53 protein-coding genes and 2 pseudogenes (2 of these 55 cut by a window edge) are annotated in these 57,125 nt (G+C 69.0%); 32 read left to right on the forward strand and 23 right to left on the reverse strand.

The features are described 5' to 3' along the window. A protein-coding gene (locus FCG67_RS20370; protein WP_136911484.1) for an iron-siderophore ABC transporter substrate-binding protein crosses the window boundary here: on the forward strand, positions 1 to 351 show its 3' end. 654 nt of this gene lie to the left of the window's left edge; only the last 351 of its 1,005 coding nucleotides appear in the window; its start codon lies beyond the left edge, outside the window; it ends in the stop codon at positions 349 to 351. An 11-nt stretch (positions 352 to 362) separates the two neighbouring features. Here FCG67_RS20370 and FCG67_RS20375 read toward each other — a convergent pair whose 3' ends face one another. Further along, positions 363 to 1,298 (reverse strand): aldo/keto reductase, encoded by a 936-nt coding sequence (locus tag FCG67_RS20375; protein WP_136911485.1) that lies wholly within the window; start codon positions 1,296 to 1,298, stop codon positions 363 to 365. 77 nt (positions 1,299 to 1,375) lie between these two features. Between FCG67_RS20375 and FCG67_RS20380 the strand changes: the two genes are divergently transcribed. The 4 genes and pseudogenes from FCG67_RS20380 (at position 1,376) to FCG67_RS20395 (ending at position 4,986) form a co-directional block, all read left to right on the forward strand. Next, positions 1,376 to 1,975, forward strand: coding sequence for a TetR family transcriptional regulator (locus FCG67_RS20380; RefSeq protein ID WP_246045192.1), 600 nt, complete (start codon positions 1,376 to 1,378; stop codon positions 1,973 to 1,975). Between the two features lie 97 nt (positions 1,976 to 2,072). Beyond that, positions 2,073 to 2,348: pseudogene (locus FCG67_RS25595) on the forward strand (hypothetical protein); the annotation flags it as partial. A gap of 47 nt (positions 2,349 to 2,395) precedes the next feature. Next, positions 2,396 to 3,421 (forward strand): HNH endonuclease signature motif containing protein, encoded by a 1,026-nt coding sequence (locus FCG67_RS25600; protein ID WP_281282352.1) that lies wholly within the window; start codon positions 2,396 to 2,398, stop codon positions 3,419 to 3,421. 119 nt (positions 3,422 to 3,540) lie between these two features. Continuing rightward, positions 3,541 to 4,986 (forward strand): sugar porter family MFS transporter, encoded by a 1,446-nt coding sequence (locus tag FCG67_RS20395; protein WP_136911489.1) that lies wholly within the window; start codon positions 3,541 to 3,543, stop codon positions 4,984 to 4,986. A gap of 16 nt (positions 4,987 to 5,002) precedes the next feature. Here FCG67_RS20395 and FCG67_RS20400 read toward each other — a convergent pair whose 3' ends face one another. Next, positions 5,003 to 6,577: an amidase gene (locus FCG67_RS20400; RefSeq protein WP_169310576.1), complete on the reverse strand. Its 1,575-nt coding sequence runs from the start codon at positions 6,575 to 6,577 to the stop codon at positions 5,003 to 5,005. Positions 6,578 to 6,663: 86 nt separating this feature from the next. Continuing rightward, a complete protein-coding gene (dxs, locus tag FCG67_RS20405) occupies positions 6,664 to 8,595 on the reverse strand; it encodes a 1-deoxy-D-xylulose-5-phosphate synthase (protein ID WP_136911491.1) in 1,932 nt (643 codons plus the stop codon). Between the two features lie 197 nt (positions 8,596 to 8,792). On the opposite strand from dxs, the gene glsA reads away from it, so the two are divergent. From glsA to FCG67_RS20430, 5 genes are all read left to right on the forward strand, one after another. Further along, positions 8,793 to 10,616 (forward strand): glutaminase A, encoded by a 1,824-nt coding sequence (gene glsA, locus FCG67_RS20410; RefSeq protein ID WP_136911492.1) that lies wholly within the window; start codon positions 8,793 to 8,795, stop codon positions 10,614 to 10,616. 100 nt (positions 10,617 to 10,716) lie between these two features. Beyond that, positions 10,717 to 11,706, forward strand: coding sequence for an ATP-binding cassette domain-containing protein (locus FCG67_RS20415; RefSeq protein ID WP_136911493.1), 990 nt, complete (start codon positions 10,717 to 10,719; stop codon positions 11,704 to 11,706). After that, positions 11,703 to 12,542: an ABC transporter permease gene (locus FCG67_RS20420; protein ID WP_136911494.1), complete on the forward strand. Its 840-nt coding sequence runs from the start codon at positions 11,703 to 11,705 to the stop codon at positions 12,540 to 12,542. Before FCG67_RS20415 ends, FCG67_RS20420 begins: the two co-directional genes overlap by 4 nt. Beyond that, complete coding sequence (locus tag FCG67_RS20425; RefSeq protein ID WP_246045193.1) at positions 12,539 to 13,177, forward strand: SIMPL domain-containing protein; 639 nt, start codon at positions 12,539 to 12,541, stop codon at positions 13,175 to 13,177. Before FCG67_RS20420 ends, FCG67_RS20425 begins: the two co-directional genes overlap by 4 nt. A gap of 94 nt (positions 13,178 to 13,271) precedes the next feature. Continuing rightward, positions 13,272 to 13,487: a hypothetical protein gene (locus tag FCG67_RS20430; protein WP_136911495.1), complete on the forward strand. Its 216-nt coding sequence runs from the start codon at positions 13,272 to 13,274 to the stop codon at positions 13,485 to 13,487. A gap of 102 nt (positions 13,488 to 13,589) precedes the next feature. Here FCG67_RS20430 and FCG67_RS20435 read toward each other — a convergent pair whose 3' ends face one another. The 4 genes from FCG67_RS20435 to FCG67_RS20450 form a co-directional block, all read right to left on the reverse strand. Further along, positions 13,590 to 15,179, reverse strand: coding sequence for an MDR family MFS transporter (locus FCG67_RS20435; protein WP_136911496.1), 1,590 nt, complete (start codon positions 15,177 to 15,179; stop codon positions 13,590 to 13,592). Beyond that, positions 15,176 to 15,667 carry a MarR family winged helix-turn-helix transcriptional regulator gene (locus FCG67_RS20440; protein ID WP_136911497.1) on the reverse strand — a complete coding sequence of 164 codons (492 nt, stop codon included), beginning with the start codon at positions 15,665 to 15,667 and terminating at the stop codon, positions 15,176 to 15,178. The genes FCG67_RS20435 and FCG67_RS20440 overlap by 4 nt, the downstream gene beginning before the upstream one ends. A 296-nt stretch (positions 15,668 to 15,963) precedes the next feature. Next, complete coding sequence (locus tag FCG67_RS20445) at positions 15,964 to 17,232, reverse strand: class I SAM-dependent RNA methyltransferase (protein WP_136911498.1); 1,269 nt, start codon at positions 17,230 to 17,232, stop codon at positions 15,964 to 15,966. Then, a complete protein-coding gene (locus tag FCG67_RS20450) occupies positions 17,229 to 19,232 on the reverse strand; it encodes an APC family permease (RefSeq protein ID WP_136911499.1) in 2,004 nt (667 codons plus the stop codon). Before FCG67_RS20450 ends, FCG67_RS20445 begins: the two co-directional genes overlap by 4 nt. Positions 19,233 to 19,402: 170 nt before the next feature. On the opposite strand from FCG67_RS20450, the gene FCG67_RS20455 reads away from it, so the two are divergent. Next, positions 19,403 to 20,068: a potassium channel family protein gene (locus FCG67_RS20455; protein WP_097211347.1), complete on the forward strand. Its 666-nt coding sequence runs from the start codon at positions 19,403 to 19,405 to the stop codon at positions 20,066 to 20,068. A gap of 70 nt (positions 20,069 to 20,138) precedes the next feature. Then, positions 20,139 to 20,801 carry a potassium channel family protein gene (locus tag FCG67_RS20460; RefSeq protein ID WP_097211346.1) on the forward strand — a complete coding sequence of 221 codons (663 nt, stop codon included), beginning with the start codon at positions 20,139 to 20,141 and terminating at the stop codon, positions 20,799 to 20,801. Positions 20,802 to 20,987: 186 nt separating this feature from the next. On the opposite strand, the gene FCG67_RS20465 is transcribed toward FCG67_RS20460, so the two are convergent. Both FCG67_RS20465 and FCG67_RS20470 read right to left on the reverse strand, forming a co-directional pair. After that, positions 20,988 to 21,692 carry a DUF3159 domain-containing protein gene (locus FCG67_RS20465; protein ID WP_211243282.1) on the reverse strand — a complete coding sequence of 235 codons (705 nt, stop codon included), beginning with the start codon at positions 21,690 to 21,692 and terminating at the stop codon, positions 20,988 to 20,990. 31 nt (positions 21,693 to 21,723) lie between these two features. Continuing rightward, entirely contained in the window at positions 21,724 to 22,101 is a 378-nt protein-coding gene (locus tag FCG67_RS20470; protein WP_077041421.1) for an OB-fold nucleic acid binding domain-containing protein, read from the reverse strand. A 194-nt stretch (positions 22,102 to 22,295) separates the two neighbouring features. On the opposite strand from FCG67_RS20470, the gene FCG67_RS20475 reads away from it, so the two are divergent. Then, positions 22,296 to 22,997 (forward strand): alpha/beta hydrolase, encoded by a 702-nt coding sequence (locus FCG67_RS20475; protein ID WP_136911501.1) that lies wholly within the window; start codon positions 22,296 to 22,298, stop codon positions 22,995 to 22,997. Positions 22,998 to 23,013: 16 nt separating this feature from the next. Here FCG67_RS20475 and FCG67_RS20480 read toward each other — a convergent pair whose 3' ends face one another. Both FCG67_RS20480 and dut read right to left on the reverse strand, forming a co-directional pair. After that, positions 23,014 to 23,871 carry a DUF3710 domain-containing protein gene (locus tag FCG67_RS20480; protein WP_136911585.1) on the reverse strand — a complete coding sequence of 286 codons (858 nt, stop codon included), beginning with the start codon at positions 23,869 to 23,871 and terminating at the stop codon, positions 23,014 to 23,016. Then, positions 23,871 to 24,362, reverse strand: coding sequence for a dUTP diphosphatase (gene dut / locus FCG67_RS20485; protein ID WP_097211344.1), 492 nt, complete (start codon positions 24,360 to 24,362; stop codon positions 23,871 to 23,873). Before dut ends, FCG67_RS20480 begins: the two co-directional genes overlap by 1 nt. A gap of 90 nt (positions 24,363 to 24,452) precedes the next feature. On the opposite strand from dut, the gene FCG67_RS20490 reads away from it, so the two are divergent. Continuing rightward, positions 24,453 to 24,896 (forward strand): DUF3093 domain-containing protein, encoded by a 444-nt coding sequence (locus tag FCG67_RS20490; RefSeq protein ID WP_136911586.1) that lies wholly within the window; start codon positions 24,453 to 24,455, stop codon positions 24,894 to 24,896. A gap of 118 nt (positions 24,897 to 25,014) precedes the next feature. Here the strand turns inward: FCG67_RS20490 and FCG67_RS20495 are convergent, their stop codons facing one another. Continuing rightward, a complete protein-coding gene (locus FCG67_RS20495; protein WP_027499550.1) occupies positions 25,015 to 25,317 on the reverse strand; it encodes a DUF4193 domain-containing protein in 303 nt (100 codons plus the stop codon). Between the two features lie 420 nt (positions 25,318 to 25,737). Here FCG67_RS20495 and cei point away from each other — a divergent pair, with 420 nt between their 5' ends. Beyond that, positions 25,738 to 26,430, forward strand: coding sequence for an envelope integrity protein Cei (gene cei / locus FCG67_RS20500; RefSeq protein ID WP_136911502.1), 693 nt, complete (start codon positions 25,738 to 25,740; stop codon positions 26,428 to 26,430). 4 nt (positions 26,431 to 26,434) lie between these two features. Here the strand turns inward: cei and FCG67_RS20505 are convergent, their stop codons facing one another. After that, the gene (locus FCG67_RS20505; protein ID WP_136911587.1) at positions 26,435 to 27,271 is read right to left on the reverse strand and encodes an inositol monophosphatase family protein; all 837 of its coding nucleotides are present in this window, start codon (positions 27,269 to 27,271) and stop codon (positions 26,435 to 26,437) included. Positions 27,272 to 27,417: 146 nt separating this feature from the next. Between FCG67_RS20505 and ppgK the strand changes: the two genes are divergently transcribed. The 4 genes and pseudogenes from ppgK (at position 27,418) to FCG67_RS20525 (ending at position 32,205) form a co-directional block, all read left to right on the forward strand. After that, entirely contained in the window at positions 27,418 to 28,215 is a 798-nt protein-coding gene (gene ppgK / locus FCG67_RS20510) for a polyphosphate--glucose phosphotransferase (RefSeq protein WP_136911503.1), read from the forward strand. Positions 28,216 to 28,287: 72 nt separating this feature from the next. Next, a pseudogene (locus FCG67_RS20515) lies at positions 28,288 to 29,703 on the forward strand (RNA polymerase sigma factor); the annotation flags it as partial. A 144-nt stretch (positions 29,704 to 29,847) separates the two neighbouring features. Further along, on the forward strand, positions 29,848 to 31,851 hold the full coding sequence (locus tag FCG67_RS20520; protein WP_136911505.1) for an alkaline phosphatase D family protein: 2,004 nt from the start codon (positions 29,848 to 29,850) through the stop codon (positions 31,849 to 31,851). Positions 31,852 to 31,857: 6 nt separating this feature from the next. Further along, positions 31,858 to 32,205, forward strand: coding sequence for a hypothetical protein (locus FCG67_RS20525; protein WP_136911506.1), 348 nt, complete (start codon positions 31,858 to 31,860; stop codon positions 32,203 to 32,205). Between the two features lie 15 nt (positions 32,206 to 32,220). Here the strand turns inward: FCG67_RS20525 and FCG67_RS20530 are convergent, their stop codons facing one another. From FCG67_RS20530 to FCG67_RS20540, 3 genes are all read right to left on the reverse strand, one after another. Continuing rightward, on the reverse strand, positions 32,221 to 33,423 hold the full coding sequence (locus FCG67_RS20530) for a cation:proton antiporter (protein WP_136911507.1): 1,203 nt from the start codon (positions 33,421 to 33,423) through the stop codon (positions 32,221 to 32,223). A gap of 84 nt (positions 33,424 to 33,507) precedes the next feature. Next, positions 33,508 to 33,990 carry a cation:proton antiporter regulatory subunit gene (locus FCG67_RS20535; RefSeq protein WP_077041413.1) on the reverse strand — a complete coding sequence of 161 codons (483 nt, stop codon included), beginning with the start codon at positions 33,988 to 33,990 and terminating at the stop codon, positions 33,508 to 33,510. 59 nt (positions 33,991 to 34,049) lie between these two features. After that, complete coding sequence (locus FCG67_RS20540) at positions 34,050 to 34,748, reverse strand: GAP family protein (RefSeq protein WP_136911508.1); 699 nt, start codon at positions 34,746 to 34,748, stop codon at positions 34,050 to 34,052. Between the two features lie 109 nt (positions 34,749 to 34,857). Here FCG67_RS20540 and FCG67_RS20545 point away from each other — a divergent pair, with 109 nt between their 5' ends. Both FCG67_RS20545 and FCG67_RS20550 read left to right on the forward strand, forming a co-directional pair. Further along, on the forward strand, positions 34,858 to 36,045 hold the full coding sequence (locus tag FCG67_RS20545; RefSeq protein WP_211243285.1) for a sensor histidine kinase: 1,188 nt from the start codon (positions 34,858 to 34,860) through the stop codon (positions 36,043 to 36,045). After that, positions 36,042 to 36,683 (forward strand): response regulator, encoded by a 642-nt coding sequence (locus tag FCG67_RS20550; RefSeq protein WP_136911510.1) that lies wholly within the window; start codon positions 36,042 to 36,044, stop codon positions 36,681 to 36,683. The genes FCG67_RS20545 and FCG67_RS20550 overlap by 4 nt, the downstream gene beginning before the upstream one ends. Here FCG67_RS20550 and FCG67_RS20555 read toward each other — a convergent pair. Continuing rightward, positions 36,636 to 37,040 (reverse strand): DUF952 domain-containing protein, encoded by a 405-nt coding sequence (locus FCG67_RS20555; RefSeq protein WP_136911511.1) that lies wholly within the window; start codon positions 37,038 to 37,040, stop codon positions 36,636 to 36,638. The genes FCG67_RS20550 and FCG67_RS20555 overlap by 48 nt on opposite strands. 205 nt (positions 37,041 to 37,245) lie before the next feature. Here FCG67_RS20555 and FCG67_RS20560 point away from each other — a divergent pair, with 205 nt between their 5' ends. Further along, positions 37,246 to 37,449 (forward strand): DUF7455 domain-containing protein, encoded by a 204-nt coding sequence (locus tag FCG67_RS20560; RefSeq protein WP_097211258.1) that lies wholly within the window; start codon positions 37,246 to 37,248, stop codon positions 37,447 to 37,449. Positions 37,450 to 37,549: 100 nt separating this feature from the next. Here the strand turns inward: FCG67_RS20560 and FCG67_RS20565 are convergent, their stop codons facing one another. Beyond that, on the reverse strand, positions 37,550 to 39,277 hold the full coding sequence (locus FCG67_RS20565; RefSeq protein WP_136911512.1) for a DEAD/DEAH box helicase: 1,728 nt from the start codon (positions 39,275 to 39,277) through the stop codon (positions 37,550 to 37,552). Positions 39,278 to 39,501: 224 nt separating this feature from the next. Between FCG67_RS20565 and FCG67_RS20570 the strand changes: the two genes are divergently transcribed. Next, a complete protein-coding gene (locus tag FCG67_RS20570) occupies positions 39,502 to 40,683 on the forward strand; it encodes a YihY/virulence factor BrkB family protein (protein ID WP_136911513.1) in 1,182 nt (393 codons plus the stop codon). Here FCG67_RS20570 and FCG67_RS20575 read toward each other — a convergent pair. Continuing rightward, positions 40,656 to 40,892: a DUF3039 domain-containing protein gene (locus FCG67_RS20575; RefSeq protein ID WP_077041408.1), complete on the reverse strand. Its 237-nt coding sequence runs from the start codon at positions 40,890 to 40,892 to the stop codon at positions 40,656 to 40,658. The two genes, FCG67_RS20570 and FCG67_RS20575, sit on opposite strands and share 28 nt — an antisense overlap. Positions 40,893 to 40,972: 80 nt before the next feature. Between FCG67_RS20575 and FCG67_RS20580 the strand changes: the two genes are divergently transcribed. The 3 genes from FCG67_RS20580 (at position 40,973) to FCG67_RS20590 (ending at position 44,004) form a co-directional block, all read left to right on the forward strand. Then, complete coding sequence (locus FCG67_RS20580; protein ID WP_136911514.1) at positions 40,973 to 41,335, forward strand: DUF3099 domain-containing protein; 363 nt, start codon at positions 40,973 to 40,975, stop codon at positions 41,333 to 41,335. Between the two features lie 52 nt (positions 41,336 to 41,387). Beyond that, positions 41,388 to 42,875 (forward strand): DUF7782 domain-containing protein, encoded by a 1,488-nt coding sequence (locus FCG67_RS20585; RefSeq protein ID WP_136911515.1) that lies wholly within the window; start codon positions 41,388 to 41,390, stop codon positions 42,873 to 42,875. Between the two features lie 157 nt (positions 42,876 to 43,032). Beyond that, entirely contained in the window at positions 43,033 to 44,004 is a 972-nt protein-coding gene (locus FCG67_RS20590) for a sigma-70 family RNA polymerase sigma factor (protein WP_077041406.1), read from the forward strand. A 150-nt stretch (positions 44,005 to 44,154) separates the two neighbouring features. Here the strand turns inward: FCG67_RS20590 and FCG67_RS20595 are convergent, their stop codons facing one another. Together FCG67_RS20595 and FCG67_RS20600 are read right to left on the reverse strand one after the other, a co-directional pair. Continuing rightward, entirely contained in the window at positions 44,155 to 46,836 is a 2,682-nt protein-coding gene (locus FCG67_RS20595) for a bifunctional acetate--CoA ligase family protein/GNAT family N-acetyltransferase (RefSeq protein WP_136911516.1), read from the reverse strand. Beyond that, positions 46,829 to 48,115 carry an acetoin utilization protein AcuC gene (locus tag FCG67_RS20600; RefSeq protein ID WP_136911517.1) on the reverse strand — a complete coding sequence of 429 codons (1,287 nt, stop codon included), beginning with the start codon at positions 48,113 to 48,115 and terminating at the stop codon, positions 46,829 to 46,831. Before FCG67_RS20600 ends, FCG67_RS20595 begins: the two co-directional genes overlap by 8 nt. A gap of 125 nt (positions 48,116 to 48,240) precedes the next feature. Between FCG67_RS20600 and FCG67_RS20605 the strand changes: the two genes are divergently transcribed. The 3 genes from FCG67_RS20605 to FCG67_RS20615 all read left to right on the forward strand — a co-directional run bounded on the left by FCG67_RS20605 (position 48,241) and on the right by FCG67_RS20615 (position 51,009). Further along, complete coding sequence (locus FCG67_RS20605; RefSeq protein WP_136911518.1) at positions 48,241 to 48,927, forward strand: iron-dependent transcriptional repressor DtxR; 687 nt, start codon at positions 48,241 to 48,243, stop codon at positions 48,925 to 48,927. Between the two features lie 4 nt (positions 48,928 to 48,931). Further along, complete coding sequence (gene galE, locus FCG67_RS20610) at positions 48,932 to 49,927, forward strand: UDP-glucose 4-epimerase GalE (RefSeq protein ID WP_136911519.1); 996 nt, start codon at positions 48,932 to 48,934, stop codon at positions 49,925 to 49,927. 71 nt (positions 49,928 to 49,998) lie between these two features. Continuing rightward, positions 49,999 to 51,009 (forward strand): phosphatidylinositol-specific phospholipase C, encoded by a 1,011-nt coding sequence (locus tag FCG67_RS20615; protein WP_246045194.1) that lies wholly within the window; start codon positions 49,999 to 50,001, stop codon positions 51,007 to 51,009. A 13-nt stretch (positions 51,010 to 51,022) separates the two neighbouring features. On the opposite strand, the gene FCG67_RS20620 is transcribed toward FCG67_RS20615, so the two are convergent. After that, on the reverse strand, positions 51,023 to 52,060 hold the full coding sequence (locus FCG67_RS20620) for a DUF4192 domain-containing protein (RefSeq protein WP_136911520.1): 1,038 nt from the start codon (positions 52,058 to 52,060) through the stop codon (positions 51,023 to 51,025). Between the two features lie 100 nt (positions 52,061 to 52,160). Continuing rightward, positions 52,161 to 52,811, reverse strand: a complete 651-nt coding sequence (locus tag FCG67_RS20625; protein ID WP_136911589.1) for a DUF5642 family protein — start codon at positions 52,809 to 52,811, stop codon at positions 52,161 to 52,163. A 321-nt stretch (positions 52,812 to 53,132) separates the two neighbouring features. Between FCG67_RS20625 and FCG67_RS20630 the strand changes: the two genes are divergently transcribed. From FCG67_RS20630 to FCG67_RS20640, 3 genes are all read left to right on the forward strand, one after another. Next, on the forward strand, positions 53,133 to 54,083 hold the full coding sequence (locus FCG67_RS20630) for a proteasome assembly chaperone family protein (protein WP_136911521.1): 951 nt from the start codon (positions 53,133 to 53,135) through the stop codon (positions 54,081 to 54,083). A 99-nt stretch (positions 54,084 to 54,182) separates the two neighbouring features. Then, positions 54,183 to 55,220 carry an alpha/beta fold hydrolase gene (locus FCG67_RS20635; protein WP_136911522.1) on the forward strand — a complete coding sequence of 346 codons (1,038 nt, stop codon included), beginning with the start codon at positions 54,183 to 54,185 and terminating at the stop codon, positions 55,218 to 55,220. A gap of 26 nt (positions 55,221 to 55,246) precedes the next feature. Then, positions 55,247 to 57,125: the 5' portion of a DEAD/DEAH box helicase gene (locus FCG67_RS20640; protein WP_136911523.1), read on the forward strand. Its footprint extends 626 nt past the window's final position; the window shows 1,879 of its 2,505 coding nt (coding positions 1-1,879); it begins with the start codon at positions 55,247 to 55,249; its stop codon lies beyond the right edge, outside the window.

The following is a 57,125-nucleotide window of genomic DNA, read 5'->3' on the forward strand; positions in this document are numbered from 1 at the left end:
CTGCCGACGGATCCGCGGGTCCAGGTCCTCACCGAGCTCGGATTCGTCAATGCCCCCGGCGTGGAGAAGCTCGCCGCGGCCAACGAGAGCGGCAAGTTCTACCAGGACATCTCGTTGGAGAACGTGCGCGACATCGACGCGGACGTCATCGTGGCCTTCACCGACGGCGCGACAGATCCGCTCGGCAACCCCGCCATCGCCTCGCTCGGGGCGGTTCAGCGCGGCTCGGCCGTCCTCCTCAGCGACCAGCAGGTCATCGCAGGACTCAGCAACGTCAACGTGCTCAGCATCCCGTGGGTGCTCGACAAGATCGTCCCGCAGTTGTCGGAGGCGGCGAAGCGCGCCGGCTGAGGCACCGCTACCTACATGCGGCCGCCGACACCACCAGTGGGGGCTATCTGCGCGATGGCGGCGAGATCGTCGGGAGTCAGGCCCAGTTCGGCCGCGGTCACGTTCTGCTCGACGCGCTGCGGGTTGCGAGATCCCGGGATCGGGACGATGTAGTCCTTGCGGGTCAGCAGCCACGCCAGTGAAAGCTGCGCGAGCGTGGCGCCCCTGCCTGCGGCGAGTGCGGTCAACTCATCGACGATGGCGACATTGGCGTGGAAGTTCTCCGGCGCCCACCAGGGGATGTACTGGCGGAAGTCGTTGGCGTCGTAACTCTCACGGGAGGCTACCGCGCCACTGAGGAAGCCCCGAGCCAGCGGTGAATATGCGACGAATCCGATACCGAGCTCCTCGAGGACAGGAAACAGGGGTTCGACGTCGCGCGCGAAGATCGAGCACTCGGTCTGCAGCACCGAGATCGGGTGTACCGCGTGCGCGGCGCGGATGGTGGACTCGTCCGCCTCGGACAGCCCCAGATATTTGACCTTGCCTGCCTCGACGAACTCTTGCATCGTGCCGATCACGTCTTCGATCGGGATGTTCGGGTCGGGGCGATGCTGGTACAGCAGGTCGATCGTGTCGACGCAGAGGTTACGCAGGCTGGCCTCGACCACCTCGCGGATATGCTCCGGACGCGAGTCGAGACCGAAGGAGTGGGTGAAGCCGAACTTCGTCGCGATGACCACGTCGTCGCGGATCGGCGCCAGCGCCCGTCCGAGCAGTTTCTCGCCTTCGCCCCATCCGTACATCTCGGCGGTGTCGAACATCGTCACGCCGAGCTCATGAGCCATTCGGATCGCCGCGATCGACTCGGCGTCGTCGGTGGGGCCATAACCCGTGGCGGTGCCCATCGCCCCGTAGCCGACCGCGGCAGCGGCCAGGCCCTGTCCGCCGAGAGTGCGAGTGTCCATGAGAAGCCCTTCCACCAGGTGTCATGATCCGTCAACTATGTCAGTCTCTGACACTTTCGACACTGTACGCTTCCATCGTGGAAACCTCATCGAATCCAGGCCTACGCGACATCACGCGCAAGGCCGTGCGCACACGGATCGCCGAGGTTGCGATCGACCTGTTCGCGCAGCAGGGTTTCGATGCGGTCACCGTCGAGCAGATCGCTGCCGAGGTGGGCATTTCGGCCCGCAGCTTCCACCGCTACTTCCCAGCCAAGGAGGACGCCGTCATCGGCGACCTCGTCCCCTGGGGCGAGTTCGTCCGCGACGCCTTCGCCGCGCGGCCTGCCGATGAACCGGTCTGGGATTCTCTGCGTGCGTCCTTCGAAGCCCTACTGGCTCAACCGAATAGGGACGAACAACGAAGTAAGAGGACCATGCGTGTTCTGACGAGCGCGGCCTCCCTACGCGCTCGCAACCTCGAAAAGCACCTGCTGTGGGCAAGCCTGCTCACCCCGCTCGTGCAGGAGCGACTGGCCGGCGATCTCGCGGTACTGCGAGCACAGACACTGGTGCAGGCGTCGCTGGCCTGCTTCGACGTTGCGCTGACCACCTGGGCTGAGCCTGACGAGACCATGGACGCCGTGGAACTCCTCCGTCAATCTTTCGCCACGCTCGCGCCCAGGAATCCAGCCTAGGGAGCCAACTACAGCGCTCCACCTCCGCTCGGTCGCCGGACCTGGAGGGGCAATGACACCATTGCGATCGAACATATGTTCTAGTAGTCTTTGATGCATGCACCTCGCCGAGCTGCTCGACCGACCCCAGGACGTGGTCGCGTGGCAGATCGGTGAACGCGAACTCGTGGCCCTGCTGCCGGAGCTGTCGACGCGGATCCGCCAACTCGAGGCGCTGCGGGTGCGACTGGCGCAGGAGGCCGCATTCCGTGGCGCGGTCACGCTGACCGGCGCCTCCTCCGCCGAGGGCTGGCTGGCCGAGTCGTCGAAACTCACCCCAGGCCATGCCAAACGCGTGATGTCACTGGGCGCCGACCTCGACCGCTTCCCCGACGTCAAGGCCTCCTTCGAGAACGGTGACATCGACAGCGAGCAGGCCCGATCGATCATCGGACTGCTCCTCAAGGTCCCCGACTACACCTCCGACATCAAGAACTCCGCCAACGGCGGAGACTTCGACGACCCCGCCGCCGAATGCGCCAGCCAATGCACCACGTACCTCCTCACCAACGGCGCCCGGGAGAACGCCGAGGACACCCGCAGATGGCCTCGATGCTCCAACCCGACGACACGACACCACCCGACGACGAGAACGACAAGCTCAACGAGCTCTTCGCCTCCCGCACCGCCGGTGGCCGACTGCGCATCAAGGGACACTTCGACAAGGCCACCGGCGAACAACTCATGACCGCCCTGTCAGCACTGTCCAAGCCGCAGCCCGGACGCAACACCACCAGCGGTCAGCGCGAACCCGACCCCCGGTCCGCACCCCAACGGCGCGCCGACGCGTTCGCCGACATCATCCGCCACCACCTCGACACCGGCGCCGCCCCCGGCGAAGGCGGCGAAAGACCCCACATGACCGTCTTCGTCGGCCTCGGCGACCTCGCCAACGCCACCCGCGGCGCAGGCGCCGAGCCCGAGGAGAATCCGACGGCAAGGAGACCCGGGCCGTCCTTCATCCGCCGCGGCCCCGCCTGGATGCCCTGGCTCGGACCGATCGGCCTCCGCCTCGCCGTCACCCTCTCCTGCGACGCCTCGATTACCCCGATCGTCATGGACGATGACGGCAACCCACTCGACGTAGGCCGCACCACCCGGACCATCCCCCGCCGACTCCGACGCGCCCTCGACGCCCGCGACTGCGGATGCGCCTTCCCCGGATGCGGGCGCCCCGCCGCCTGGACCGACGGCCACCATATCCACCACTGGTCGGACGGCGGCGAAACCAAACTCACGAACCTGGTACTGCTCTGCAGGTTCCACCACACCCTCATCCACAAAGGCGACTGGCAGGTCCACATCGGCGACGACCAGCACCCGTGGTTCATCCCGCCAGCCTGGATCGACCACGAACGAAAACCCATCCCAGCCCACAACCGCAGTCAGCTACTACTCGCCGGCTGACCCAGCAACTCCCGGCGTTTATCGCCAACATCGCACCCGCATCGGCGTAGCGTCCACACTGTCCCGGGTGTTGCACGACGCAATGGGGCGTCGACCGCGGGACGCGCTAGGGGTCAGAGATGGCACAGAGCGACACCGCCTTCGGCGGCACCGGGTCGGGCGCGGCGAAGGCGGACGTCGCCCACGCCGTGATGTTCGCGGGGGCGGCCGCACTCGGCGGCTTCCTCTTCGGCTACGACACCGCGGTCATCAACGGCGCGGTGGGCGCCATCCGTGACAAGTACGACATCGGCGCCGCCGGAACGGGACTCACCGTCTCCCTCACACTGCTCGGGGCCGCGCTCGGCGCATGGATCGCCGGCGAGTTCGCCGACCGCCTCGGACGCATCCGGGTGATGCAGGTGGCCGCGGTGCTGTTCATCGTCGGCGCCCTCGGGTCGGCCTTCCCGTTCAGCGTCTACGACCTCACCGCCTGGCGCGTACTCGGCGGCGTGGCGGTCGGCTTCGCATCCGTGATCGCGCCCGCCTACATCGCCGAGATCTCCCCCGCCGCCATCCGGGGCCGCCTCGGATCCATGTACCAGCTCGCCATCGTCCTCGGCATCGCCATCTCCCAGCTCGTCAACTACGCACTGTCCGAGTCTGCGGGCGGGGCAAGGGGCAAGCTGGCGGGAATCGAGGCCTGGCAGTGGATGCTCGCGCTCGAGGCGGTTCCGGCCGTGCTCTACCTGATCATGACCTTCACCATCCCCGAGTCCCCGCGGTTCCTGGTCGCGCGCTCGCGCGACGAAGATGCCCGCAAGATCATCTCCAGGCTGGAGGGCGGCGACCACGAGGCGGTCACCGTCCGGATGAACGAGATCCGCGCTTCGCTGAGCGAGCACCGGACCAAGACCACTGTCCGCGAACTGTTCTCGAAGCGGCTCGGGGTCGCGCCCCTGGTCTGGGTCGGAATCGCACTCGCCGCGCTCCAGCAGTTCGTCGGGATCAACGTGATCTTCTACTACTCCAGCACCCTGTGGCAGGCGGTCGGATACGGTGAGGACAGGTCCCTGTTCATCAGCGTCGTCAGTGCATTGGTCAACATTCTCGGCACCTTCGTCGCGATCGCGGTCATCGACCGGATCGGCCGCAAACCGCTCCTGCTGATCGGCTCGGTGGGGATGGCCATCTCGCTGGCCATCACGGCGGTGTGCTTCAACACCGCCACCATCACCACCGACGCGGACGGCGACTCGGTTGCGACCCTCAGCGACACCAACGGCATGATCGCGCTCCTGGCGGCCAACGCGTTCGTGTTCTTCTTCGCCCTCTCCTGGGGCCCCGTGGTCTGGGTCCTGATCAGCGAACTCTTCCCGAACCGGGTCCGAGCCGCCGCGGTCGGCGTCGCCACGGCCGCCAACTGGGTCGCGAACTTCCTGGTCTCCTCGACCTTCCCGACGCTCGCGGACTGGAACCTCTCGCTCACATACGGCGGGTACGCCGCGATGTCCGCGATCTCGTTCTTCGTCGTTCTGCGCTTCGTCAAGGAGACCCGCGGACGCACCCTGGAGGCGGCCGGCTGATCACCGGCCCCGAACGTCAGATCCGGTCGGTGGCCGTCGTGGCGATGATCCGGAACGCGGCGGGGGCGGCATCGGTGTTGGTCGGGTCGGGACCGGCACCGGGCGTCCCGAGCGAGACCTCCGGGATCTGACGGGGGGCACCGGACAGCGGCGCCATCTCCCGCCAGATCGGTTGCGCCTCCTGGAGTTCGAGGGCCATCGCGATCAGCCCGGCCTCATCCCATGGCCGCCCACCGAGCTGAACACCGAACGGGATGCCCGTCTCGGCCGATCGGCCCGCCGGAATGCAGAGAGCAGGCGCACCACTGTAATTCGCCCACTCGACATCGCCGACCACGTTCTCCGGACGCTTCACACCGTCCAGCTTCGTACCGGGAAGCAGCACACAGTCGAGCCGGTTGTCCGCGAGCATCCGGTTGTATGCACGCTGATACTCGGCTCGTGAACGCTGGAAGTCCCAGTACTCGGAGACCGGTGCGGCCAGCATCGCGATCGCGCCGCCCATCATCGCTGCGGACATCGGCTCGTAATCGGCTGCCCGGTCGGAGAACTGGCGATGGTAGGCACCGGCCTCGATGTAGTCGCCTGGGAGCATTCCCTCCGGCAGCGGCGGCATCTCGACGGCCACGATCTCCCCACCGAGCTCGCGCACGAGTCCGATGAATCCCTCGAAGACCGCGGCGAGTGCGCCCGGCAATGCCTCGCCGACTCCGTTGGGGAGTCCGAACCGCTTACCCGCCAGAGGATTCCGTCCGCCGCGGGCAACGAGAGGGTATCCGCCCTCGGGCAGAGCGGGCGCGGTCGCGGTCACCGGGTCCTGCGGGTCGAATCCCGCCATGAAGCCGAGCAGCAGTGCCGCGTCGGCGATGCTGTGGCCGATCGAACCGACGTGATCGCGACTCCAGATCCCGGGGATGACGCCATAGCTGCTGCACAGACCGTAGGTGGGCTTGATGGCGCTCACCCCGCACACCGATGCAGGCAGGCGAATCGACCCACCGGTATCCGTACCGGTGGCCAGCGGCGCGAATCGCGCGGCCACAACGGCGGCGCTACCACCCGAGGAACCACCGACGGACGCTGTTGTGTCCCAGGGATTTCCGACCTGCGGGGTGCACGATCCGATCGCGAACTCGTGGGTGTGCGCGTGCCCCATCAGAACCATGCCCGCCTCACTCAGGCGCTGCACCACGGTGGCGTTACCCGCGGCGATGTTGCCCTCGAGCACCCGGCTCGACGCCGTCAGCGGCAGACCCTCCACCGCGAACAGATCCTTGAGCGCGATGGGCAGGCCGCACACCAGGGGCGCCGCGCCGTGGCGCGCGACCTCGGCGGCGGAGAGACGCTGGGCCGCACGGTCGGCCTGCGCGTATGCCAGCTCCGGATAGATCCGAACCCAGGCCGACACGTCGCCGTCCAATTCGGCGCTGCGAGACAGGCAGGCGTCCAACAACTCTCGGGGATGCAGCTTGCGGGTCTGCAACAGGTTCGCCGCCTCGACCGCGCTCAGCAGAGCGGGATCGGTCGCGGCGACCGAGCCCGATGCGCCGGCCCGCTCGCCCCTCGCCGACACGACTCCCAGTGTGCTCATCCGGACCCTCTCGCCGTCAGAACGCGGACGAGACAGAGCGGTACCCATGCGAAAGTTCCCCCAATTGGTTAGCGATTTGCACCAATCTAACTGATTCGGGGGTTGCGCACTTCCACTTCAGACTTTTCGGGCGCGCCCGGACGCACACCGACGACCCAGCCGGTGACCTGGCGGGCCAGATCCTGCGCGGTGAGACCGAGTTCCTTGAGGATCTGATCTCGCGAGGCGTGGTCCAGGAACCGTTGCGGCACACCGACATCCCTCGAGGGCGTGTCCACCCCTGCGGCGCGCAGAGCGGCCGAGACGCTGGAGCCGATGCCACCGTGCACTCCGCTGTCCTCGACCGTGACGACCATGCGGAAGCCCTCGGCGAGAGTGACCAGCGCCTCGGGCACCGGCAGCACCCAGCGCGGGTCGACGACCGCGGCACTGATGCCCTGCTGCTCGAGTCGGACGGCCGTTTCGAGTGCCACCTCGGCGAAGGGGCCGACAGCGACGATCAGCACATCTCCCGTGCCCGCCTCTGGCATGCGCAGCACATCCACCGTGCCACCGAGTCGCTCGATCGCCGGGATGTCCTCGGCCACAGCGCCCTTCGGGAATCGCAACGCCGTCGGGCCATCGCTGACCGCGAGCGCCTCCGCGAGCTCCTCCCGCAACGAGGCCGCATCCCTCGGCGCGGCGACGCGGATGCCCGGCACAATCCCGAGCAGCGAGAAGTCCCACATGCCGTTGTGGCTGGCGCCGTCCGGACCTGTGATCCCCGCCCGGTCGAGAACGATCGTCACGGGCTGGTCGAGCAGCGCCACATCCATCAGCAACTGGTCGAACGCGCGGTTGAGGAAGGTCGAGTACACCGCGACCACCGGGTGCAGCCCGCCGAGGGCGAGGCCTGCAGCAGAGGTGAGCGCGTGCTGTTCGGCGATGCCGACGTCGAACATCCGGTCCGGGAACCGCTCGCCGAAGGCCGCGAGGCCGGTCGGCCCCGGCATGGCCGCGGTGATCGCGACGATGTCCTGGCGGCGCTCGGCCTGGGCGACCAACTCCTCCGAGAACACCGAGGTCCAGTCCGCGGCGGGCTCGGACGTCGACCGCCCGGTGAGCGGATCGATGACGCCGGTCGCGTGCATCTGATCGGCGACATGGTTCTCAGCATGGGCGTAACCCATGCCCTTGCGCGTCACGGCGTGCACGATCACCGGTCCACCGAAGGACTTCGCCCGTCGCATCGCCGACTCGAGGGCGGCCTCGTCATGGCCGTCGACCGGCCCCAGGTACTTGATGCCGAGGTCGGTGAACATGACCTGTGGGCTCACCATGTCCTTGATCCCGGCCTTCATGCCGTGCAGGAGTTGGTACGCGGCGCGCCCCACCCACGGCATCTTCTTGACCATGCGCCGACTGTTGTCGAGGACCTTCTCGTAGCCCGGCTGCAGCCGCAGCGCCGCGAGGTGATCGGCGAGCCCACCGATGGTCGGGGCGTAGGAGCGGCCGTTGTCGTTCACGACGATGACGACCGAGCGATTGCGGCCCGCCGCGATGTTGTTGAGTGCCTCCCAACACATTCCGCCGGTCAACGCACCGTCGCCGACCACGGCGACCACGTGCCGATCCTGCCCGGTCAGTTCGAAGGCCTTCGCCAGACCGTCCGCGTAGGACAACGCGGCGGAGGCATGGGAGGACTCGACCCAGTCGTGTTCGCTCTCGGCGCGGCACGGGTAACCGGACAGCCCACCCTGCTTGCGAAGTGAGTCGAACTGGTCCATCCGGCCCGTGACCATCTTGTGCACGTAGGCCTGATGGCCGGTGTCGAAGATGATCGGGTCGGACGGCGAGTCGAAGACGCGGTGCAGCGCCAAGGTGAGCTCGACGACGCCCAGGTTCGGCCCGAGGTGTCCGCCGGTGGCGGAGACCTTGTGGACGAGGAATTCACGGATCTCCGTGGCGAGCTCCCGCATCTCGGCGGGGCTCAGCGCGCGCAGATCGGTGGGCGCCTGGATTCGAGAAAGGACACCCAACGAGATCGCTCCCTCCAGAGACACAGCAAAGAACTGCGTGAACACGGCGTCGACACCGTGCCGACCGACCCAGTCTACGGAGTCCGCATCCGACAACCACCCGACGTCCCGTCCACCCGCGCGGCGCGGCGGCGTTGCCTGCTCATTATGCCGAACTTCGGTGACCGAGGTCACCGCGGTGGACCTAGGCTGACCCCATGCGCAACGTCGTGGACGGCCTCATCGGGGAAGTGTTCGCACGGTGCCGGGAGAACCGCACCGGAGAACTCGCCGACTACATCCCGGAACTCGCCGCCGTCGCGCCCGACTCGTTCTCCCTGTGTATCGCCACCTCCGACGGATACGTCTACGAGTCGGGCGACGCGCACACCGAGTTCACCATCCAATCCATCTCGAAACCCCTGACCTACGGTCTGGCGCTGGCCGACCGCGGCCTGAGCGCCGTCGCCGAGAAGATCGATGTCGAACCGTCCGGAGAGCCCTTCAACGAGATCAGCCTCGACCCTGTCACGGAGCGGCCCCGTAACCCCATGATCAACGCGGGCGCGATCGCGGCCGCCTCGCTGATCGACGGGGACGATGCCGAGCATCGATTCGAGCGACTGCGCCGGTGCTACTCCCGCTACGCGGGCCGCGAGCTCGCGCTCAACGAGGCGGTCTACCGATCCGAGGCCCGCACCGGTCACCGCAACCGGGCCATCGGCCACATGCTGCGCTCGTTCGGCATCATCGCGGACGACCCCGATGCGGCCGTCGACCTCTACTTCAGGCAGTGCTCGATCGACGTCACCTGCCGCGACCTCGCACTGATGGGTGCGACGCTGGCCAACAACGGGGTCAACCCGGTCACCCACGAACGGGCGCTGGCGCCTGACCTCGTCGAACGGGTACTGAGCGTGATGACCACCTGCGGGATGTACGACGCCGCGGGCGACTGGGTGACGCAGGTGGGCCTGCCCGCGAAGAGCGGCGTCGGCGGCGGCGTGCTCGCGGTGTTGCCCGGTCAGATCGGGATCGCGGTGTACTCGCCGCGGCTCGACGCCCACGGCAACAGCGTCCGCGGGGTGCAGGCCTGCCGGGAGCTCTCGAAGGAACTCGAGCTGCACTTCCTGCACGTGACGCGCGCGGCCAGGTCCGCGGTCAGGTCCAGTTACTCGGTCGCGGAGGCGCCGTCGAGGCAGCGACGCGGGCAGGCCGAACGCGAGTCGCTCGAGAAGTTCGGGCGTCGCGCGCGGATCTACGAATTGCACGGTGACCTGCTGTTCGCGGGCACGGAGACCGCGGTGCGCGAGATCACCGCGCAGAGCGGCGAACTCGAGGCGGTCGCCGTCGACGTCCGGCGGGTGGACGACGTCAGCGGGGTCGCGGGCAGGATGCTGTCCGACCTGTACGACGACCTCGGCGTCAAGGGCTGCCAGCTCGCGCTTGTCGACCCCGAGGGCCGGCTGGGGCACACCACCTCCGGGCTGGCTCCCGCCGCAGGCGGCCGGGTTTTCGTCGATCTCGACTCGGCCCTCGAGTGGTGCGAGGACACTCTCCTGGACCGGCACTGCGCGGGCGACAGGCTGCCGGAGTCGATCACGCTCGCCGAACACCCCCTGCTTTCGGCGCTCAGCGCCGAGCAGTTCGACAGATTCGCGGGTGAGCTGGAGATCCGGACTGTCGCCAAGGGCGAGCTGATCGTGCAGCGCGGCGATCCGGCGGCGGGCATATTCCTGATCCTCGCCGGGCGGGTGAGCAACACCCTGCAGGGGACGGACGGGGTCCCCCACCGGATCACCACACTCGCGCCTGGGATGACGTTCGGCGAGATGCCGATGCTGATCGGGGAACGGTTCCTCGGCGACGTGCACGCCGACACCGATGTTCGATTGGCGGTGGTGCCGCCGGACCGTTTCGCCCGCCTCAGCGCCGAAGCACCCGGCCTCAAGGTGGCACTCCTCGAGCAGTTGGCGGCGGGCGCATATGCCCAGATGGAGGCCGCGATCCGGTCGCTGGCGCCGCGGGGCCGCCTGGGCTGAGCCGCCCGTCAGCGAGTCGATCCCGCCCGAATTGTCGGACCCGGCACCTACGCTCGAAACTACGTTGCCGTCGACCGCAGGATCGGAGAAGGTACTTCACATGACCTTGAACGCAGGACTCGCGATCGAAACCGAGGGACTGGTCAAACGGTTCGGATCCAACGTCGCGGTCGACGGTGTCGATCTCGCGGTTCCCTCCGGCGGCGTATACGGCGTCCTCGGACCCAACGGCGCGGGCAAGACCACCACCATCCGCATGCTCGCGACCCTGCTCGAGATCGACGGCGGCAGCGCCAGGGTGCTCGGGCACGACGTCGCCAAGGAAGCGGACACGGTCCGCAGCAAGGTCGCCCTGACCGGTCAGTTCGCCTCGCTGGACGAGGACCTGTCCGGCACCGAGAACCTGGTGCTGCTGGCCCGACTGTTCGGCTTCTCGAGGGCGGGCGCCAAGGCCAGGTCCGAACAGCTGCTGACGGCCTTCGACCTCGTCGAGGCGGGACCGCGGCAGGTGAAGACGTTCTCCGGCGGGATGCGCAGGCGCCTGGACATCGCGGCCAGCATCATCGTCACACCGGAGCTGATCTTCCTCGACGAACCGACCACCGGACTCGATCCACGCAGCCGCAACCAGGTCTGGGAGATCGTCCGGGCCCTGGTCGCGGGCGGCACCACCGTGCTGCTCACCACCCAGTACCTCGACGAGGCCGATCAGCTGGCCGACCGGGTCGCGGTGATCGACCACGGCAAGGTCATCGCGGAGGGCACCACCGGCGAGCTCAAGGCCTCGGTCGGGTCCGGCGCCCTGCACGTGCGCGTCGCGGATCAGGCGAAACGGGACGCGGCGGCCGTCCTGCTCGGCGACGTCCTCGGCGTCGAGATCACGCGGGAATCCGATCCGGCGGCGCTGACAGCGCGGATCGAGGACCCGCAGCGGGTCGCCCGCGCGCTGCCCGCACTCGACGACGCGGGCATCTCGGTGACCACCTTCGCGCTCGGACAGCCCAGCCTCGACGAGGTGTTCCTCGCGCTCACCGGCCGGCCGGCCGAATCAGCAGACGACCAGGAATTCGTGAAGGAGACGGCATCATGACATCGACCTCCGTGCAATCCCCGTCGGTTGCGCCGGCGGTGAGCGACGTGCTGCAGCTCTCGGGGCCGCGGCCGGCACGGCCGAACGCGCTGTCGACGTCGCTGTCCTTCGGGTGGCGGGCGCTGCTGAAGATCAAGCACGTGCCCGAGCAGTTGTTCGACGTGACCATGTTCCCGATCATGTTCACGCTGATGTTCACGTACCTGTTCGGCGGTGCCCTCGCCGGGTCCACCGAGGCCTACGTGCAGTTCCTGATCCCGGGCATCCTGGTCCAGACGGTCGTCATGATCACCATGTACACCGGTCTGACGCTGAACAAGGACATCGAGAAGGGCGTCTTCGACCGCTTCCGGTCCCTGCCGATCTGGCGGCCCGCGCCGCTGGTCGGTGCCCTCTTCGGCGATGTGGTCCGGTACACGATCGCCTCGGTGATCGTGATGGTCCTCGGACTGATCATCGGGTTCCGGCCGCAGGGCGGGTTCGTCGGCGTGGTGGCCTCCATCGCGCTGCTGCTGCTGTTCTCGTTCAGCATGTCGTGGGTATGGACGATGTTCGCGATGCTGATGCGCACCGAGCAGGCCGTGATGGGCGTGTCGATGTTCATCCTGTTCCCGCTCACGTTCGCGAGCAACATCTTCGTCGACCCGTCCACCATGCCGAGCTGGCTGCAGGCCTTTGTGAACGTCAATCCGATCAGCAAGCTGGTGACCGCGATCCGCGGGTTGATGGCGGGCACCGTCGAGCTCGGCGATCTGGCCATCGTGCTCGGCTGGTGTGCCGGCTTCATCCTGATCTTCGGGCCCATCACGATGCGCCTGTACAACAAGAAGTCGTGACCTCGCAGATGACATCGTCCGTCACCGTCCTCGGCCACGGCTCGGCGGCCGCCTCCCCCGACATCATGCGGATCACGGTGTCCGTGGAGGCTCGCAGGCCCGAGGTGACCAGTGCGTTCGAACGGGCTGGGCAGGCGGCCCAGGCCGTCTCCGAGGCGCTCCGCTCGGCCGGGGTATCCCCCGCCGACGTCTCCACCACGGGACTGTCCGTGCACGCGGACACCGTGTGGCAGGAGAACCAGGGCCAGCAGGTGGTCGGCTACATCGCCAGTACCGCACTGTCGGTGACGCTGCGCGATCTGTCGGACCCAGGTCGGGTCATCGCCGACTGCGTCGGCGCGGGCGGGGACGACGTCCGGCTCGGCGGTCTCGAGCTGGGGATCGCCGACCAGGCCGGGCTGCTGAGTCAGGCCAGGGACGCGGCCTTCGCCGATGCCCTCGCGAAGGCGAAACAGTACGCGGGCCTGTCGGGACGCGAGCTCGGCAAGGTCGTCGAGGTCTCCGAGGACGTCGACTCGCCGCCGATGCCGAGGCCGATGGTGCGGGCGATGAAGGCGTCGGCCGATGCCATGCCGATCGAACGCGGCGAGACCGAGCTGTCGGTGGCGGTGCGGGTGCGCTGGACCCTGATCTGAACCCCCAAAAAGCGCCCGTGACCTGCATCACCTGTGCCGAAGATCTCGTTCCCAGAGTTTGGGAAGGTGCGGGTCGGTCGGCGACACTGGTGCGGTGATCCCCTATCTCGTTCTTTCCTCGGTACTGATCGCGCTCATGGGCGTGGTCGTCATCGGCCGCCGGACCAACGGCGGGCAGGCCTTCAACCTCGACCAGTTCCGCTCGCAGGCTCCGCTGGCCGGAGTCCTGCCCGCGGACCACCGCCCGCGCCGTGAGTACCACGATCTGGTGGCGGCATATATCAACGCCGACGTATTCCGGGCCGCCTGAGCCGGCCGTCATCTGAGCCACGACGCAGTGCGGCCCACCCCGGTTGGGGTGGGCCGCACTGTTGTGTCGTGTCCCGGATGTGTCGGGTCCCTGCCGGGCCGACTAGACCTTCTCGTACTCCACGTCCGCAACGGACGGCTTGAGGTCGATCGTGGTCCGCAGCGGCTTGTTCGGCAGGAAGATCACCGCGATGACGGTGACCACCGCAACGGCCGCCGCGATCAGGAAGATCCGACCGGTTGCGTCGCCGTAGGCCATCCGGATCACGTCCTGCACGGGAGCGGGCAGCGCCTTCAGGTTCAGGTTGCCGCCGCCGCCGGGCGTGTGCGAGTCGATACCGAGCTTCGCGAATCCCTCCGCGGTGAGGTCGGTGACCCGGGTGGCCAGCACCGAGCCGAGCACCGAGACACCGATCGCGCCGCCGAAGGTCCGGAAGAAGGCGACCACACTGCTGGCGGCACCGATGTTGTGGACGCTCACCGTGTTCTGCACCGCCAGGACGACGTTCTGCATCAGCATGCCGGTGCCGAGGCCGAGCAGGGCGATCATCAGCCCGATCAGCCACATGTGCGTCTCGTGGTCGATCGTGCTCAGCAGCAGGAAGCCGATGAGCTGCAGGATGGAGCCCGCGACGACGAAGCCCTTCCACTTGCCGAACTTGGTGATCAGCTGGCCCGAGCCGACGGTGCCCACCAGCATGCCGAACACCATCGGGATCGTCAGCAAGCCGGCCTCGGTCGGGGTGTGCCCGCGCGCGGTCTGGAAGTACTGGCCGAGGAACGTGGTGGCACCGAATAGTCCGACGCCGACCGCGACCGAGGAGATGATGGCGAGCGCGGTGGTCCGCTCGGTGACGATCTTGAGCGGGATGATCGGCGAGGTGGCCTTGCTCTCGACGAAAACGGTGGCGATCAGCAGCAGGACACCGATGCCCACCAGCGCCGCGGACTCGGCGGAGATCCAGTCGTAGTAGGTGGCCTTGCCCGCGAAGGACACCCAGATCAGCAGCACCGAGACGCCCGCCGTCAGCAGGGTCGCGCCGAGCCAGTCGATGGTGACGCCCTCCTTGCGGTCGGTCTCGATGTGCAGCGTCTTCTGCAGCAGGACGAGCGCGATCACGGCGAGCGGGACGCAGACGAAGAAGCACCAGCGCCAGCCGAGCCCGTCGGCGATGACGCCGCCGAGGACCGGGCCGCCTGCCATCGACACCGCCATGACCCCACCCATGTATCCGGAGTACCGGCCGCGGTCGCGCGGCGGGATGATGCTTCCGATGATGGCGACGACGAGCGCGGTCAGACCGCCCATGCCGATGCCCTGGATCACGCGGGCACCCAACAGGACCGGCACGTTCGGGGCGAAGCCGGCGATGATCGAGCCGACCACGAAGATCACGATCGCCGACTGGACCAGGACCTTCTTGTTGTAGAGATCGGAGAGTTTGCCCCAGATCGGCGTCGACGCCGCGGTGGCCAGCAGCGCCGTGGTGATGACCCAGGCGAACTGGGTCTGGCTGCCGTTGAGATCACCGATGATCGTGGGCAGGGCCGTCGAGACGATCGTCGAGCTGAGCAGCGCGGTGAACAGCGCCGCGAGCAGCCCCGCGAGGACCTCGAGGATCTCGCGGTGAGTCATCAGCACCTCATCGCCCGGCGGGGCGGCGTGGCGAGGCTGGTTGTCGGTTTCGGTCATAGGTGTGTTCTCCCCTGGTTCTGAGAAACGGCGTCGGACACGGCTCTCCGTACCGGCGGGGTCATGAAGGTGTTCTTGAGCCGACGGAGCGAGGTCACGGCTTCGTGGGCCTCTTCCTCACTCCATTCGCCCAGCAGGGTGCGTAGGCGTTCGGCCCGGCGTTCTCTGTTCGCCCTCAGCAGCTCTGTCCCGGACTCCGACAGCCGCACGAGCGAGACCCGCCCGTCTTCCGGATCGGCGTGCCGCTCGACGAACCCGGCATCCACCAGATCCGCGATCTGTCGACTCAACGACGACTGACTGACGCACAGGTTGGAGGCGAGCTCCATCTGTCTGCACTGACCGACGGTGGCCAGCACGTGCAGCACCCCGAGAAGTGCTGGCGGAAGTCCGCTCGTGTCGGCGCCGCCGAGAATATTGCGCAACGCCCTCCCGAAGAGAAAGACCTCCTCGACGAGGTCCTCCGCGGTGGCGGTCTGCACGGCCATGGGCTCCCCTGAACAGAGTGATTGATGCTTGCAGTCTGCAACTATATATTGGTTGCATTACCCATGCAATTTATTTGCCACGAGACTTGGGTCACTTCCGGACGCTGTGACACCCGTAAAATCGGTGGTGCACACGATCATGTGCGAGTGGATCACCACCACCGGGAACGGAGGTGAGACACATGATGTGGCAGGAGATGAGGGACATGTTCATGTCCTGGATGCAGCAGATGGGCTGGCAGATGCCCATGATGCCGATGAAGTGAACCCTGGCCAGGGTCCGCGCGGAGCGACCGCTACCGCACCAGCAGCGCGAGGCACTCCACGTGATGGGTCATCGGGAAGGCGTCGAAGGCACGCACCTGCTCGAGCCGGTACCCCTGCGCGAGGTACAGCCCGATATCGCGCCCGAAGGCGGCCGGATCGCAGCCGATGTGGATCACCCGGCCCGGGCCCGCATGTGCGAGCGCCTCGATGACCTCACGGCCCGCCCCGGAACGCGGCGGGTCGAGCACCACCGCGCCCACCGGAACCGGCAACTCCGCCACCACCTTTTCCACCCGGGCCGCCCGCAGGTGCACCTGCCCGAGCTCCGCCAGCGCGCGCCTGCCGTCGTCGACCGCGCCGCGGCCTGACTCGACCGACACCACCTCGCCGTCCGGTCCCACCTGCTCGGCCAGCTCGGCGGCGAACACGCCGACCCCGCCGTACAGATCCCAGGCGATCGAGCCGGGAGCGGCCTCCGCCCACTCCCCGACCACCGCCGAATAGGTCTGTGCCGCACCACGATGCGCCTGCCAAAAGCCGGTCGCCGACAGCTCCCACTCCCGACCACCGACCCGCTCCACGGCACGGCCGCTGCCCTCCACCACGTGCTCGCGGCGCGGACCCGCCTGTGCGGCGCGCCTCGCGGTGGCGCCGCGTCGGCCCGGACTGCGGCGGCCGGTGCTCGAGACCTTTGCGGGCTCGATCTCCACCACGTGCCGAGCTCCGTCGCCGTCGACCGTCACCTGGATCTCGCCGCCCGGTCGCCAGTCACGCTCGGCCAGGCCCTGGTACGTGCCCAGTACCGGCTGCGGGCACAGCAGGTCGGTGATCACCTGGGAGCTGCGGTAGCCGTGAAAACCGGCCCGGCCCGCAGGGTCGACCGCGAGCCGGAGCCTGGTTCGCCACCCGGTTCCGTCTCCTGTGCCCGGCAGCTCCTCGACCTCGACCTCCCGCTCGACGCCTGCGATCCTCCGGAGCTGGTCGCCGACCACCGACGATTTCATCGCGCGCTGGGCGTCCGGGGTGGCGTGCGAGAAGTCGCAGCAGCCGGCCCCTCCGGGCCCGGAGATCGGGCATCGCGCCGTCACTCGCGCCGGCGAGGCCTCCACGATCTCCACCGCGTCCGCGCGGCAGAACGAGCCGCCGCGATCCTCGGTGATCTCGGCCAGGACGAGCTCACCCGGCAACCCGTGCCGGACGAACACCACCCGGCCCTCGTGCCTGGCGACACAGAAGCCGCCGTGACCCGGATTCCCGAGCCGAACCTCGATGCTGCGGCCGTACCAGCTCTCGCTCATCGAGGGCCGTCCTCTGCGGCGTCGAAGCCACGCCTGGTGCCGCCGGGCACCGCCTGGATGCGTTCGCGCTTGGCCCGTTCCGAGGAACTGAGCTGCCACGGCACGCTCGTGACCATGACGCCCGGCTGGAACAGCAGGCGGCTCTTCAGTCGCAGCGCGCTCTGGTTGTGCAGGATCTGCTCCCACCAGTGCCCGACCACGTACTCCGGGATGAACACGGTCACGACCTCACGGGGCGAATCGCGTCGCACCCGTCTGACGTAATCGAGGACCGGCTTGGTGATCTCGCGATAGGGCGACTCGATCACCTTGAGCGGCACGGTGATATCGCTGTTCTGCCACTCACGGACCAGCGCCCGGGTGTCGGCCTCGTCGACGTTCACCGTGACCGCCTCCAGGGTGTCCGGCCGGGTGGCACGGGCGTAGGCGATGGCGCGCATCGTCGGCATGTGCAGCTTCGACACCAGCACGATCGAATGGGTCCGACTCGGCAGCACGCCGTCCCACTCCTGCTCTTCCAGTTCCGCGGCCACGCTGTCGTAGTGCCTGCGGATCGACTTCATCACGATGAAGATCGCGACCATGGCCACGATCGCGATCCAGGCGCCTGCCGCGAACTTGGTGATCAACACGATGACCAGAACGGTGGCCGTCATGGCGAGGCCGATGGAGTTGATGACGCGCGAGCGCTTCATGCGCCGCCGGGCCGCGGGATCGGACTCGCTCTTCAGGTGCCGGGTCCAGTGCCTGATCATGCCCGTCTGGCTCAGCACGAACGAGACGAACACGCCCACGATGTAGAGCTGGATCAGCTTGGTGACCTCGGCCCCGAAGAAGACGACGAAGGCGATCGCGGCGCCGGACAGGAACAGGATCCCGTTGCTGAAGGCCAGCCGGTCGCCGCGCGTGTGCAGCTGACGGGGCAGATAGCGGTCCTGCGCGAGGATCGAGCCGAGCACCGGGAATCCGTTGAAGGCGGTGTTCGCCGCCAGCACCAGGATCAGCGCCGTGACGATCGCGATGAAGTAGAAGCCGATGGGGAACCCCGAGAACACGGCCTCGGCGATCTGCGCGATCAGCGTCTTCTGCTGATATCCCTCGGGCGCTCCGGTGAGCTGCTCGGCCGGGTTGTGCGCGTACACGATCCCGATCTTCTGGGCCAGGGTGATGATGCCCATCAGGAGGACGATCGCGATGGCGCCCAGCAGGAACAGCGTGGTGGCCGCGTTGCGGGACTTGGGCTTCTGGAAGGCAGGCACCCCGTTGCTGATCGCCTCGACACCGGTCAGCGCCGCGCAACCCGACGAGAAGGCGCGAGCGATGAGGAAGGCGAATGCGATCCCGTAGAGCTGCGTGTTCTCCGCGTGCAGGTCGAAGCCCGCCGACTCGGCCTTGACGTCGTCGCCGAGCACGAAGATCCGGAACAGCCCCCACCCGAGCATCAGGAACATGCCGACGATGAAAGCGTAGGTGGGGATGGCGAACGCGGTCCCGGACTCCCGGATGCCGCGCAGATTGATCGCGGTCAGGATCACGATGGCGGCGACCGCGAACAGCACCTTGTGGGTGGCGACGAACGGCACCGCGGAACCGATGTTCGATGCGGCCGAGGAGATCGAGACGGCCACGGTGAGCACGTAATCGACCATCAGCGCGCTGCCGACCGTCAGGCCTGCCGTCGGCCCGAGATTCGTGGTCGCCACCTCGTAGTCGCCGCCGCCCGAGGGGTACGCGTGCACGTTCTGCCGGTAGCTGGCCACCACGACCGCCATCACCGCGCAGACGGCCAGGCCGATCCAGGGCGTGTACATGTACGCGGAGATGCCCGCCACGGACAGGACGAGGAAGATCTCCTCGGGCGCGTAGGCGACCGAGGACATCGCATCGGAGGCGAAGACCGGCAGCGCGATTCGCTTGGGTAGCAGTGTGTGCCCCAGCTTGTCGCTGCGGAACGGTCTACCTACCAGCAGCCGCTTGGCAGCGGTCGAGAGCTTTGACACCGGCAAAGCGTAATCCGTCCGAACCGATCCAGTGCCATCCGCCACCGACTTCGCCAAATCACGATGTGCGCGGACGGCGCCGAACCGGGGACGGTACCGTTCGAATCGATGGTCTCCGCCGCCGCGGCGACCGCGACACACGTCGGAAAGCCGACGAGCGGAGGCGAACGGTGTACGTAGTCGTGATGGGGTGCGGCCGGGTCGGATCGGCCCTCGCGGCCGGCCTGAACCGGATCGGCCACGAGGTCGCGATCATCGACCGCGACCCCGACGCGTTCCGACGCCTGGACCCCGGATTCACCGGGCACCGCATCGTCGGTATGGGATTCGACCGCGATGTCCTGCTCAAGGCGGGCATCGAACGAGCCGAGGCCTTCGCGGCGGTGTCTTCCGGCGACAACTCGAACATCATCTCCGCCAGGGTGGCCAGGGAGAACTTCGGTGTGAGCCGGGTCGTCGCCCGGATCTACGACGCCAAGCGCGCGGCCGTGTACGAACGCCTCGGCATCCCGACCGTGGCCACGGTGCCGTGGACCACCGACCGCTTCCTGCACCATCTCACCCGCGAGAGTCACACCACCAAGTGGCGCGATCCCTCCGGCACCGTCGCGGTCGCGGAACTCGACCTGCACGAGGACTGGGTCGGCCACCAGGTCACCGAACTCGAGGAGCACACCGGGTCCAGGGTCGCCTTCCTCATCCGTTTCGGCACCGGGGTGCTCCCCGACCGCCGCACGATGATCCAGGCCGACGACCAGGTGTACGTCGCCGCGGTTTCCGGGACCGTCGCCGAGGCGGTCGCGCTGGCCGCGACCCCGCCGCCCGCGGACTCCTGATGAGCATCTTCCTTCAGGCGTCGCCGACCGCGGCGCACGATTCGACCACAGACCCGAACGGATGGACCCGATGAGAGTCGCAATCGCCGGAGCAGGCGCGGTCGGCCGATCGATCGCGCGCGAGCTGATCCGAGGCGACCACCACGTGATGCTGCTCGAGCGCAATCTCGAACACGTCGACCCCGAGGCGATCCCGGACGCCGTGTGGGTGCACGCCGATGCCTGCGAGCTGGCCCTGTTGGAGTCCGCCGAACTCGAGTCCTACGACGTCGTGATCGCTGCTACCGGCGACGACAAGGTCAACATCGTGGTCAGCCTCCTGGCCAAGACCGAATTCGCCGTGCGGCGCGTCGTCGCCCGGGTGAACGACCCCCGCAACGAATGGCTCTTCGACGACTCCTGGGGCGTTGACGTTGCCGTGTCCACCCCGCGAATGCTCGCCTCGCTGGTCGAGGAGGCCGTCTCGGTCGGCGATCTGGTCCGCTTGATGACCTTCCGGCAGGGTCAGGCGAACCTGGTGGAGATCACCCTGCCCGATGACACCGAACTGGCCGGCAAGCCGGTCCGCAAGATCCAGCTGCCCCGCGACGCCGCCCTGGTGACCATCCTGCGGGGTGGTCGGGTGATCGTCCCGCAGCAGGACGACCCGATCGAGGGCGGCGACGAGCTGCTCTTCGTCGCCTCCGTCGAGGTCGAGGACGAGCTCCGCGCGGCGGTCGGCGTCAAGCGCTGATACAAAAGTTCCGAATTGTCACGTAACTGAATTTGATGACCGCATTGTCCGAAATCGGGCATGCGGTCATCAATTCCGAGAAGCACTGAATTCGGCGGACGCAATTCACCACATGCGGTACGTCACATCCGATGCGGCGCGCACACAATTTCGGCGAACCCATTGCGGACGATCCGCGGGTGTTCGCTAGGAACGCTCGCCACCCGCGCCATTCGGCTCGGCGCCGCGATCATCCGAATCCACCCCGGCCTCGGGCTCGGTCTCCGCGTCTGCCCCCGCCTCCAGCACGGCCTCGGCGGCACGGTCGGCGCGCCGGACCAGCCAGACGGTCGTCACCAGGACCAGCGCCGTCAGCGGCCAGCCCATCGCGATGCGGGTGACCGCGAGCCACCCGGTGTGATCGGTGTCGTAGAGCTGCGACTGGACCAGGTAGCGGGCCCCGAACACCAGCGCCCACGCGGCGGTGGCGAGGTCGTAGGCCCGGACCGCGGCTTTGCTGCCCCGCCACGAGTTGCCGTGGCCGTTGAGGAAGCCCCACAGGACGCCGACCAGCGGCCACCGGACCACGATCGAGAGCAGGAAGACCCCGGCGTAGGCGAGGCTCGTGTAGATCCCGAACAGGAAGTACCCCTTGGCATCCCCGGTCCGGTACGCGATGAACGCGCAGATACCGACGCCAAGGAAGCCCGAGATCGCGGGCTGGATGGCGCCCTTCACGATCACCCGCCACACCAGGATTGCGGCAGCCACACCCAGGGCGGCCCAGATGGCCGCGGTGAGGCCCAAGAAGCTGTTGATCGGGACGAAGACCAGGACCGGCAGGGTCGAGTAGACCAGCCCACTGACTCCACCGAGCTGTTCGAGTACGGACTGCTGCTGCCTGTCGGTCACCCGACGAGACTGCCACATGTACCGGCGATGACTACGAATCCCCTCGAAGCTCGTAGTACGGGTTGTAGATCACCTTCTGGCCGTTGCGCTCACCGACGCGTCCACGAACGAGCAAGGTCTTGCCCGGCTCGATCCCCGCGATCCGGCGCCTGCCGATCCAGACCAGCGTCACGGCCTCGGTTCCGTCGAAGAACTCGGCCTCCATGTTCGCGGTCGAGGCCTTGGGACATGTCTCGACGCTGCGCAGCCGCCCGAGCATGGTGACCTCCTCACCACGACTACAGTCGCAGGCGCGCTGTGCGCCCGACGCCTGCGACGATTCCACCATTGCCTCTGCATCGAGTTGATCGAGGTCCTCGGTGAGCCGGCGGGTCAGCCGACGAAAATAGCCTGTGGCCGCGAGTGCCATAGCGCGCTCCTGGAGCAGGTGCGGTGCGACTGTCGCCCCGCTTGTAGGTCTGTGTGATCGCCACTGTAGACCCATCCCGAACCGGGAACCACACCACTGTGAGGAGTGTCCCGGCCACCGGGCGAATAGCCCGATCACGGCCCCTACAGCACCCGTATGGCACCCGCACCCACCCTCGGTGCGACCATCGACGGATGCAGGAGATGACATGGCCGCAGGCGGCGGTGGTACTGCCGGGAACCGGGTCGGACGCCCACTTCGCGAAAAGAGCGTTCTCGGGCGCGTTGACGCAGGTCGGGGTGGAGATCATCGCCGTGGAACCCGACCCGCAGCGGGTGGTCGAGAGCTACCTCGAGGCGATGGACGCGGCCGCGGACCGGTACGGACGGATCCTCGTCGGCGGCGTGTCGATCGGTGCCGCAGTGGCGGCACAGTGGGCCGCTCGCAACGAGTCCCGCGCGGCCGGGGTGCTCGCGGCCCTGCCCGCCTGGATCGGCGACCCGGCAGAGGCCCCCGCGGCCCTGAGCGCGACGATGACCGCGCGCATGCTCCGCGCGGACGGCCTCGACGCGGTGACCAGCGCGATGATCGAGACCAGCCCGGCGTGGCTCGGCGGTGAGCTGGAGCGGTCATGGCGATCGCAGTGGCCACACCTGCCCAATGCCCTCGAGGAGGCCGCGGCCTACCACGGCCTCGTCGAGGAACACCTGGCCCGGATCACGGTGCCGGTGGGCATCTGCGCCGCCACCGACGACCCGGTGCACCCCATCGCCGTGGCCAGGCGATGGGTGACGGTGCTCCGGTCGGCCTCGCTGGCCACCGTCACCCTCGATCAGATCGGCACCGACGCCGGCATCCTCGGCCGGTCCTGTCTGACCGCCCTGACCTCGTCCTGATCTACCGCGTGCCGGATCAGCGACGCAGCTGCTGCATCGCCGACCCGGAGCCGCCGGGGCGCTCCTCCGGCGGCAGGGTGTGATCCTGGGCCGCGGCAGCGGCCGCCTCGGCGGCGGCAGCGGCCTCGACGACGGCGGCCTCCTGGACCTCGGCCGTCTGCTGAGCCTGCGCGGCCTGCTGCTGGGCCTGCATCTGCTGCTGCTGGGCCGCGATCAGCTGCTCGGCCAGCATCTGCGGGAGCACGACCGGCAGGGGCGTCCGCACCGGGTACGGCTCGGCGCCCCGGTTGACCACCGTGCCTGCGAGGATCTCCCTGGCGATCGCGGTCAGCGGCGCCTCGAGGCCTGCCGAACCGACCGGGCCTGCCACCACACACCGGATCATCCAGCGCGGGCCGTCGACGCCGATGAAGCGCAGGTCGGCGTTCGGAGTGACCGCGTGCAGCTCGCGACCCCATGGACCGGTCTGCACACTGATCTCCGCCTGGTCGGCGCGCAGCGACTCGGCCAGGTCGCCCGCGACCTCGCGCCACTGTCCCGGCGACTTCGGCGCGGCGTACGCGGCGATCGTGACCCGACCGTGCTCGGTGACGAGGTGCACCGCCTGCGGGGTGCCGTCCTGGGCCATCTCCACCTGGATCTGTCCGCCCTCGGGCAGCGGAACCTGCACCGACCCGAGGTCGAGCCGCGATTGCGCGGCACCCTCGGGGTCGTCGAGTTCGTCCCGGTCATACGGCCCGCCCTCGGGCCGCTCGTCGACATCGAACTCGTCGACCTCGAACTCGTCGGCCTCGGCCTGCGCCTCGACGTCGTCGCGGAGGTCCTCGAACTGATCGAGGTCCTCGTCCGCGGCCTTCTTCTTTCGTCCGAAAATCATCGTGCCCCTTCCTCGGGCAGTGCCGACACCGCGTGCAGGCTGGCATGTCCACCACTGGATCCGTATCCACCCGCGCCGCGCGTCGTCTCGTCGAGGGACTCGACCTCCACGAACGAGACCAGCTCCACCCGCTGCACCAACAACTGAGCGATCCGATCACCGCGAGTGATCGCGATGGGCGTGCGCGGATCGTGATTGATCAGACACACCTTGATCTCGCCGCGGTAACCCGCGTCGACCGTGCCCGGCGTGTTCACCACGGACAGACCGGACTTGGCAGCCAGTCCCGACCTGGGGTGGATCAGCCCGACGGTGCCGACCGGGAGCGCAACGGCGATTCCGGTCCCCACCAGGGTCCGCTCCCCCGGCTCGATGGTCACGTCCACGGTGGAACAGAGGTCGACACCCGCGTCGCCCGCGTGGGCACGCTGTGGGATCGGCATGTCGGGATCAAGGCGCAGCAGCTCGATGGCTGGAAGATCGCTCACGCGCACCGAGACTACTCTGGATGCGTGCCCGAGAACCCTCAACCTGCCTCGACCGCCGCCACCGGTGGCAAGACCGACCCCACCGCACCGATCTACTCGGAGCGACTGTGGGTACCGCTGTGGTGGTGGGCCGCCGGCCTCGCCGTCGCCGGTCTGCTCGCCGCGGAGGTTCACATGGGCAACCCCGGCTTGCTGGCCTGGTTGCCGTACGTGCTGCTGCTGCCCTTCCCGGTGTGGGTCCTGCTCTGGTTGAGCCGGCTCCGGATCGAGGTCACTGACGGCCCCGGACGCGGCGAACTGCGCGTCGGCCGGGCGAACCTGCCGCTGGACGTGATCTCCCGGGTCGCGGTGGTTCCCGCCACCGCCAAGTCGGCGGCGCTCGGCAGGCAGCTGGACCCCGCCGCCTACGTGCAGCACCGGACCTGGATCAAGACGATGGTCCTGATCGTTCTCGACGATCCGGAGGATCCCACCCCGTACTGGCTGGTCAGCACCCGCAGGCCCGCCGAGCTGGCGGCACTGCTGACTCCCTGACGGGTCCGGGTGTCCCGGAAACCACTGTGCCCGGCCTGCGAACAGGCCGGGCACGACTTTTGATACCAGGCCGGGACACTCGGTGCCCCGGTCGGATCCACTACCTTCAGTAGCGCTGTCAGGCTGCGCAATCCATGCAGATGAGCACGCCACCGGCGTCGCTGGCGAGCCTGCTCCGGTGATGCACCAGGAAGCAGCTCGAACACGTGAACTCATCGGCCTGCTTCGGAACGACCCGGACCGACAGTTCCTCGCCGGACAGATCTGCTCCGGGCAGCTCGAACGACTCCGCGGTGTCCGACTCGTCGACGTCGACGACCGCGGACTGCGCCTCATTGCGCCGGGCCTTCAACTCTTCGAGCGAATCCTCCGAAACCTCGTCGGATTCCGAACGCCTCGGTGCGTCGTAGTCGGTTGCCATCTCGTCTTCCCCTCGTCTTCTCTCGTCATCGATTCCCCCGGCCACACACCACAGCCGAATACACGAATCAACCCGTGTGGCTGCATAACGCTCGGGGGCGCCGAATAGTGCCCAAAAGTTAGCGCAGGTAATATGATCTGCACCACATTTGGCCCTTCCGTCCGGTCCTCCAAACGCCTGTCGTGTACGACTGCGGCCGCCAGACAATAGCCGAACTCTGGAGAAAAGTCGCGGGCCGTTCGCCACACGTCGGAAACTGTCTGAAAATCGACACAAACGGCGGGTCGACCGTGACATTTCCGCGACATTCCGAGCCGCGACCGCGTCGACAACGATCCCGGCGCCGCACTCTAGAGTGGGTGCGCACCGGCGCCACAATGGCGCCGATCGGCGGGCGCGGCGGAGAGGTCGGGACGAATCGTGGTTTCACTGATCACACAGGGTCACTCCACCGATGAGCAAGGCCGTCCGTTCCGCAGGCGGCGCGCAATGCCCGTCATCGTGCTGATCAGCATCCTCGCCCTGCTCGGCTCGGTGCTGTGGGTTCGCATCCTCACCAAGGACGAGGAGGTCTCCGCCGCGGTGACGTGCAACGTCCCGAGGCCGGCCTCGCAGTCCGCCGACCCGAACGACCCTATCCCGCAGCCGCTCGGCCAGAAGATGGACCCGACGACGCTGATGGACATCGAACCCACCACCCTCGCGGCGACCAGGGTCCGCGTCTTCAATGCCAACGGTGAACGCGGCCAGGCCGCGCAGGTGGCCGCGCAGCTCAGTGAGTACGGCTACGCCAGCGCCCCCGACGTCCAGGTCGGCAACGACCCCGTCTACGTCGACCAGAACATGCAGTGCCACGGCCAGATCCGTTTCGGCGCAAACGGTCTCGCCGCCGCCAGTGCCCTGTGGCTGGTCGCGCCGTGCGCCGAGCTGATCGAGGACCAGCGTCAGGACGACACCGTCGACCTGGCCCTGGGCACCTACTTCAACGAGCTGCGCCCGAACACCGACGCCGAAGAGGTACTGGCCGTGCTGAAGGAGCCCGCGCCCGGCGGCATGGCCGCCGCGCCGGTCGACATCAGCCTCCTCAAGGCCGCCCGCACCGCTCGCTGCTGACGGCTCAGTCCGGGATCGGGTCGAACACGCCCGCCTCGGCGAAGACCTCGTCCAACTCGGCCGCGATACCCGGGGCCGCCGCGATCACCACCTCGCCCGCGGCGCTCATCGAGTGCGGCGCGGGCGTGCGGACCCGGGCACCCGCCTCGCTCGCGATCAGCGCTCCCGCCGCCCAGTCCCACGGGCTGAGCCCGTGCTCGAAATGCGCATCGACGCGCCCAGAGGCCACCATGCACAGGTCGAGTGCTGCGGAGCCGATCCGACGGATGTCGCGCACCTGGGGCAGCACCCGCCCGATCAGTGCGCCCTGCGCCTGCCTGCGGGCCCGTCCGTAGCCGAACCCCGTCGCGAGCAGGGACACCGACACGTCGGACACCGGGTTGCACCGCAATGCGTGCTCGGTGCCGTCCGCCTCGAGCAGGGTCGCGCCGTGGCCGAGGGCCGCCGAGTAGACCGCATCGGCCGCGACGTCCACCACCGCACCCGCCACGGAGACACCGTCGATCTGCGCGGCGACCGACACCGCGAACGCGGGGATGCCGTACAAGAAGTTCACCGTCCCGTCGATGGGGTCGACCACCCAGCGCACGCCCCGGATCAGCTCGGCCTGTCCCCCGCCCTCCTCACCGAGGATGGCGTCGTCCGGGCGCAGGCCCGCGAGCAGTCCGCGGATCAGCTCCTCGGTCTCGGTGTCCACGACGGTGACCGGATCGGTCGGGTGGCTCTTGGTGGCGACCGAGCTGTCCTCCGCGAGGACGCCCGTCGCGGCGAACACCTCGGGGCGACGGGCACGCACGTGCCTGGCGGCGGTGACGGCCACCCGGACCGCCACGTCGCGCAGCGTGCGCGGATCGTCGGGACCGCCGGGGTCGTCACGTTCGGGGGTGGTGGGGACGGGAGCATCGGACCGCAAAGAGGGCACGCCCCATGGTGCCTCATCTCCCCACTCCCGCGCCCGTCGTCGCCCCGACGATTAGGGTTTGCACCATGACTGAATCGACCCCAGCCCTACCCTCCGACGACAGCGACGGCAGCAGCCGACGCGGGTTCGGCATCGACGTCGGCGGAAGCGGAGTCAAGGGCGGCCTGGTCGATCTGGAGACCGGCGAGCTGATCGGTGACCGGATCAAGATCGAGACCCCGAAGCCCGCCACCCCCGAGGCCATCGCGGACACCGTCGCGGAGATCGTCACCCGGGCGGGCTGGGACGGCGCGGTCGGCATCACGCTGCCCGCCGTGGTCACCGGCGGGGTCGCGCGCACCGCGGCGAACATCGACAAGTCCTGGATCGGAACGGACGCGGCGGCCCTGTTCGGGCAGGCGCTCGGCGGCAGGCCCGTCGCGGTGCTCAACGACGCGGACGCGGCAGGCATCGCTGAGGACACCTACGGCGCGGGCAAGGACGTCGACGGCGTGGTCGTGCTGCTGACGTTCGGCACCGGGATCGGTTCCGCGGTCCTGCACCGGGGCGTCCTGCTGCCCAACACCGAGTTCGGGCACATGGAGGTGCACGGCAAGGAGGCCGAGCATCGCGCCGCGTCCTCGGTGAAGGAGACCAAGGACCTTTCCTACAAGGAGTGGTCGGCGGAGGTCTCCCGGGTGCTCACCACGTTCGAGGATCTGCTGTGGCCCGACCTGTTCATCGCGGGCGGCGGCATCAGCCGCAAGAGCGAGAAATGGATCCCGTTGCTGACCAATCGCACCCCCGTCGTGCCCGCTGCGCTACTGAACACGGCGGGCATCGTGGGCGCCGCACTCGCCGCGCAGACCAGCATCGCGTCGTAACACCCGTGGCGATAGTTACAATGGACACGTCCGGCTCTCAGCCGGCCGAACTCAACTGACCTCTCCGCCGGAAAATCACTCTGGCGTGACGCCGCACGACACCGTCACGAAAGGGCGTACGTGGCCGCCTCCGATACAAGTCAGACCGCCGAACCGAGCACCGAATCGGCGTCCGCCGCGGCGACCAACGGCACCGCCCCCGCGAAGAAGGCCGCGGCGAAGAAGGCTCCAGCCAAGAAGGCCGCTGCTAAGAAGGCCCCGGCCAAGAAGGCCGCAGCCAAGGCCCCGGCCAAGAAGGCCGCGGCGAAGAAGTCCCCCGCCAAGAAGGCGAGCAGCAAGGCCGACGGCGTCGATCTCGAGGATGCGCCCGACGAAGCCGACATAGCCGATCTCGAGGTACCCGAGGGTGACCTCGCCGTCGACGAGGTGGTCGAGGTCGTCGCCGTCGGCGAGGACGAGGAAGAGGCCGCGGAGCCGTCCGACAAGGACAAGGCCTCCGGGGACTTCGTCTGGGACGAGGAGGAGTCCGAGGCGCTCCGGCAGGCCCGCAAGGACGCCGAGCTCACCGCCTCTGCGGACTCGGTCCGCGCCTACCTCAAGCAGATCGGCAAGGTCGCCCTCCTCAACGCCGAGGAGGAGGTCGAGCTGGCCAAGCGCATCGAGGCCGGCCTCTACGCCACCCAGTTGATGGCCGAGCACGCCGAAAAGGGCGAGAAGCTCCCCGTCGCGCAGCGCCGCGACATGAACTGGATCTGCCGCGACGGCAACCGCGCGAAGAACCACCTGCTCGAGGCCAACCTGCGACTGGTCGTCTCGCTGGCCAAGCGCTACACCGGTCGGGGCATGGCGTTCCTCGACCTGATCCAGGAGGGCAACCTCGGCTTGATCCGCGCGGTCGAGAAGTTCGACTACACCAAGGGCTACAAGTTCTCCACGTACGCCACCTGGTGGATCCGTCAGGCCATCACCCGCGCGATGGCCGACCAGGCCCGCACCATCCGCATCCCGGTTCACATGGTCGAGGTCATCAACAAGCTCGGCCGCATCCAGCGCGAACTGCTCCAGGACCTGGGCCGCGAGCCCACGCCCGAAGAGCTCGCCAAGGAAATGGACATCACGCCGGAGAAGGTGCTGGAGATCCAGCAGTACGCGCGTGAGCCCATCTCCCTCGACCAGACGATCGGCGACGAGGGCGACAGCCAGCTCGGCGACTTCATCGAGGACTCCGAGGCCGTGGTGGCCGTCGACGCGGTGTCGTTCACCCTGCTGCAGGATCAGCTGCAGTCGGTGCTCGAGACGCTGTCCGAGCGCGAGGCGGGCGTGGTCCGGCTGCGCTTCGGCCTGACCGACGGACAGCCCCGCACCCTCGACGAGATCGGCCAGGTCTACGGCGTCACGCGTGAGCGGATCCGTCAGATCGAGTCGAAGACGATGTCGAAGCTGCGGCACCCGTCGCGTTCGCAGGTGCTCCGGGACTACCTGGACTAGTCGGTCCCGACCAGACGACGAATGCCCCGTCACCTCGAAAAGGTGGCGGGGCACTCGTGTGTCCACCGACAGTTCACCCGGCACACGTCGGGCCGTCATCAGATCCCCACCGTGCACGCCCCGCGGTGGGCGAGACTCTGCCGCATGAGTGAGCAGTCCCCTCTCGCCCCGACCTCCCAGCGCGGCCCCTCGCGCCGCGCGTTCCTGCGCGGCTCCGCCCTCGCAGGCGGCCTCGCGGTCGCCGGTCTCCGACACGCCCCGTCCGCGAGTGCCGCGGCGCCGTCCGCCGATCCCGCCCGTGTCGACTACCCCACGTGCTGCCCCGGACCGTTCGCCAACGGCGTCGCCAGCGGCGACCCGTTGCCCGACCGCGTCATCCTCTGGACCCGTCTCATGCCCGAGCGCGTGGCAGGCGCCCCCGGCCCCGTGCGGTGGGAGGTGGCCACCGACCCCGGCATGACGGCCCTCGTCCGCTCCGGTGAGCAGACCCCGGTGGCGGAGCACGACTTCACGGTGAAGGTCGACGTCACCGGCCTGGCCCCCGCCGCGACGTACTACTACCGCTTCACACATTCCGGCGCCCACTCGATCACCGGGCGAACGCGCACCGCGCCTGCCCCGGGTGCCGCCGTCGACCGAGTGCGCATCGCCGCGATGTCGTGCAGCTCCTTCTGGTCCTCGTACTGGAGCGGGTTCGAGCACCTCGCCGCCCGGGACGACCTCGATCTCGTGCTGCACGTGGGCGACTACATCTACGACTTCCCCGACAAGGACGAACTGGTGCGCTCGCGCGTCGGCTTCGCCGACATGGACCACCCGGACAACCGGGACTGGCTCGACCTCGCCGAGGTGCGCAGGCGGTACGCGCTGTGGCGCTCGGACCCTCAGTTCGTCCGTGCCCACCAGCAGCACCCGTGGATGATCGTGTGGGACAACCACGACATCGACGTCGCCTACGGCAACGAGGTGGCCGCGCCCAGGATCGACCCGGTGTCGGCGACCACGACCCTCTCCGACACGGTGCGCGCGTTCCACGAGTGGACTCCGACCCGGCCCGTGCGCCCAGACGGCAGCGGCGAGTTCGTGCTCGTCGACGACGGCTCCTATCCCGCACCGGAGGACCCGTTGCTCGTCTACCGGGCGCTGCGTTACGGCGACCTCGTCGACATCGTCGGGATCGACGCCGAGTTGCACGACGTGCGCGGGCAAATGGCCGACTCCTCCCATCTGGCTCCCGGGCAGCGGAGCCTCCTCGGTCGGCGGCAGTACGAGTGGCTCACGGCTACGCTCACCGACTCGTCGCACCGGAACACCCGGTGGCGGGTCATCGGAAACCAGGGGTGGTTCGCTCCGACCGACATCCCGGAGGTCGTGCAGGGGGTGAAGATGCCGAAGCTGGGCATCGGCCGCTGGGGCAAGTACGCCGCCGAGCGCGAAGCGATCGTCGACCACCTCAGGGGCGCACGCGGCGAGCGGATCTGGCGGAACGTCATGGTGACCGGCGACGCGCACGGGAATTTCGCGTCCGACGTCATCTCCACGGCGTACCTCGGCGACGGGTATCTCTCGGGGATGCCCGGTCGCAACACACGTAACGGTGCCGAACCGCAGAACCACGGGGCCGGGGCGCTGCGGGTGAGCACCGGCAACGGCGGCCCAGTGCCCACGGGCGCGGACGACCCCGCCGACGTCCGAGGCCTGTCCGTCGGTGTCGAGTTCGCCCCCACCTCGATGGGTCGCGGCGGCGCCGACGACATGATCCGCGGCGCCACCGGACTCGGGCCGGCGGAGTCCACCGAGATCGCGCGCGCAGCCGAGGCTTCGATCCTCACGCTCAACCGCAACGCCCAGTTCGTCGAGTGGGTCGACCACGGCTACGGGATCATCGACATCGACCGCGACCGCGCCGTGTTCGAGTTCTGGTGGCAGGACAAGCACCTGCCGCGCTCGCCGGACGTCCTCGGCCACCAGATGGTGGCGTTCGCCGAGGAGGACCGATCGGCGGTGCCGCCGCGGTTCCGGGATCAGATCGATGCCGTCGAGCTGCACGGGCTGCCATACGGGCCGACCTCCGGGGCGCCGCACGGCCCGCCTGCGCCGTGGTTCTCGCCGGAGGCCCAGTCCGACCTAGACTGGATCGCGAGGTGACCCGAGATGACGACCGAAGACCGGCGGCACGACCACCCGGAAACGGTGGTGTTCGGCAACACGCGGGAGATCGCCGATCGCATCATGGCGTTGCCCGATCGGGTGGTGCGGGCGCTCACGGTCGCGAAGGATCGCTGCGCACACGGCTGCCTGAGGCTGCAGATCTTCCATAACCTCTACAACCCTGAACTCGGCATCGGCCGCTACCTGTTCGTCCCGGGCGACGGCACCGAGCCGCACTGGGTGGAGACACTCGACGGCACCGTGACGCTGCGCTGCCCGTGCTGCCCCGACGAGGTCGCGAAGGTCAGCGATGTCGTCGAGCGATTCCGCAACGCGCGGCACAAGCGGTGAGCCCGGCGGACGACCTCAGGTCGTGAGGTAGGGGTCGCTCGACTCCCCTGACGGCTTCTGCGGCCGCCGCAGGGCGCCGACGAGTGGCTCGACCACCCTCGCCGCAACCGGGCCCAGGATCGCCATCAGCAGCACATACGCCGTCGCCAGCGCCGCGAGCTCGCCCTCGACCGCGCCCGCCGCCACCGCGAGGCCCGCGATGACGATCGAGAACTCGCCGCGGGCGACAAGGGCGGCGCCCGCCCTCGCCCGGCCCATCACTGCGACACCCTGCCTGCGGGCCGCCCACCACCCCGTCGCGATCTTGGTCGCGGTCGTCGCCACCGCCAGCAGGACCGCCCAGCCGAGGACCGGCGGAATGGTGCCCGGATCGGTGTTCAGGCCGAACACCACGAAGAACATCGCCGCGAACAGGTCCCGGAGGGGCTCGAGTACCTTCGCCGCGTTGCGGGCGGTGGACCCGGAGATCGCGATGCCGAGCAGGAACGCCCCGACCGCCGCCGACACCTGCATCGCCGAGGCGATCCCGGCGACCAACAGCGCCGCGCCCAGCAGCTTGAGGAGGAAGACCTCCTTGTCCTTGCTGTCGACGATCGCCGACACGTAGTGGCCGTAGCGCAGCGCGATCACCAGCACCAGGGTGACCACGCACAACGAGATCGCCAGCGCCTGCAGGCCGCCGAAGAAGCCGACCCCGGCCAGGATCGCAGTCAGGATAGGCAGGTAGACAGCCATGGCCAGGTCCTCGAACACGAGGATCGACAGCACGACAGGGGTTTCGCGATTGCCGAGCCTGCCCAGGTCGCTGAGGACCTTCGCGATGATGCCCGAGGACGAGATATAGGTGACGCCACCCATCACAAGTGCACCGACCGGCCCCCACCCGAGCATGAACGCGACGATCACGCCCGGCGCCGCGTTGAGCACGATATCCACCGCACCCGCCATCCACGACTTGCGCAGCCCCGTGACCAGCTCACTCGCGGTGTACTCGAGGCCGAGCAGCAGGAGCAGCAGGACCACGCCGATCTCACCGGCCAGGTGCCCGAAGTCGCCGATGCCGTCGAGCGTGAAGAACCCGCCCTCGCCGAAGCAGAGGCCACCTACCAGGTACAGCGGGATCGGCGACATCCCGATTCGGCCCGCAAGGCGCCCGAGGACACCCAACGCGAAGAACACCGCGCCGAGCTGGATCAGCGAGAGCGCGGTGCTAGTCATGGTGCCCCGGGTGGTTGCCGGAGCTCATCCGGTTGTCTTGGTCTTCGCCGGAGCTCATCCGGTTGTCTTGGTCTTCGCCGGAGCTCATCCGTGGTGCAGGATCTTGGCCGCACCGTCGAGCCCGTCCGAGGTACCCACGGCGACCAAGAGGTCTCCTTCGGTGAGGTTGAAATCCGGATTCGGCGACGGGTACACCTGTCCGGCCCGCATCACCGCCACCACCGAGACCCCGGTCCTGGTTCGCATCGCGGTCTCCCCCAGCGTCCGGCCGTCGAAGGGCGAGTCCTCGGTGATCGGCAGTTGCCGGGTGTTGATCCCCGGCAGGTCACGGTGCTCCTCACGCAACTGCGAGACCAACTGCGGGGCGCCGAGCAGATTGCCCAGCACAGCGGCCTCCTCGTCGGTCAGCGGCACCGAGGCGGCACAGGCATCGGGATCGTCCTTCTTCGAGACGATGAGGTCCGTCCCGCCGTCCCGATGGGTGACCACGCCGATACGCCTGCCGGTCGACAGCTCGAAATCCTTCCGGATGCCGATCCCAGGAAGGGGAGTCACTTCCACGTTCATGACTCAACGGTAGCGCCGCGCGCGGGATCGGTCCCGCGACGCGCGATATTCGCAGGTGATCAGCGAAAAAAGAGCTGGACGGCGGCATCGCGGGCGATGAGGAATCCCGCGATGCCGAGCACCCAGCCCAGCGCGCTGTCCGCATGCCTGGATAGGAAGCCGTCCGCGCGCGCCAGCCAGGGCTCGACCCGCGTGTGCGCGACGGTCCTCGCGAGGACCAGCAGGCAGGCGGGGAGCACCATCACGACGCAATAGCCGGCCAGTGCCGCCGCCGAGACCGCCGCGGACAGCCCGCTCGAGATCATCAACCCGATCGCCGCGAGGTACGGCAGCATCGTGACCACCTCGAGGGCGCCCGCGCTCACCGCCAGGACCGCGACGCCGGATCCGGAGGACTGCGCGTCCAGAGCCTTTGCCCGCCACCGGGTCACCCGACCGCCACCGCCGCCTGCCTTCGCCCTGGAGTCGAATCGCCAGCTGATCGCGAACAGGCCGACACCGAGCGCCAGCTGCACACCGAGCGCGACGGGTCCGCGCAACACGGACCCCGCCGCGGCGATTCCGGTCGACGCCGTCAGCAGGACCAGCACCCCCACCGCGAAGTAGAAGCCCGCGATCGCGCCCAGGTACGCGACCATCCGGCGCACCGGCGGCCGCTCCGGGGACATCAACAGCCACAGCGGGATCACCAGCGTCCCCAGGCTGGTGCTGTCCACCAGAGCGAGCGCGACGAGCCCGAGCACGAGTGCCATCTCCATGCGGACGATCATCACCAGCGCGACCCCGTCGCGACATCGCCCGTACGCCGGATCGGCCGTCCTCCCTTGGGAGGACGTCACGAGGTTCTCGGTGTGTTGTGATGAGGGCGTGTCACGCTGGTCCGCCCTGTCCTCGCTCGCCCAGAGTGCGCTGATCGCGCTCCTCGCGTTCGTCGCGGGCGCCGTGCTCTACTCGACAGCCCTGTACTCGCTCGCGCCGATCTCCGCCGGGGTCCCCGTCCCGATCAGACTGGTACTGCTGGCCGCGATCTGCGGTGCTGCCGTGTTCCGGCGGGACCGCCCGGTGCTGGCGATCTGGCTCGCCACCATCCCGCTCGGCATCGATTTCGCGCTCGGGCCGACCCTGCCGATCTGGCTGGTCTTCTCCGACCTCGTGTACGCGGTCGTGCTGTACGGCACCGCCAGGCAGTCTCGCGCCATGGTCGGTGTGGCTGCGGCGGGCACCACCGTGTGCCTGGCCCTCGTGCTGGCCCTCACCAGGAGCTGGCAGCCCCTGGTGATCGGCACGATCGCGGCCTTCGCCTTCGTCGGCACCCCGTTGTGGTGGGGGCGCGCGGTGCGACTGCACAAGGACGTCGCCGACTCCGAGCGTGCCCGAGCCGAGGCGCTGACCACCATCGCGGCCCTGGATCGGCAAGCGGCGATCGCGGACGAACGGAATCGGATGGCCCGGGATCTGCACGACGTCATCGCCGGCCACCTGTCCGCGATCGCCATCCAGTCCGAGGCCGCCCTCGGCATCACCGGCCCGGAGTCCGACGAGCGCCTGCACCGGATCCTGGAATCCGTGCGCGGCAACAGCATCGACGCGCTCGAGGAGATGCGCTCGATGATCGGCCTGCTCCGCACGGACATCGTCGACGAGGCTGCGGCGCCGGGCCGACTCCGCCAGCTCGCCAAGCTGGTCGACTCCGCGCAGGCCGCGGGCACCGAGGTCGCGGTGCACGACGACCTCGCACCCGGCCAGCTCCCCACCGCCGTGGACCACACCGCATATCGGATCGCCCAGGAGGCCCTCACCAATGCCATCAAGCACGCACCGGGCCATCCGGTCGAGCTCACCCTCCGGTCGCAGTCCGGACGGTTGCTGATGACAGTCTGCAATCCGCTGCCGCCGCGAGGGTTCCCGTCGGATCCACCACGCCAACGCACCGGGCTCAGGAACATGCGCGAGCGCACCGAACTGCTCGGTGGCCGGTTCAGCGCGGGACCGGCCCCCGACGGCTGGCGGGTCGCGGTGTCCATCCCGGTCGACGGACCGGCGGCGGGCGCATGATCCGGGTGGTGGTCGCCGACGACCACGCCGCGATCCGGTCGGGGTTGTCGATGATCCTCGGGTCCGCCGACGACATCGAGGTCGTCGGCGAGGCCGCCGACGGCGAGGTGGCGCTCGGCCAGGCCCGCGCGTTGCGGCCCGACGTGGTGCTGATGGACATCCGGATGCCCGGCACCGACGGCATCGCGGCGACCAGGGAGATCACCGCGGCCGGCCTGGCCCATGTACTGGTGCTGACCACCTTCGACATCGACGAGTACGTGTTCGGGGCGCTGCAGGCGGGCGCCTCCGGGTTCCTTTTGAAATCGGCGACGGCCGCGGAGTTGACGGCGGCCGTGCGCGCGGTCGCCGCGGGGGACGGCGTGCTGGCCCCACAAGTGACCCGCACCCTGATCGACGCCTTCGCGGCGGCACCGCCGACCCCGGCGCGCCGGCCCGCGGGCCTCGAGGACCTCACCGACCGAGAGCGGGAGGTGCTCGATTGTCTGGGCGACGGTCTGACGAACCAGCAGATCGCCGGACGCCTGTTCATCGGGGAGACCACCGTCAAGACCCATGTGTCCCGGGTGCTCACCAAGCTCGGTGTCAGCTCACGCGTCCAGGCGGCGATCATCGCCAGGGAACTCCCCGCGTCCTGAGTCCTCTGGGGTCCCGAACCTGCCGTCGGGACCGGGTAGATACGCGCGCACCCCGGTGACCGCCACCACAGGGAGCGGTCCGTACAGGTGCGGGAACCGCATCGACTCGGGGTCCGTCGGCACGCCCGGCTCCCAGCGGACCTCGGCTCCGAGTCGCTCCCGGTCCAGGTACAACAGCACGAGATCGGTGCGACCGGCGAACAGCCGGTTCGCCGGCAGGTGCACCTGTTCGGTGCTCGAGAGGTGCACGAACCCGTCGGCGTCGTAGGTCTCGGGCAGCCGCTCCCCCGCCCGCTGCGCCTGCCGCCACTGCTCGGTGGTGCAGATGTGTACCAGGGTGCTGTCCGGATGAGTCACCCCCGCAGGCTATCCGGGGCGCCCCGGCAGTGATCTCCGTCACGCGCGGGGCCCGTGTTCCCTGTTAGTGAAACCACAAAGAAACGCCGACGGGAACAACTCCTGAAGCCCAAACGTCTGACAGAGTGGATTCACCGCGCCATCCCGGTGCGGCGGACCAGGCCCCAGGCACCCGGCTTCGGCCGAACGCCAGTACGGAGGAGTCATGCCCGGAACACTGACCAGCCCCCCATTGACCGCTGCCGACCGGTGCGACCGGTGTGGTGCGGGAGCCCGCGTGCGCGCGGTCCTCTCGACTGGTGGAGAGCTTCTCTTCTGCCAGCACCACGCCAATGAGCACGAGGATCGACTCCGCGCGATGAACGCCACCATCGTCTCCGATGCCGTACTCGATGAGGCGACGATCTAGGCCGTCAGCCAAACCGGGCGCCCGTTCGGGGCACCCCAGTCAGCACAGAGCCCGCACCTCCCGGTGCGGGCTCTGTCTGGTTTTCAGCGCTGTCGGGTTTTCACCACTGCCGGAGCATCGCGATCCGTTCGGTGAGCTGCTCGACCGTGGCGATCGCGGTCGGCGGACCGCCGCAGACCCGGCGCAGCTCACCGTGGATCCACCCGTGCGGCTTGCCGGTTCGGTGGTGCTGCATCGCGACGAGTCCGTTGAGCTCCTTGCGCAGCTCCGCCAGCTTGCTCGCGGACGAGACCCGGTCGGCAACAGCGGCGGGCGCCTGGACCGGTGCCGGCTCCCTGGCCCCCTTGTCCAGCTGACCGGCCTGGCGCTCACGCAGCAGGGCCCGCATCTGGTCGGCGTCGAGCAGGCCCGGCAGGCCCAGGTAGTCCGCTTCCTCGTCGCTACCCGCGAAGGTCGCCGTCCCGAACGAGGATCCGTCGTAGATCACCTGGTCGAGCTCAGCGTCGGCGCCGAGCGAGGTGAACGCCTTCTCCTCCTCGCCCGGTTCGTCCTTCTGCTTGTTGGCGTCGACGAGCAGTTCGTCGTCGAGGCCGTCCTTCTCCCGGTGCGGCTTGCCGAGCACGTGGTCGCGCTGCAGCTCGAGCTGGCTGGCGAGGTCGAGCAGCACCGGCACGGAGGGCACGAAGACGCTCGCCGTCTCGCCCTTGGCCCGCATGCGCACGAACCGGCCGATGGCCTGCGCGAAGAACAGTGGCGTCGAGGAGCTGGTTGCGTAGACGCCGACGGCCAGGCGCGGCACGTCGACACCCTCGGACACCATCCGCACCGCCACCATCCACGGCTCGGAGCTCTCGCTGAACTCGGCGATCTTCTTCGAGGCGGTCGGGTCGTCGGACAGCACGACGGTCGGCGCCCGCCCGGTGCCTGCCTCGAGGATCTTCGCGTATGCCCGCGCCACCGTCTGATCCGTCGCGATGACCAGCCCGCCCGCGTCGGGCATGCCACCGGCGCGCAGCTGCTGCAGCCGGGTGTTGGCGGCGGTGAGCACTGACGGGATCCAGTCGCCGTTCGGGTCGAGGGCGGTCCGCCACGCGCGCGCGGTCTGCTCGGCGGACAGCGGCTCGCCGAGCCGGGCCGCGAACTCCTCACCGGCGTTGTTGCGCCAGCGCGCCTCCCCCGAATACGCGAGGAAGACCACGGGCCGCACCACGCCGTCGGCGAGGGCGTCCGAGTATCCGTAGGAATGGTCGGCCTTCGACCGCAGCAGCCCCTCGCGGTCCGGCTCGTACTGCACGAACGGGATCGCGCTGTCGTCGCTGCGGAACGGGGTTCCGGTGAGGGCCAGCCGGCGGGTGGCGGGCTCGTATGCCTCCCGGATCGCGTCGCCCCAGCTCTTGGCGTCGCCGCCGTGGTGGATCTCGTCGAGGATCACCAGGGTGCGCCGGTTCTCGGTGCGCACCCGATGCTTGGTCGGATGCGATGCCACCTGCGCGTAGGTGACGACAACGCCGTGATACTCGGACGACGTCTGACCGGTCGAGTTGGTGAAGTTCGAGTCCAGCGCGATGCCCATCCGGGCCGCGGCCCCGGACCACTGGTGCTTGAGGTGCTCGGTGGGCGCGACCACGGTCACCTGGTCGATGGTGCGGTCGGCCAGCAGCTCCGAGGCGACTCGGAGCGCGAAGGTCGTCTTGCCTGCGCCGGGCGTCGCCACCGCGAGGAAGTCGCGGGGCCCGGTGGCCAGGTACTTGGTCAGCGCGCGACGCTGCCACGCTCGGAGGGTGGCGACGGGTGCGGGTGGTGTCGATTCGGTACTACCCGTGAGCACTGTCGCTGCCGCTCCTTCTGCACTGTGTCCGTGATGCGATCGGTCGCCGTGATTCGATCCTGGAGGAGCCTAACGCCGACCACCGACGTTCCCCGCATCACCGGCGACCGCGCGTCGCGCCGTGGTCGCGGACCGGCCGCGATCTCTGGTAGCGGCAGATTTCTCCCGACACGGGGGGCCTCAATGCGCGGCGACGTGGCCGCGTCGGGAATGCTGGAACCATCATGGACGAGCCGAGCAACGGAGAGCCGGGCGGCGACCAGCCTGCCGGGCACGCCGATGCGCGCTCGGGATTCCATCCGCTCCACCGCGCCTGGCAGGTCATCGCGAGAACCGCGACGAAGGCCTGGGGCGACTCGATCTTCGGCAAGGCGGCGACGGCCGCCTTCTGGCAGACCCTGTCGCTGCCTCCCCTGCTGCTCGGACTGCTCGGCAGCATCGGCTACGTCGGCGGCTGGTTCGGCCCCGACACCGTCGAGATCATCGAGTCGAAGATCATCACCTTCAGCCGTACCGCCTTCAGCGAAAGCGTCGTCGACCAGCTCATCAGCCCGACGGTGAACGATGTCCTCGGCCAGGGCAGACCCGAGATCGTCTCGGCCGGTTTCCTGCTGTCGCTGTGGGCGGGATCGTCGGCGATCTCCACGTTCGTCGACTCCATCGTGGAGGCGCACGGCCAGAAGGACGTGAGACACCCCGTCTGGCAACGGATCTTCGCGCTGCTGCTCTATGTGATGTTTCTCATCGTCGCGGTGTTCGTGCTGCCGCTCGTCGCACTGGGACCGACCCTGATCGGGCAGGTGCTACCGCGGTCCTGGTACTCGTTCGGGACAGAGGCGGTGGACACCTTCTACTACCCGGCCGTCGGCCTGCTCCTGATCATCGGCCTGACCACCCTGTACAAGGTGGCGCTGGCCAAGTCCCTGCCCTGGCACCGACTGCTCGGTGGGTCGCTGCTCGCGGGCGTCTTCTTCATGGGCGCGAGCACGGTCCTGCGCTGGTACCTCTCCTGGATCACCCAGACCGGCTACACCTACGGCGCGCTGGCGGCGCCGATCGCCTTCCTGCTCTTCACGTTCTTCCTCGGCTTCGCGGTGGTCCTCGGCGCCGAGTTCAACGCGACCATCCAGGAGTTCTGGCCGGCAAGGGCCACCCGGATGGAGCAGATGCGGGAGTGGCTCGCCGCGCAGGCCGCGGCGGCCGCACGGGCGCCCGACGGCGCGTCCGTCGGGCCCGTCACGAATCTCACCAGGCGGCTCGCCGGCGGGCCGATGCGGATCACCGGACCGGACCGGGGCAAGCACGAGGCCGCCGAGGACGCGCCCACCGTCGACGAGACCGACGGCACCGACGGCGGCCGCTGTCCGGTCGTGGCGGCTCAGTCGCCCGCGCGCAACCCGTCGTAGATCTTCTTGCATTCAGGGCACACCGGCGAGCCGGGCTTGGCCGATTTGGTCACCGGGAAGACCTCACCGCACAACGCGACGACGTGGGTACCCATCACCGCGCTCTCGGCGATCTTGTTCTTCTTCACATAGTGGAAGAACTTGGGGCGGTCGTCATCGGTGGACTCGTCGGTGGTGGTGTCGGGACGTTCCTTGGTCTGAGTGCTCACCCGTCCATGATGACGCACTCCCGCGCGGTGGGCGAGCCCCCGGTAGTGCATTCGACTGCGGAGAGTGGGAAGGTGGACAGATGGCATCGAGTTCGGATTTCGACCACGCGAAGGGCAACGACGACGCGTCGGGAAACCCGGTTCTCATCACCGATGCGGCCCAGTCGTTCTACGACGAACAGCGCGTCCGGGTCCGCAAGTACACGATCCTGATGGCGATCCGGATCCCGGCACTGGTGCTGGCCGCGCTGGCCTACAGCGAATGGGCCAACCCCTGGATCAGCCTGGCCATCATCGGCATCTCCGTCCCGTTGCCGTGGATCGCGGTGCTGGTCGCGAACGACCGCCCGCCGCGCAAGTCCGACGAGCCGCGCCGCTACGACCACCAGGCCCCGACCCCGCCCGCGATCGAATCGCAGCAGCACCCCACGATCGAGGGCTGACGTTTCGGCATCGACCGCCGATCCCGCCGCCGCGAGCTGACAAACTGTGGCGGTGAACCGAGAACTGCTCTCCGCCTGCGCCCCGCTCCGCGAGGCCCTGCACCGCACCGAGTACACCGCCGACGCCCTGCTGGAGATGCTCGGCTCCGACGCCCATGATGCGCTCGGCCGCAGCGAGCCCGTTCCGGTGCGGCTGGCCAGCCGCGGCGCGGGCGATCTCGGGGTACTGACGAGGCTCTTCCTGTTGGCCGATCCCTGCCCTGCGGCGGAGGTCGCGCACGCGCTGCGGCCGCTCGATCTGGACCGGGCCGTGGCCGTGGGACTGCTCGAGCGCTCGGGCGACGAGGTCCGGGCGGCGCTCGACCTGCGGCCGCTCGATCTCGGTGCGGGCAACCGCTGGGTGCTCTCCGACCTGGACGGCAGCATGGGTCCGCGGACCACGGCGCCCGATCACGTGCTCGGCGTCGGGCACGCGTCGCTGTCGCTGCTCCGCGCCACCCCGACGACCCCGACCGGTTCGGTGCTCGACCTGGGTACCGGCTGCGGCATCCAGGCGCTGCACGCCGCCGGGTACGCGCGGTCGGTCACGGCCACCGATATCAACCTGCGCGCGCTCGACCTGTCGGCTGCGACGTTCGCGCTCAACGAGATCGACGTCGAACTGCTCGGCGGGCCGTGGTTCGAGCCGGTCGACGGCCGCCGCTTCGACCGGGTGGTCGCCAACCCGCCGTTCGTGGTCGGCCGCGGCCGGGTCGAGCACACCTACCGCGATTCCGGGCTCGATCTCGACGGCGCAAGCGAGCTGATGGTCTCCAACGTGCTCGACCACCTCGAGCCGGGCGGCACCGCGTCCATGCTGGCGTCCTGGGTGCACGTGCGCGGCGAGGACTGGCGGTCACGGATCGCGTCCTGGCTGCCCGCGCACGGCGTCGACGCCTGGATCGTGCAGCGCGACGTAGCCGACCCCGCGCTGTACGTGGGCACCTGGATGCGCGACGGCGGCCTCGATCCGCGTGATCCGGCGACCGCGGCGCAGGCCGAGGCCTGGTTGGCCCATTTCGAGGCCGCCGACGTCGAGGGCATCGGCTTCGGCTTCGTCTACCTGCGGCGCACGGACGAGCCGAGCGACGTGCTCGCCGAGGACCTGCGGCACGGCTTCACCGATCCGCTCGGCGGCGAGGCGTTCGGCTATTTCGACCGGCTGGCCTGGTTGCGCGAGCGCGACGTGCTCGAACAGCGCTTCAGGCTCGAGCCGACGACCGCCCTCGAGCGGGTGTCGCTGCCGGGCGAGGAGGGCTGGCAGCAGGTCGTGGCCCGGGTGCACCGCGGCAGCGGGCCGAACTGGCAGCACGAGGTGGACGACCTGACCGCCGCGCTGCTCGGCGGAATGCGTCCGGACTCGCTGGCGTTGAACGAGCTGCTCGAACTGCTGGCGGCCGCGAACGGCGAGGATCCCGACGAGCTCGCCGCCGCCGCCATCCCGCTGGTGCACTCGCTGGTTCGGCACGGGCTGGTGCTGCCCGCGGAGTTCCCGCTGTAGTTCCCGGCCGGTTCCCCCGGCCCGTCTTCTCAGCAACTTCTCAGGACCGCCGTCGCAAAAATGCAGGTCAGAAGTAATTCCGTGGATCACACGCGGGAACTTTGCACGGTGGCGCGGCGTTGAGCCATATGAGACACCACCGATGAGGAGGCAGGTCATGACAAGCCCCACCACCACCCGCCGGCTGCGCCCCAGCGCCGAGGATCTGGACGCCCAGAGCCCCGCTGCGGACCTGGTTCGCGTCTATCTGAACGGGATCGGCCGCACCGCGTTGCTGACCGCCGCGGATGAGGTCGAGCTGGCCAAGCGGATCGAGGCGGGTCTGTACGCCGCACACGTGCTCGAGACCGGCAAGAGGCTGACCGCCGCCAAGAAGCGTGACCTCGCCACCATCGTCCGCGAGGGCCAGTCGGCGCGCAGTCACCTGCTCGAGGCGAACCTGCGGCTCGTGGTGTCACTGGCCAAGCGGTACACCGGGCGCGGAATGCCGCTGCTGGACCTGATCCAGGAGGGCAACCTGGGCCTGATCCGCGCGATGGAGAAGTTCGACTACGCCAAGGGGTTCAAGTTCTCCACCTATGCGACCTGGTGGATCCGCCAGGCCATCACCCGTGGCATGGCCGATCAGAGCCGCACGATCCGGCTGCCAGTGCACCTGGTGGAGCAGGTCAACAAGCTGGCCAGGATCAAGCGTGAACTGCATCAGCAGCTCGGCCGCGAGGCCACCGACGAGGAGCTCTCGAACGAATCGGGCATCGCGGTCGCGAAGATCGCGGACCTGCTCGACCACAGCCGGGACCCGGTCAGCCTCGACATGCCGGTCGGCAGCGACGAGGAGGCGCCACTCGGCGACTTCATCGAGGACGCCGAGGCCACCTCGGCCGAGAACGCGGTGATCGCGGGGCTGCTGCACAGCGACATCCGGTCCGTCCTCGCCACCCTCGACGAGCGCGAGCAGCAGGTGATCCGGTTCCGGTACGGTCTCGACGACGGCCAGCCCCGCACCCTCGATCAGATCGGCAAGATCTTCGGCCTCTCCCGCGAGCGCGTCCGCCAGATCGAGCGTGAGGTGATGGGCAAGCTCCGCGAGGGCGACCGCGCCGAGCGGCTGCGCTCGTACGCGAGCTGATCCCCACCCGGGCACTCACAGTCCGGTGCGCTGACCATCCCCCCTGAGTGTCAGCGCACCCCGCGCCGGTCGATCCGACCCGCTCCTCCCCCTCGGAGCGAAGGATCGGCCGGCGCGACTACGTTCCGGGGCTCTGTCGGTTGCAGGGCTCTAGCGCAGCCGGCGCGGACCCAGGTCGGCCCGGCTCGGCTCGGGGCCGATCCGAACCCGGGTGTCGGTGATCTCGGCCCCCATCGCGCTGGCCAGCACCGGTTCGCAGACGAGCTCGCGCACCTCGGGCAGGTCGTCGGCGAGCGCGGAGACCCGCTGCACCAGATCCACCAGGGCACTCTTGTCGACCGGTGCCGCGTTCCGGTAGCCGGACAGCAGCGGCGCGGCCTTCGGGGCGTCGATCAGTTCGGTCGCCTCGTCCTCCGTCAGTGGCAGCACCCGGTAGGCGCGGTCACCGAGCAGATCCGAGATCACCCCCGCGAGTCCGAACGAGATCAGCGAACCGAAGGACGGGTCGTCCTGCACCCCGACGACGCAACCGATTCCCTTGGTCGCCATCTTCTGCACGTGCAGAAGCGGTTCCGCCGACGCCACGGAGAGCGCGCGGTAGGCGTCGCGCACCGCGTCCGGGGTGCTGACGTCCAACCGCACCCCGCTGAGGTCGGGGCGGTGCCGCCACCCCTCGCGGGTCGCCTTGACCGCGACGGGGAAGCCGAGCGCCTTCGCCGCGGCGACCGCCTCGTCCTCGGATCGCGCCAGCGTGAAATCCACCACCCGCAGGCCGTAGCAGGCCAGCAACTCCGACGCCTCGAAATCGGTCAGCCAGCGTCCCTCGCCCGCACCCAGCCACGACTGCACCAGCGCCTCCGCGCGATCGGAGTCGATTCCGCTGGGGCGGACCACCTTCGAGGCAGGCCGCGACTTCCACTGGGCGTAACGCCAGGCGCGCGAGAGCGCCAGGGCGGCGCGCTCCGGCCCCGGATACGACGGAACCGACCCCCTGGTGGGATGACCGTCCTCGCCTCGGACCGCCAGCACGTCCGGGATGCCCTCCGCGGCAAGAAATGTCGTCACGATCGGCTTGCTGCTGTCCCGGGCCGCATCGCGCAGCGCCTTCGCGTACGGCTCGACGTCCACGCTCACCGGCGGCACGAACACCGCGAAGACCGAGTCCACCTCGGCGGACTCCAACGCGGCGCTCACCGCACCGGCGAACTCCGCCGGAGTGGACTGCGCGGCCAGGTCGACGGGCTTCGCGGGCTCGAGTCCCTCGCTGCGGGCCGCTCCCGCGGCCAGCACGCCGAGCGCCGACGAGTTGCCCACCACCGCGACCCTCGGCCCAGCGGGCAGCGGCTGGTAGCCGAGCAGCACGGCGCAGTCGAAGAGCTGGGCGATCGAGCCGACCTGCACGACTCCCGCCTGCTCGAACAATGCCGACACCACGGAGTCGTCGATCTCGACCCCGTTCGCGGCGAGCGCCTCGGGCACCGCGTGCCTGCCGGACTTCACCGCCACGATCGGCTTGTTCCGGCCGACCCGGCGCGCGATCCGGGAGAACTTACGCGGGTTGCCGAAGCTCTCCAGGTACAGCAGCACCACCTCGGTCTCGGGGTCCGAGTCCCAGTACTGCAGTAGATCGTTACCGGAGACGTCGGCACGGTTGCCCGCCGAGACGAAGGTGGACAGGCCGAGCTGACGGCGCGCCGCCTCGTCGAGGATCGCGATGCCGAGCGCGCCGGACTGGCAGAAGAACCCGACCCGGCCCGGCGGCGGCAGCTCGGGCGCGAGGGTGGCGTTGAGCCGAACGGCCGCGCTGGTGTTCGCGACGCCGAGCGCGTTGGGACCGACCAGTCGCATCCCGTGCGCTCGTGCGGCGTGCACCAGCCGGCGCTCGGACTGGCGTCCGTCCGGGCCGGCGTCGCTGAACCCGCCGGACACCACGACCAGCGCCTTGACGCCCTTCGCGAGGCAGTCGTCGAGGACCGAGTCGATGGCCTCCGCCGGAACCGCCACCACCGCGAGGTCCACATCGTCGGGAATGTCGTGCACCGTCGGGTAGGCCCGGACCCCCCGCACGGAGCGGTTCTCGGCGTTGACCGGGTAGACCGGCCCGGTGAACCCGGCGCCGAGCAGGTTGCGCAGCACCGCGTTGCCCACCTTCGCGGCGTCGGTCGACGCGCCGATCAGGGCGACCGACTGCGGGCTGAGCAGGTTGCGGACGCTCCGGGCCTCCGTGGCCCGTTCGCGAGAATTACGAACCGCGACAAGGGTTTCGGTGGGATCGATGGCGAACTCGAGCCGCAGCACACCGCCCTCGTAGGTTCGGCTGACCTGGTATCCGGCCTCCCGGAACACGGTCACCATGTTCCGGTTCTCGGCGAGCACCTCGGCCACGAACATGGTCAGGCCGTTCTCGGCGGCGGCCGCGGCCAGGTGCTCGAGCAGGATCGGTCCGAGCCCGCGTCCCTGGTGCGCGTCGGCGACCACGAACGCGACCTCCGCGGACCTGCCGTCGCCGACGTCGAGCAGCCGCTCGTACCGGCCGACCGCGATGATCTCGTCGCCGAGGACGGCCACGAACGCAACCCGGTCCTTGTGGTCGACGGTGGTGAACCGCTTGAGGTCGCGCTGCGACATCGTCGGGTACGGGCCGAAGTAGCGCAGGTAGCGGGTGCGCTCGGACAACTTGGCGTGGAACGCGATCAGCCGGTCTGCGTCGTCCGGCGAGATCGGCCGCAGGGCCGCGACTCCGCCGTCGGTGAGCAGCACGTCCGCCAGCCAGTGTTTGGGGAACGGTGCACGCGGTTCGGCGTCGGTACCCCCGGTCGCGGGCTCAGTCACGGGGATCCTCCGGGTCGAGGCCGAGCAGCGGGAAGGCAGCGCGACGGGTTGCGGCGATCGCCGAATCCACCCGGACCAGAGCGCGATCCATCGATTCGACGCCGGTCTCCGGGGTGCCGCCGGGTCCGTCCCAGGACAGGTAGGTCGCCTCGCTGCCGTCGCCCATCGTTTCCGGCAGCTCGACGCTCGGCGCCAGCGTCGAGACCCGGTCGCGCCAGGACTGCGGCACCGCGAGCGCGGGATCGATGTCGCGGTCGAGCGCCGCGGCGATCAGGTGCGTCCACGCGCGCGGGACCACCCGCACCAGCCCGTAGCCGCCGCCGCCGACGGCCAGCCAGCGCCCCTCCGCGTACCGATCCGCGAGCTGACGCATCGCAAGGAACGCCGCCCGCTGACCGTCGACCGTCAGCGAGAGATCCGCAAGCGGGTCCTCCCTGTGGCTGTCCACGCCGCACTGGCTGATCACGATCTGCGGCTTGAAGGCCGCCATCGCCGCAGGAACGACGGCGTGAAAACCCCTCAGCCACACCGAGTCCACGGTCCCGGGCAGCACCGGCAGGTTGATCGTCGCACCCTCGGCCGCGCCCGATCCGATCTCGCTCGACCATCCGGTGTTCGGCCACAGCGTCGCCGGGTGCTGATGGATGGACACGGTCAGGACCCTGGGGTCGCCGAGGAAGGCATGCTGGACGCCGTCCCCGTGATGGGCGTCCACGTCGATATAGGCGATGCGATCGAAACCGTTGTCGAGCAACCAGGAGATCGCGATCGCGGCGTCGTTGTAGACACAGAAGCCGGAGGCCCAGTCGGACATCGCGTGGTGCATCCCGCCACCGATGCTGACGGCCCTGCGGGCCCGGCCCGACGCGATCTCCTTCGCCGCGGTGAGCGTTCCACCTGCGAGAATTGCGCTCGCCTCGTGCATCCTGGGGAAGATCGGGTTGTCCTCGGTGCCGAGTCCGTGCGGGGCCACATCGCCGTCCGCGCGGGCGTCGGCCAGTCCCTGCAGCGGCCCCGCTCCTGCCGCCTTGACCGCGGCGACATAGGCGGGGGTGTGGATCCGCAGCAGGTCCGCGTCGGTGGCGGCGGAGGGGCGGACCAGCTCGGCACCCTCGATGAGACCGAGGCTCCGCGCGAGGTTCATCGTCAGCTCGAGTCGGGTGGGGTTCATCGGGTGGTCGGCGCTCCACCGGTAACTGAGATAGTCCGGACTCCAGACGACGGCCCGGTCCGAATTCGGGTGCGCATGCCCCACCGGGGGGCTGGAGGTCGAGGCCATACGATCCACGCTACTTGCGCGCCGCGGGAAGAGGCGAGGGGCGGGTGGCGTTGCGTCAGAGTGAGTGCAACGCCGATTCCCGCACGCATGCCGGTAGAATCGGCCACAGACGAAGGGGCGTGCAGGTGAAGGATCTTGTCGACACGACGGAGATGTACCTCCGTACCATCTACGACCTTGAAGAGGAAGGCGTGGTGCCGCTGCGGGCACGTATTGCCGAGCGGCTCGAGCAGAGCGGTCCGACGGTGAGCCAGACGGTCGCCAGGATGGAACGCGACGGTCTCCTGTTGGTGGCCGGTGACCGCCATCTCGAGTTGACCGACAAGGGTCGTGGACTCGCGATCGCCGTGATGCGCAAGCACCGGCTCGCCGAGCGACTGCTCGTCGATGTGATCGGACTCGACTGGGACCAGGTGCATGCCGAGGCCTGCCGCTGGGAGCACGTGATGAGCGAGGAGGTCGAGCGCCGTCTGGTCGAGGTGCTCGACAACCCCACCACCTCGCCCTATGGCAACCCGATCCCCGGCCTGGACGAACTCGGGCTGAACCGGCCCGCCGACAACGGCGAAACCCTGATCCGCCTGACCGATGTGCCGCCCGGGCAGCCCACCGCCGTGGTGGTGCGCAGGCTGGCCGAGCACGTGCAGTCCGATCCGGAGGTGATCGGCCGCCTCCGCGAGGCGGGTGTCGTCCCCGACGCACGCGTGACGGTGGAGACCAAGCCGGGTTCGGTGACGATCACCGTTCCGGGACACGAGGGTTTCGACCTGTCCGAGGAGATGGCGCACGCAGTCCAGGTCAAGCAGGTCTAGCGGCGTGCGACTCCTGGTCACCGGCGGTGCCGGCTATGTCGGCAGCGTGTGTGCGACCGTCCTGCTCGAGCGCGGTCACGAGGTGGTCGTCGTCGACGATCTGTCCACCGGGAACGCGGATGCGGTACCGACCGGGGCCGAGTTCGTCGAGGGCGACGTCGCCGAGGTCGCCTCGTCCGTTCTCGGCGACGGGTCGACCGAGCCCCGCTTCGACGGGGTGCTGCACTTCGCGGCGCAGTCGCTCGTCGGCGAATCGGTCGTCGCGCCCGAAAAGTACTGGCGCGGAAACGTCGTCACCACGATCGAGCTCCTCGAGGCGATGCGGGTCTCCCGCACACCGAAGCTGGTCTTCTCCTCGACGGCCGCGACGTATGGCGAGCCCGAGCGCTCCCCGATCACCGAGACGGATCCGACCAGGCCGACGAACCCCTACGGGGCCACGAAGCTGGCGATCGACCACGCGATCACCTCGTATGCCAATGCGTACGGGCTCGCTGCCACCAGCCTTCGCTATTTCAATGTGGCCGGCGCATACCGCGGCGCAGGCGAAAACCGGGTGGTGGAAACACATCTCATCCCGCTCGTGTTGCAGGTTGCCCTCGGTCAGCGGGACAAGATCTCGATCTTCGGCACCGACTGGCCGACCCAAGACGGTACCGCGGTCCGCGACTACATCCACGTCCTGGACCTCGCCGAGGCGCACCTGCTGGCGCTGGGGGCCGCGACCCCGGGCACACACAGCATCTACAACCTCGGCAGTGGGGCCGGTTTCAGTGTCCGCGAGGTGATCTCGGCCTGCCAGCGCGTCACCGGGCTGCCGATCGCTGTGGAGGACGCCCCGCGCCGTGCGGGCGATCCCGCGGTCCTCATCGCCTCCAGCGAGCGGGCCATCGCCGACCTCGGCTGGCGGCCGGAGCACACCGACCTCGACGAGATCGTCGCGGATGCCTGGGAGTTCTTGCAGCAGTTGGGCGACAGGTCACACGCACACCGCGGCTGACCCCACCCGTTCGACCTCCGATCACGCCGATACCACCCCACGGGGTGGTATCGGCGTGTCACGCTGCCACGATGACTTTCTCCGTCCGCAGGCGCGGGTTCGTGCGCGCCATGGTGGGTATCGCGATCGCAACCGTGGTGCTGCCTGCCCCGCTCGCGTCCGCGACCACCGGATCCGATGCCGGATCGACCACCGGATCGCTGCAATCGAGCGGCCTGGCCGAGGCCGTCCACCCCGACTGGATGGCCGGACTACCCGACGCCGCCGGGCTCGCGGAGCTGTCGCTCCCCGGCACCCACGACACGATGGCCTCCGGAGCCTCCGTCTTCGCACTCACCCAGGACACCGACCTGCCGACCCAGCTGAGGGCCGGGGTCCGCGTCGTCGACATCCGCACCCGGCATTTCCGGAATGTGTTCCCCATCCATCACGGGATCGAGTACCTGAACTCGAACTTCACCGACGTGGTGGTCGCGCTCACCGACTTCCTGCGCGCCCACCCCTCCGAGGCGATCGTCATGCGACTCAAGGAGGAGGACACCCCGGCGGAGAACACCCGCAGCTATGAGGACACGCTGAACTGGTACATCGACGAGAACCCCGGGACCCGGGATCGGTTGCGCGAGCATCTGTGGCGCCCGTCCGCCGGATACAGCGGCGGCCTGCCCAGCCTCGGCGAGGCCCGCGGCAAGCTCGTCGTCCTCCGGAGCTTCGACGCGATCGCGTGGCCGGGGCCGCGGTTCGGCGATGCGAGCATGGCGATCCAGGACACCTACGAGCTGACCGGCCTGGCCGACGTCGGCCGCAAGTGGGACCTGATCCGCGCACAGTTCGAGCGAGCCCGCACCGTGTCCCCCGACCTCCTCTTCATCAACCATCTCAGCGCCACCGGGAACCCCGCCGCCCTGGTGACGGGCACGGTCCCGGTCACGGTCGCGCGCGGCGTCCCCGGCGTCGTCGGGATCCTCCCCCGCACCCAGGAGTACCTGGAGACCGTCGGCCCTGGACGGCTGGGCGCGGTGATGGCCGACTTCCCGACCTCCGAACTGGTGACCGAGATCATCGAGCAGAACTTCCGCTGACCTGCCACGACACTCAACCGCCTTCGATCGGCCGCGGCATCCGCACCCCGATCCTCGCGGCCTCGTCGAACCCGGTCACCGCGAGCCCCGAGATGGTTTCCGGCCGCATGCCGGACTGCAACGCGGCGTCGAGCATGCCCGCCAGCCGATGCCGCGGGTTCGCCTCCAGCGCCGCGACGAGGGCCACCCCCGCCATCGGCCCGTCCCCGCGCGCGTAGGCGCTGTAGCCGAGCAGTGTCGCGGGCTCGGCCCGCTCGGGATCGGGCAACGCCCTGGCCAGCAGGATCCACAGCTGCTCGGCCGCGTCGGCCTCGGCGGTCAGCGCGAGCGACAGCAACGCGTCGCGCACCGGCGGGTTCGACAGCGCCCTGGCCAGGTCCGCGAGGTCGTGCAGGTGTGGCGTCTGTCCCGAGGCCAGCTCCGCGATCCGGGTGAGCACCAGCCGCAGTTCGTCACGTGGGCGCGAACGGCGCGCGGGCCGGTCGCGCAGCAGCTCCGCGAGCCGGGCACGCTCCCGCTCCGGCTGCGGGGCCACGACCGCCTCCAGTTCCTCGCGCGAAGACCGGATCGCGCGGCCGCCGACCACCTGGGCGAGCGCGACGCCGGACGCCGCCGGGTCCGGGAGCCGTCCGCGACGGGGGTCGCCGCACAGTCCTCGCCACGGCCGTCCCGCCTCGATCTCGGGTACGACGAGCGCTCCGACCAGAACGACGTCGCGACCGCCCAGGTGCAGGTCGAGTTCGCCGACCACGGCGTGGTGCATGCCGGTCGCCCGCCGCTGGTCCACGATCACCGCGATGACCGCGCCGATGTCCTCGCGCGCGCAGACGAGGGACATCCGTTCGATGGCCTCCCGGTCGAGCGGGCCGAGAGCGCCGTCCGGCAGGTCGTGCCGCATCACCGCCCGCACCCGGGCGGGGCCGTCGCCGCCGTCGAGACAGACGAGGACCAGCGAATGTGCGGGCCGAAACCCCAGCATCGCGGGGATCGCCGCGATCAGGTCACCGGGGTCGCCGATTCGGACCGGTTGGTCGGGATGCATGGTTGTCATGGCCAGGACCATGCCGCCATGCCCCGACCGGGCCACGGCCGCGACCTGCGGCTTCGCCGGGCCTGTGGAGGGAAACCGGACTATCCACAGGTGCGGACGGTCAGGCCGCGTTGACCCGCTGCACAGCCTCCGTGAACACCTGGTCGAGCACCACCGTGTCCGGCTTTCCATCGCCGAACGACATGTAGGTCGCCGAAACCCGCACGTCATCGATCTGCGCGACGAGCGTGAGCATCGATTGGGTCACCTTCCCGGCACCCTTGCCCGAGGTCACGGTCTGTCGCATGGCGATGGTGTCGTCCGCGTTCAGCGGCGGCGCAGGCAGGATCTCGGTCCGCACGACCGCCTCGGCGCCGTCCTTGGTGGTGGTCACCTCCAGGCACCGCTCGATCTCCCCGGTGCGCTTGTCGAGCGGCAGATCCGATCGCATCAGCTCCACCGAGATCGTGGACCTGTTCGCGTTGTCGGTGCCGACGATCATCGCCGTGCCGTCCGGGCCGTAGTCCTGGGCGGGCGGCTTGCACCCGGGCGGGTCGACCTTCGCGCCCGGCGGGATCCCGTCCAGGTCCGCGGCGGCCTGCGAGACGGCATGGGGCGGCAACACGATGGCCTGGTAGGGCGCCGGAAAATCGGTGGGGGTCAACAACATCGACTCCAGTGTCGCGTCCACCCGTCCGTCCTCGCCGGTCCCCGCCGACGACGAGGGGTCGGATGCGGACGAGGGGCCTGCGGCGGCCACCGGGCTCGCCATGCCGTCCACCGTGGACGAACACCCGGCGACACCCAGGCATGCGCCCACGGCGAGGCCCGCGATCAGGATGCGGCGCTTCAACGGAAAGTCCTCCAGTACTCGCGGGACACTGCCCCACCACTGTGCCACCTCCGCAGGCCGGGCCGCCGCAGGCCGGCTCCGGTGTCGTCGAACGGCAGTTCGCTGTAAGCACAAAACGCGCACAAAACGCCGGTTCCGGGAATGAATGTGACGCCACGGCACGTTTTTCCGATATCGGGTGTGGGTGCTCGCAGCCGTGTGGGGGACACTGAGAGTGAACGAAACGCGAAGGGATCACTGATGGACGATCAGTCGAGGATGTACGAGCTGGAATTCCCGGCGCCCCAGGTGTCCGCGGGCGACGGCCGAGGGCCGGTGCTGGTGCATGGTCTCGAGGGATTCTCCGATGCGGGACACGCGGTGAAGATCGCCACCACCCACCTGCGCGAGAGCCTGGAGACCGAACTCGTCGCGTCGTTCTCCGTGGATGAGCTGATCGACTACCGATCCCGTCGACCCACGATGACCTTCAAGGCGGATCATTTCTCCGACTACGACGAGCCGGAGCTCAACCTGTACGCGCTCCGCGACACAGCTGGTACGCCGTTTCTGCTGCTCGCGGGCCTGGAGCCCGATCTGAAGTGGGAACGCTTCACTACCGCGGTGCGACTGCTCGCCGAGCAGCTCGGGGTGCGACGCACCATCTCCCTCGGCGCGATCCCGATGGCGATCCCGCACACCCGCCCGCTCGGGGTGACGGCGCATTCGACGAACAAGGACCTGATCGGCGAAAACCAGAGCTGGTCCGGGGAACTGCAGATCCCGGGCAGCGCCTCCGCGCTGCTGGAGCTGCGGATGGCCCAGCACGGTCACGAGTCGATGGGCTACTCCGTGCACGTGCCGCACTACCTGGCGCAGACGGACTATCCGGCGGCCGCGGAGACGCTGCTGGAGAACCTCGGTGAGATCGCCGACCTGGAGCTGCCGCTGGCCGCCCTCGGTGAGGCGGCCGCCCGCGTCCGCGAGCAGGTCGACGCGCAGATCACCGGCAATGACGAGGTCCAGTCCGTCGTCTCTGCCCTCGAACGCCAGTACGACTCGTTCGTCGCGGCGCAGGAGCGCCAGTCCACCCTGCTCGCCGGGGAGGCCGACCTGCCCAGCGGCGACGAACTCGGCGCGGAATTCGAGAAATTCCTCGCTGAGCAGGCCGGACTGGACGAGAAGACCGACCGAGACGAGCCTGATCTGTGACTCGGATGCACAGTTACCCGGCGGGCCGACCCCCCGAACTATACGATCGCCCAAGTCAGTGACTTAGGGGTCGGCACAGCCGGCGACAGAGGAGGCGACATGAGTGAACGCAAGGGCCGCGCCTTGCGGCCGGTTCCGAACACCGAACCGCGCCTCGTCTTCCGGACCGTGCACGGGTACCGGCGGGCCTTCCGGATGGCGGGCGAGGGTCCGCCGATCCTGCTGATCCACGGCATCGGCGACAACTCGTCGACCTGGAACGACATCATCCCGCACCTCGCCAAGCACTTCACGGTGATCGCGCCCGACCTGCTCGGCCACGGCCGTTCGGACAAACCCCGTGCCGACTACTCCATCGCGGCCTACGCGAACGGGATGCGGGATCTGCTCACGGTGCTCGGCTACGACCGCGTCACGGTCATCGGCCATTCGCTGGGCGGCGGCGTCGCGCTGCAGTTCGCGTACCAGTTCCCGCAGATGATCGAACGCCTCGTGGTGGTCTCCGCCGGGGGCGTGACCAAGGACGTCAACCCCGCGCTGCGCTTCGCCTCGCTGCCGATCGCGAACCAGTCGCTGCGCCTGCTGCAGATCCCCGGCACCATCTCCGCTCTCGGGGTGCTCGGCAAGATCGCCGACCAGCTGTACCGAGGGCCCTTCAAGGCGGTGCGGGTCTTCCACGACGCGCCCGACCTGGTGCGAGTGCTCAGCGACCTGCCCGATCCCACCGCGCGAGAGGCCTTCCTGCGCACCCTGCGTGCGGCCGTGGACTGGCGGGGCCAGGCCATCACCATGTTGGACCGCTGTTACCTCACGGCCGACCTGCCTGTGCAGATCATCTGGGGCGATGTCGACTCGGTGATCCCGGTCAGCCACGCCCACCTCGCACACTCCGCGTTGCCGGGCTCACGCCTGGAGATCTTCCGCGGTAGTGGCCATTTCCCGTTCCACGACGACCCCATTCGCTTCCTGCAGGTGGTCGAGGACTTCATCGCGAGCACCGCGCCGCTGGAGTTCGATCCGGAGAAGTGGCGGCAGATGCTCGTCGACGGCGTCGGCGAATCGCAGATCACCGGCACCGATTCGACCCGCGAGGCCGTGCTGGAGGCGATGGGCTCGGACGAGCGAAGCGCGACCTGACTCCGGACAGGCCGTAACCTGGGTCGGTGCTGCTCTCCGACCTGGTCCCCGCGAGTCCCGATGCCGACTCGCTCTTCGACGCCTTCTCACGGTGGACGGCCGAACAGGGCCTGACCCTGTATCCGGCGCAGGAGGAGTCGCTGATCGAGGTGGTCTCGGGCGCGAACGTCATCCTGTCGACACCGACGGGGTCAGGCAAGTCGATGGTGGCGATCGGCGCCCATTTCGCGGCGCTCGCCGAGGGCAGGCGCACCTACTACACAGCACCGATCAAGGCGCTGGTGAGCGAGAAGTTCTTCGCCCTCTGCGAGGTGTTCGGCGCCGAGAACGTGGGCATGATGACCGGCGACGCCTCGGTCAACGCAGGCGCGCCGATCATCTGCGCAACCGCGGAGATCGTGGCGAACCTGGCGCTGCGGCAGGGCGCCGACTCCGACATCGGCCAGGTCGTGATGGACGAGTTCCACTACTACTCCGAGCCGGACCGCGGATGGGCCTGGCAGGTCCCGCTGATCGAGCTCCCGCACGCCCAGTTCCTGCTGATGTCCGCGACGCTCGGTGACGTCTCGTTCTTCCAGGAGGACCTGACCCGCCGGACCGGGCGCCCGACAACGCTGGTCGGCGGCACCGAACGGCCGGTGCCGCTGTCCTTCTCGTATGCCCGCACCCCCATCGGCGAGACCATCGAGGAACTGGCCACCACCAACCAGGCGCCCGTGTACGTGGTGCACTTCACCCAGGCCGCGGCGCTCGAACGGGCGCAGGCGTTGACCAGTGTCAACATGAGCAGCCGGGAGGAAAAGGACGCCATCGCGGAGGCGATCGGCAGTTTCCGGTTCAGCACCGGCTTCGGAAAGACATTGTCCCGCTTGGTCCGGCACGGCATCGGCGTGCACCACGCCGGCATGCTGCCCAAGTACCGCCGGCTCATCGAGAAGCTCGCGCAAGACGGACTGCTCAAGGTCATCTGCGGAACCGACACCCTCGGCGTCGGCATCAACGTGCCGATCCGGACCGTGCTGCTGACCGGGCTCACCAAGTACGACGGCACCAGGACGCGGCACCTGCGGGCCCGCGAGTTCCATCAGATCGCCGGCCGGGCGGGCCGGGCCGGCTACGACACCATGGGCACCGTGGTGGTGCAGGCCCCGGAGTACGAGATCGAGAACCACCGGCTCGTGGCGCGGGCGGGCGACGACCCGAAGAAGCTCAAGAAGATCCAGCGCAAGAAGCCGCCGGAGGGCTTCGTGTCCTGGGGGGAACCGACGTTCGAGCGACTCGTCTCCGCTTCCCCCGAGCAGCTCACGTCCCGGTTCCGGGTCTCGAACTCGATGCTGCTCAACGTGATCGCCCGCCCGGGCAACTGCTTCGACGCGATGCGTCACCTCCTCGAGGACAGCCACGAGACCCGTCCCCAGCAGCGCAAGCACATCCTCCGGGCGATCGCGCTGTACCGCGGGCTGCTCCAGGCGGGCATCGTCGAGCAACTCGACGCACCGGACCCGGACGGGTCATGGGCCAGGCTGACGGTGGACCTGCAGCGCGACTTCGCACTCAACCAGCCGCTGTCGCCCTTCGCGCTCGCCGCGATCGAACTGCTCGACCAGGAGTCGGTGACCTACGCCCTCGACGTGGTGTCGGTGATCGAGTCGACCCTGGACGACCCCCGCCAGATCCTGATGGGCCAGCAGCACCATGCCCGAGGTGAGGCGGTCGCGCAGATGAAGGCCGACGGCATCGAGTACGACGAGCGGATGGAGCTGCTAGAGGAGATCACCTGGCCGAAACCGTTGGAGGAACTGCTCTATCCCGCGTTCGAGATGTACCGCGGCGGGCACCCCTGGGTCTCCGAGTTCTCCCTCTCCCCCAAGTCGGTGGTGCGGGACATGGTGGAGAACGTGATGA

The sequence above is a fragment of the Rhodococcus oryzae genome (genome assembly GCF_005049235.1).
Taxonomy (GTDB): Bacteria; Actinomycetota; Actinomycetes; order Mycobacteriales; family Mycobacteriaceae; genus Rhodococcus_G; species Rhodococcus_G oryzae.

Excerpts from the sequence above, each read along its gene's own strand:
- FCG67_RS20540 (WP_136911508.1), bottom strand. The coding sequence starts at position 34,748 with ATGGAGATGGCACTCGTGCTCGGGCTCGTCGCGCTCGCTCTGGTGGAC.
- FCG67_RS20550 (WP_136911510.1), top strand. The coding sequence starts at position 36,042 with ATGATCCGGGTGGTGGTCGCCGACGACCACGCCGCGATCCGGTCGGGG.
- glsA (WP_136911492.1), top strand. The coding sequence starts at position 8,793 with ATGCGCAACGTCGTGGACGGCCTCATCGGGGAAGTGTTCGCACGGTGC.
- FCG67_RS20620 (WP_136911520.1), bottom strand. The coding sequence starts at position 52,060 with ATGACAACCATGCATCCCGACCAACCGGTCCGAATCGGCGACCCCGGT.
- FCG67_RS20590 (WP_077041406.1), top strand. The coding sequence starts at position 43,033 with ATGACAAGCCCCACCACCACCCGCCGGCTGCGCCCCAGCGCCGAGGAT.
- FCG67_RS20475 (WP_136911501.1), top strand. The coding sequence starts at position 22,296 with ATGCAGGAGATGACATGGCCGCAGGCGGCGGTGGTACTGCCGGGAACC.
- FCG67_RS20560 (WP_097211258.1), top strand. The coding sequence starts at position 37,246 with ATGCCCGGAACACTGACCAGCCCCCCATTGACCGCTGCCGACCGGTGC.
- FCG67_RS20630 (WP_136911521.1), top strand. The coding sequence starts at position 53,133 with ATGGACGATCAGTCGAGGATGTACGAGCTGGAATTCCCGGCGCCCCAG.
- FCG67_RS20395 (WP_136911489.1), top strand. The coding sequence starts at position 3,541 with ATGGCACAGAGCGACACCGCCTTCGGCGGCACCGGGTCGGGCGCGGCG.
- FCG67_RS20635 (WP_136911522.1), top strand. The coding sequence starts at position 54,183 with ATGAGTGAACGCAAGGGCCGCGCCTTGCGGCCGGTTCCGAACACCGAA.
- FCG67_RS20535 (WP_077041413.1), bottom strand. The coding sequence starts at position 33,990 with ATGAACGTGGAAGTGACTCCCCTTCCTGGGATCGGCATCCGGAAGGAT.
- FCG67_RS20470 (WP_077041421.1), bottom strand. The coding sequence starts at position 22,101 with ATGGCACTCGCGGCCACAGGCTATTTTCGTCGGCTGACCCGCCGGCTC.
- FCG67_RS20415 (WP_136911493.1), top strand. The coding sequence starts at position 10,717 with ATGACCTTGAACGCAGGACTCGCGATCGAAACCGAGGGACTGGTCAAA.
- ppgK (WP_136911503.1), top strand. The coding sequence starts at position 27,418 with ATGACTGAATCGACCCCAGCCCTACCCTCCGACGACAGCGACGGCAGC.
- FCG67_RS20600 (WP_136911517.1), bottom strand. The coding sequence starts at position 48,115 with ATGGCCTCGACCTCCAGCCCCCCGGTGGGGCATGCGCACCCGAATTCG.
- FCG67_RS20445 (WP_136911498.1), bottom strand. The coding sequence starts at position 17,232 with ATGAGCGAGAGCTGGTACGGCCGCAGCATCGAGGTTCGGCTCGGGAAT.
- FCG67_RS20520 (WP_136911505.1), top strand. The coding sequence starts at position 29,848 with ATGAGTGAGCAGTCCCCTCTCGCCCCGACCTCCCAGCGCGGCCCCTCG.
- FCG67_RS20435 (WP_136911496.1), bottom strand. The coding sequence starts at position 15,179 with ATGACCGAAACCGACAACCAGCCTCGCCACGCCGCCCCGCCGGGCGAT.
- FCG67_RS20570 (WP_136911513.1), top strand. The coding sequence starts at position 39,502 with ATGGACGAGCCGAGCAACGGAGAGCCGGGCGGCGACCAGCCTGCCGGG.
- FCG67_RS20525 (WP_136911506.1), top strand. The coding sequence starts at position 31,858 with ATGACGACCGAAGACCGGCGGCACGACCACCCGGAAACGGTGGTGTTC.
- FCG67_RS20615 (WP_246045194.1), top strand. The coding sequence starts at position 49,999 with ATGACTTTCTCCGTCCGCAGGCGCGGGTTCGTGCGCGCCATGGTGGGT.
- FCG67_RS20375 (WP_136911485.1), bottom strand. The coding sequence starts at position 1,298 with ATGGACACTCGCACTCTCGGCGGACAGGGCCTGGCCGCTGCCGCGGTC.
- FCG67_RS20400 (WP_169310576.1), bottom strand. The coding sequence starts at position 6,577 with ATGAGCACACTGGGAGTCGTGTCGGCGAGGGGCGAGCGGGCCGGCGCA.
- FCG67_RS20460 (WP_097211346.1), top strand. The coding sequence starts at position 20,139 with ATGAGAGTCGCAATCGCCGGAGCAGGCGCGGTCGGCCGATCGATCGCG.
- FCG67_RS20580 (WP_136911514.1), top strand. The coding sequence starts at position 40,973 with ATGGCATCGAGTTCGGATTTCGACCACGCGAAGGGCAACGACGACGCG.
- FCG67_RS20530 (WP_136911507.1), bottom strand. The coding sequence starts at position 33,423 with ATGACTAGCACCGCGCTCTCGCTGATCCAGCTCGGCGCGGTGTTCTTC.
- FCG67_RS20495 (WP_027499550.1), bottom strand. The coding sequence starts at position 25,317 with ATGGCAACCGACTACGACGCACCGAGGCGTTCGGAATCCGACGAGGTT.
- FCG67_RS20440 (WP_136911497.1), bottom strand. The coding sequence starts at position 15,667 with ATGGCCGTGCAGACCGCCACCGCGGAGGACCTCGTCGAGGAGGTCTTT.
- FCG67_RS20420 (WP_136911494.1), top strand. The coding sequence starts at position 11,703 with ATGACATCGACCTCCGTGCAATCCCCGTCGGTTGCGCCGGCGGTGAGC.
- FCG67_RS20625 (WP_136911589.1), bottom strand. The coding sequence starts at position 52,811 with ATGGCGAGCCCGGTGGCCGCCGCAGGCCCCTCGTCCGCATCCGACCCC.